This is a genomic window from Paenibacillus tritici (assembly GCF_013204885.1).
GTDB classification, from domain to species: Bacteria; Bacillota; Bacilli; order Paenibacillales; family Paenibacillaceae; genus Paenibacillus_AQ; species Paenibacillus_AQ tritici.
Window position 1 is genome coordinate 636,340 of the sequence record NZ_JABMKX010000001.1, and the last position, 57,671, is coordinate 694,010.

Genomic DNA, 57,671 nt, shown 5'->3' on the forward strand with positions numbered 1-57,671 from the left:
TCAAGAATCCGCAAACGGCCTTCAAGATCAGTGATAAGATGTGGTCAGCCATCCGTGAAGAGCGGGCGGTCAGCGGCATGACGATTACCGAGCTTCTTCTCTCCTGGGGAGACCCGGACAGCGTTCATGAAGGGTATGTGGTGTACGGCGACCAATACGTCTATTTCATTAATGATAAGGTCTACTCTATAGTTAATTTGTAATTAAGCGTGGAAAAGGGCTTCCGTCAGCGGCTTGCTTAAGGAATTCATGGAATTCCTTGGGCAGGCTCTTTTTCTGTTGATTTGTCAAGGTAGCTGGTGCAACTGTCACAGGTTTTGAGCTTCGGGGTTTTCATGTATAATGAATGCACTGGAAGAAGCCATCTTTTACACTATAGGAGGACAATATGCAGCTCATTCAACCCCACCTTATTCAGACTCAAATTGACCGGTTCGCCGGACAGGAACTATATATTCACCTTGAGCTTACGACAGGAGCTTATGCCAGTCATTTCGACAGCACCCGTCCGCCTGGATCGGCGTTCATCAGCAATGCGGTGATCCGCTATACGGTAGGCTCTATCTCCGGGACCGGCCCCTACCGGGTTGGCCTCAAGACAGAGAAGGGCTGGATCTATGCCGAGGGACTTACCCATGTGGATGAGAACGACACAGAGCGGCTGATTCTGGCCGGGCATGACAGTCAGGGCAAATTGATTGTCGCTTTACAGCTTAGCCGGAACCCTTTTTAAAAAGATAAGAATTTATAGGCTAAATGGACGGCAATGCCGTTTCCACTTGTGAAATCGGAGGAGTAAGCAGCCATGAATAACAGATCTATGAAGAATAAGAGAATCCTGGTGGTGCTTCCCCATCCCGATGATGAAGCGTACTTTGTAGCGGGAACACTGGCTAAGTACATCGCTGACGGGGCTGAAGTTACTTATGCCTGTCTGACGCTGGGGGAGATGGGGCGCAACATGGGGGTTCCACTCTTCGCGAACCGCACCACCTTGCCGATTATCCGCCGAGGGGAGCTTCTGGCTTCCTGTAAGGCCATTGGCATTCAAGACCTGAGGATGCTGGGCTTCCATGATAAAATGATTGAATTCGAAGACCGCACGCTGCTCGATAGCCGCATATTGTCGCTGGTCAAGGAGCTGACACCGTCGCTGGTCATTACATTCTACCCCGGGTACAGTGTGCATCCTGACCATGATGCCACCGGAGCTGCGGTGATCCGTACGCTTGCCGGCCTGCCCGCTGCGGAACGCCCGGTTGTACATAGCGTAGCCTTCTCTAATCATCATCAGCACAGCATCGGACAGGCGGATGTAGTTATAGATGTGACCCGGCATCTGGCGGTCAAAATCGCATCCATTCTGGCGCACAGCACCCAGTTCCAGGCAGATAAGGTGCTTGGCGGCCATCGTCCGGATGATGAGGTTATCCGCAAGAGGTTCGGTACTGAACGGTTCTGGACCTACCGGTTCAATGAGTGCACGGAACCCTATGAGGAAGCCGGATTGGAGTGTTGCAGATGACAGAACAACGGGTATACCTCCGCTTTCCCGAGGAGACAGATGCCGGAGAGTTGACAGGGATGTACACGCGCAACCGTGAGTTTTTTGAGGAGCATTCGCCGGAGGTGAATGAGGAATTCTACACGGAAGCGTACCAGCGTGAGAAGATAGTGCAGTATTCCAAGGATCGGGCCGCGGATGAGCGGTATGACTTCCTGGTTATTCACAAGGCAGACAACCGCATCATTGGTACCATTGGTTTGTCTTTTGTAGTGCGGGGACCGCTGCAGAGCTGCATGATAGGATACAGTCTCGACAAAGATTATAACGGCAAAGGCTACATGACGGAGGCTGTGAAGCAAGCCGTGAGCTATGCCTTCGGGGAACTGAAGTTCCACCGGATTACAGGTGAAGCCTCTCCGGGCAATCCCGGTTCGATCCGCGTTCTGGAGAATGCCGGGTTCCATAAGGAAGGGATTGCCCGGCTGAACGTGAAGATCCGGGGCGTGTGGAAGGATCACCAGATTCTCGCGATGATCAATCCGGCAGACCTGATCGAACAGGCGGAGCAATAACCGGAGTCAACACATGAAATTTCACAACTTGGAGGTAACCCTATGAGTCAGCGTTGTCGTATCACACGTTCCATGCAGGAAGAGACGGCGGAGCAAGCCATAACTTTGGAGGAATGCAAGCAATACTTTGCCGATAAATCCGGCTTCAGCTATTCCGGGGTCTTCACCGTGAAGGGGCCGGAGAGTACCATGACGATCGAGGGGGACTTCTTCATGTGGAGCCATGAGGGACTGGAGTATCCGTTCCGGCTGTACATGGGCGAGCTGTACGTAGCCCTCTCATCGGAAGCGATCATTCCTGTAATGATTGAGATTGCCACGGACCTGCGGGCCGATGTAGTTGAGGGGTAGGCTGAGTAAAGTTCGGATTAAGCTGTTTTTTACACATTCTGTATGCTCCCCGGATGTTATATTGATCCAGTACATATAAGAACTGAGGGAACCAGAATGAATACATATCAGAGCAGAGTACAAGAGCTTCACGCGATGCTGACCCGCTTTATGGAGAATGGACCGTTTACCGGATTGCAGGTGGGGATCGTTAGTGAGGACAAGATTCTTTTTACAGGAGAGTATGGCAGCGCTAATGTGGCTACAGGGGAGCCTGTGGTTAGCAGCACTCTTTTTCACCAGGCATCCGTCTCCAAGACCTTTGTAGTTACGGCTGTGATGCAGTTGGCAGAGCGTGGGCAGATAGAGCTGGACTCACCTATAGTGACCTATCTTCCGTATTTCAAAATGAATGATGAACGCTATCATCAGATTACGGTAAGACAATTGTTGAATCATACCTCCGGGATGCCGGATGAGGACGATTATGGCTGGGACCGGCCTGAATATGATGAAGGAAGTCTTGAACGGTATGTCAGAGGAATCCGCCGCCATGACTTAATGAGTGATCCGGGTACTCATTTTGCTTACAGTAATATCGGTTATGAGATACTAGGGGATCTGATTGCCAAGGTTAGCGGCCTCAGCTTCGAGGAGTATATGCGGCGGAATCTCCTGGAGCCTGCTGGAATGAGCACGAGTTCATTTTTTAAAATGGAGGTTGAACAGGTGCTGGCTGCGCCCCATGTGCTGAGAAACTCTAGAGGGTACGGACCCTATGTTAGTGAAGTGTTCCCGTACAATAGAGCGCATGCCCCCAGCTCCACGCTGTATACGAATGCGCAGGAAATGTGCCAATATATGCTGATGCACCTCAGGCAGGGACAAGCTCAGGACAGATATAATGCTCTACAGCCCGGCAGCTATGAACAGATGCGGAGCCCTACTATGGCTACAGGCTGGGGGCCGGAGCATGAAGATGTGGGTCTCGGCTGGTTCCTGGGCCATTATAATGGCTCCCGGATGCTTTCGCATTCCGGATGGGATACCGGATTCCTTAGTGAGCTGATTCTGCTGCCGGATGAGAATCTCGGCATCTCCGTAATGACCAACTGTGACCATGTGTGGCTGAGCAGTGTGACCCGTCCTATGCTGGATCTGCTGCTGGGCATGGAGGTCCGCCAGCTTAAGCAGTCGATGGTACATCATCTTGCCAAGACTGTTGTCACGAGCGGCGCAGGTGAGGCCATTAACGAATACCAGCGTATCCGGCGCTTAGAGCAGGATAAGTATTATGAAGCGGATTTTGAATTTATGCGGATTGCGGATACCTTAAGTTATGGCGGTCACCGGGAGGGAGCCATACGTATTCTTACCTGCGCTGCTAAAATATACCCGGACAGTGAAGCCGTTGCAGGCAAGCTGCAGCAGCTTCTGGACGAAGCTTAGATTTTCCAGCGGGGTCAGACCCGTCTTCCAAGCGCTCCCTAGCGGTCATCAAGACTGTGATGGGAGCCTTTGGTCTCTACCGAACGCCGCCGGGACATGAATACCAGACACAGGGCAATCACGGCGAGGATGATCCCAAGCAGCCGGAAGCCGCTGAAGCTGAACTGATTGCCCATGATGATTCCGATCAGCAGGGAGGAGAGGATCGTCCCGAAATATCTGGAGGTGCTGAATAAGCCGGAGGATACCCCGATGATCTCTTTCGGCGAGTTGTTGAACAAGGCGGCTTGCATGGCGACGTTGTTCAGTCCGTTGCTGATTCCGAAGGCAGCCAGTGCCAGGATGATACTGATTACAGGCGAGGCCGGATTCAGCATCACAATCCATACCGACCCGACGGTCATGAGGATTGCGGATACTGCCTGCGCGGGCCGGGGCCCTGAGGCATTGATCCATCTTCCGGCGATTGGAGAAACGGCTAGCGAGCATAGACCCAGGCTTAACATCAGAAGCCCTGTGTGGAATTCACTGACCTGACGAACGAGCTGCAAATAAGACGGAAGACCGAAGAAGACGGAATAAAATAATAGATTAACCAGCATGAATTCGACATTGACACGGATCAGCCCGGGATACCCGGCGAAGGTACGCAGAGGAATGAAGGGCATCGCTGTTCTTAATTCATGCCTTACGAAGACCGCAAGCAGGATCAGCCCGGACAGACCGATGACTACATTGAATAGGGAGACATGACCGGAGGACTTGGCCGACAGCAGCTGGGCAAGCACAGCCACCAGCCCCACAGTGAACAGCAGGATTCCAGGCACATCCATCCGGCTCATCCATTGCCGCAAGGACTGCTTGGGTAATAAGGCTGCGGACGGCTTGTCTTGCGGGATGGTTCTCCAGGCTAACAGGAAGCTCGCCGTTACAAACGGCAGATTAATATAGAAGATTGAAGACCAGCCCCACACATGGATCAAGACTCCGCCGATGAACGGTCCTACCGCTGCCGCTCCCGATGTAAACATTGACAGCACGGACAGAGCAGAGGCTTGCTTGTCTGTAATATTGACCCGGATGATAGCCATCCCTACAGCCACCACCATACTGGTTCCGATGGATTGGATAATCCGCAGAACGACGAGTCCCCCGAAGCCCGGAGACCAAGGAGCGAGCAGGGAGGCTGCGAAGACAATTACCAGTCCGGCCAGGAATATTCTCCTGCGGCCGAAGATATCGCTGGCTCTGCCCATGACAGGCTGGGCAACCGCACTGCCAATATAGAACGAAAAAATAATCCAGGAAACCACAGTGAACTCAAGCCCGAATACGTGCTGCAGCCTGGGAATCGCCACAGCTACCATCGAAGAGTTAAGCGGGTTAAGCATGATTCCCAGCCCAACGGATATCATTAACCACCAGTTCCGTGCATTCATTGTTATTCCCCCTCAAGTGCTGTACAGTTATCGTACAGGATATGAGTTATTTACTCCAACGCATTTCATGTTATGATTTCATAGACTTGAGGGAATGAATGGAGGCGGGATATGGAACTTCTTCAATTGCAGTATTTCATCGCGGTTGCCCGCCTGGAGCATATGACGGAGGCTGCACACAGTCTGCATGTTACCCAATCCTCCCTGAGCAAGACTATTCAACGGCTGGAGGAGGATCTCGGAGTTCCATTGTTCGACCGGAGCGGGAGGAAGCTGCGGTTAAACGAGTCGGGACGCCGATTTCTTCAGCGTGCAGAGAAGGCGCTGTTTGAATTGGAGCAGGGGAAGCAGGAGCTTAAGGATCTGTCCAGCCTGGAGTCCGGCACCCTTGAATTAGCGGTAACCACCGCAAGCACCTTGCCCGGGATTCTCCGGGCGTTTCGCCTTAAGCAGCCGGACATCCATTTTCACGTACAAATGCTGCCCATGCAGGAGATGATTACTCTTCTCCAGCGGGGAGAAGTCGATTTCTGCTTGTCCTCCCCACCGGTAAGAGGGGAAGATATTGAATGCCAGGTGGTCTGTAACGATCACGTTTACCTTGCCGTTCCAGCCGGGCACCCTCTGGCGGACCGTAAGAGCCTCGCCTTGATAGAGCTTAAGGATGAGTGGTTTGTGGGTGTCAAGCAAGGCTACGGGATTCGTGATCTGGTGGATTCCGTCTGCCAGACTTCAGGGTTCTTGCCACGCTATGCGTATGAGGGGGACGAACCGGCCCGGCTGATCGACCTGGTGGAAGCCGGGATCGGCTTAGCCTTCATACCGGGTACGGCGAAGAATGGGCAGGATCATATCCGTATGATTCCGCTGGAGGACCACGGGCTGGTCAGGGAAATCGCCTTGTTATGGCATAAGAACCGTTATATTTCACAGGCGGGCCTGATTTTCCGCGAGGTTGTGATCGAGTATTTCACTACGCTATAATGTCACCGGGAGGAATGAACCTATGAACCGTACACAGCTTACCGAACATCCGCGCATTCTGGTGGTGTTCCCGCATCCTGACGATGAGGCCTTTGCTGCCGCAGGCACACTGGCGAAGTATATAGAACTTGGTGCAGAAGTCACCTATGCATGTCTGACACTCGGGGAGATGGGGCGCAATATGGGAATCCCGCCGTTTGCGAGCCGTGCCACCTTACCGGAGTTCCGCAAGGAGGAGCTGCTTGCTTCCTGCAATGCCATCGGGATACAGGACTTAAGGATGCTGGGCTTCCACGATAAAATGATTGAGTTCGAGGATCAGGCGCTGCTGGACCATACGCTGCTATCGCTGCTCCAGGAACTGGCCCCTTCGCTCGTCATCACCTTCTATCCCGGTTACAGCGTGCACCCGGATCATGATGCCACCGGAGCCGCTGTGATCCGCTCCGTTCTCCGGCTTCCGGCGGAGGAGCGGCCCGTTGTGCATTGTGTCGCATTCTCCAGCAACCACGAACAGATGATTGGACTACCGGATGTGCATGTTGATGTGACGGCGGTCCTGGAGAAGAAGATGGCCTCCATCCGGGCACACCGTTCGCAATATCTGGCAGCGGAGCTTGTCGGCAGCCAGGAGCTGACGGCGCAGGACATTCAGCTCCGTTACGGACAGGAAGCCTTTTGGACCTATCCGCTTAAAGACATCACCTTGGAGACATAACCTAACATCATAAGAAAAGGCAGGAACAACCATGAATCAGAAAGAAAGAATGCTCGCAGGCTTACCCTACAAAGCATGGCTGGACGGATTAACCGAAGAACGGACAGCAGCCCGGCTGCTGGTTCATCAGTTCAACGGGCTCCGGCCCGATGAACATGAAGAGAGAGACGCGCTGATCCGCTCTCTCTTCGGCATGACGGGGGAGATTGTGCATATTGAAGCCCCCTTCCGCTGTGATTATGGATCGAATATCACCGTTGGGAACAACTTTTACGCTAATTTCAACTGTACCATTCTGGATGTCGGCAAGGTGACTATCGGAGATAATGTGATGTTTGCTCCGAACGTATCGCTCTATACAGCAGGGCATCCTATCCATCCCGATTCCCGGAATTCGGGCTATGAATACGGGATCGCTATAACGATCGGCAATAATGTCTGGATCGGCGGCAACGTGATCGTGAATCCGGGCGTAACCATCGGGAACAATGTAGTCATTGGAGCGGGGAGCGTAGTGACCAAGGATATTCCCGATAATGTGATCGCGGTAGGAAGCCCGTGCAGAATCGTCCGTGAGATCACGGAGGAAGACCGGAAATTCTACTATAAAGATAGAGAATTCGACGTTACGGATTACAAGTAGAACCGATGACTAAATTAGCACATAGGTAGCCCTCAGCGGTCCATGCACTCCGACGACAAGCTTCATTTCGATATCGGCGGAATTGGAGGGACCGGAGATGAACTGAATCGCTGAGCCTACCGGCTCCCCGGCCTGAATTCTCCGGTTCAGCTCAGCGGCGGCTTGCGTGGAGCGAAGCACCAGCCTCCTGCGTTCAATCACCGCAATATAATGGGCAGGCAGGAAATGGAGGGAACGGCCCTGATCCGGGCGGCTCTCCAACACAACCGTTCCCGATTCTGCCAGTGCACAGTCGGCGAAGACAATCGCTGTATTCGCCGATTCCGCACGCCTGATATTCTCCACTCTGCCTGCCGTTTCTTCCCACACCGCAGCATCCGGGAACGCCAGCCCGTATTCATTGAAACGGCGGTCTCCAGAGAGCATTACCGTCCCGCCGCCATTCGCTTCAATCAGATCACTCAGTGTTTGTTGCAGAATCTCCGGTGTGGATTCAATGACCTGGGTGTGGATGAAGAAGCATTGCTCCTTAAGAATCTCCACCAGATCGTCCGTGGTAAGCGGGCCGTAGCTGTCAGGAATGAACTCCTGGATTGCAGGACGCTGAACCTCAGTCCTACGTTCCCGGCCCAGCTTGGAGGCAATCGTATTCAGAAAAGCCTCCTTATTCGTGTTTCTGTTCGCGCTCTTATTCGTGGTTACTGTCATTGCTCTGAGCCTCCTTTCCGTTGCTCCAGCCATGCCCGGAAGCTGTCCTTCTGCCTGACGGGCTGCTTCAGGTCGCGGGAACGAATCCAGCCCTGAAGCAAGGCCGGTCCTCTTACAATCCGGCCCTGCTTGCTCATCATCCGGCTTGCGGAGTGGGCGAACCGCAGGGTTTTGCCGAACAGGGCAGGGGAGGAGAGCAGCTTGCTGGCGGCTTTCATCTGGATACGGTCTGCGGTGCCGGTTCTTTTCTGTTCCACTATCTTCTGGCGGTGCACGATGAGCTGCTCATGCAGCGGGATGCGCACCGGACAGACATCCGTACAGGCGCCGCACAGACTGGAGGCAAAGGGAAGCTCCTTGTAGTCATCATAACCGCCAAGCAGCGGGGTGATGACCGCCCCAATCGGACCCGGATAGATTGACCCGTAAGCATGGCCGCCGATATGGCGGTAGATCGGGCAGACGTTCAGACATGCACCGCAGCGGATACACTGCAGCGCTTCGTTGAATTCACTGCCGAGAATATCGGACCGCCCGTTATCGACGACTACCAGATGGAATTCCTCGGGGCCGTCTGTCTCACCGGCGGAGGAGGGGCCCATCACTGTGATATAGCTGGTGAGTTTCTGTCCGACGGCGCTGCGGCAGAGCAGATTATCCAGCACCTCCATCTCCTCCAGAGTCGGCACAATCCGCTCCATGCCCATTACCGCGATATGCGTCTTGGGTATGGCGGCCGTGAGATCGCCGTTACCCTCATTGGTGACCAGATTAATCGCTCCCAGATTGGCGATGGCGAAGTTGCAGCCCGTGATTCCGACCTCCGCTTCCAGGAACTTCTGCCGCAGTACCGTACGGGCGAACCCGGCCAGCTTCTCCGGGGTTTCATCGCCTGTATATCCAAGCTTCTCTGTGAATACCCGCTTGATTTGCCTCCGGTCCTTATGCAAGGCGGGAGCCACGATATGCGAGGGAGGGTCCCAGTCGTCCATCTGGAGGATATATTCTCCAAGATCCGTCTCCGTCAGCTCACAGCCTGCTTCAAGCAGAACGCGGTTCAGCTCAATTTCTTCCGTGACCATGGATTTCGATTTGACGATCTTGGTGGCTTGTTTGCGCATAATAACATCCCGGATATAAGAGCTGGCCTCTTCTTTGGTCGCTGCAAAATAGATATGCCCGCCCTGTCGCTCAATATTGCCGGCAAGCTGCTCCAGATAATAATCCAGATTCTCCAGGGTATGCTGGCGGATAAGCTGGCCTACGTTCCGCCACTGCTCCCAGTCACCGAGCGCAGTGGCTGCAGACAGACGTCTTGTCTTGAGACTGTCCTGCGCCGAACCCACGGCACTGCGCATGAAGGAATCCCCAAGGCCATCCGTCGTCCGTTCGCTGAAATTACGTGAATCCGTTTGCAGGCTCAAGTCCGGCTTCCCCCTTTGCTAACCACAGGCTGACGCTGATTCAATACCTCTGCAATATGCATGATCCGCACAGGCTCACCTTTGCGGGACAGGCGTCCCCCGATATTCAGCAGGCAGCCCATGTCTGCACTGATTAGAATATCCGCTCCAGTCTCCATGACACAGCCGCATTTCTCATCCACCATCTGCTCCGAGATTTCAGGCATCTTCACTGCAAAGGTTCCACCGAACCCGCAGCAGTTATCGCTGTTCTTGAGCGGCTCAAGCTTCAGTCCTTGCACATGCTCCAGCAGCTGGAACGGGGTTTCCTTCTCGCCCAGGAGTCTGGTCATATGACAGGAACGATGGTAGGTTGCGGTGCCTTCGAGAGTGGCCCCCACATCGGTCACACCAAGTACTTTGACGATGAATTGGGTCAGCTCATAGGATTTCTCTTTCAAAGCAATCGCTTTCAATTCCCAGTCGGGCTCACCCTTGAAGATCTTCGGATATTCATGAAACATAGCGATGCAGGAGCCGGAGGGACCCACCACGTAATCCGAAGCTTCGAAGGCAAGCATCATGTTCTGCATCGCCAGCTTGGAATCCTGGAGATAACCGCTGTTATAGGCGGGCTGTCCGCAGCAGACCTGTGAAGCCGGATAATCAATCTCGCAGCCGAGCCGCTCCAGGACCTCCACCATGGCAATCCCGACATTCGGGCTCATAAGGTCTACCAAACAAGTAGAAAAAATACTGACTCGCACTCCTACCCCTCCCATCAATAAAAACCTATATCCCCAGCTTAACTCAATAAGTCAATTAAAAACAACACAAAAACAAATAAAAAATGTGAAAGTTATTGACAATAAATATTGATAGCGTTTACACTATGGTTGGGTAATTGGGCAAATGGAATAATCTACCTTGAGGGGGAGAAACAGTGACCAAGCATTTGATGTATATCGACGGCCAATTTACAGAATCCGAAGGCAAAGAGTGGATGGATGTGACCAATCCGGCAACCGATGAAGTAATCTCACAGGTTCCCAAGGCTACAAGGAATGATGTCATACGTGCGATTCATGCAGCGGAAGAAGCCCAGTCTGCCTGGGAGGAGACACCGGCTGTGGAGCGGGGCAAGTACCTTCATGCCATCGCAGACGGGATTCGCGGGGAAGCGGACAGCATCGCCAGGCTGATCTCGGAGGAAGTCGGCAAGACCCTGGAATTATCTGCGGTTGAGGTTCACTTTACAGCGGATTATTTGGATTATATGGCGGAATGGGCACGGCGTTATGAGGGGGAGATCGTTCAGAGCGACCGTGATAATGAGCATATTTTTGTCTTCAAAAGAGCGATAGGGGTAACGACAGGCATTCTGCCCTGGAACTTCCCGTTCTTCCTGATTGCGAGAAAGATGGCCCCGGCGCTGATCACCGGCAACACGATTGTCGTCAAGCCCAGTGCTGAATCCCCGAACAATGCCGCAGCGTTCAGCCGTATTGTGGATAAGGCCGGGCTTCCTAGAGGGGTATTCAACCTTGTAACCGGCAGAGGGGCGGAAGTGGGACATGAGCTGGCCAGCAATGCGAAGGTTGGCATGGTCAGTCTTACAGGCAGCGTACCGGCAGGGCAACGGGTCATGGAAGCCGCAGCCGAGAATATCATCAAGGTCAGTCTGGAGCTGGGCGGCAAAGCGCCGGCCATTGTCATGAAGGATGCCGATCTAGAGCTGGCGGTCAAAGCGATTGTCGATTCCCGGGTAATTAATACAGGGCAGGTCTGCAACTGTGCGGAGCGTGTCTACGTGCATGAGGACATTCAGGCTGAATTCACCTCCCGGCTGGTGGAAGCGATGAAGGCCGTGAGATACGGGGACCCTCTGAAAGACAAGGATATTCATATGGGACCGCTGATCAACAAAGCCGCCCAGGAATCGGTACAGCAGAAGGTGGACCGCGCCGTCCAGGAAGGGGCAACGATCGCGCTCGGAGGTAAAAAGGTGGAAGGAGCAGGCAGCTTCTTCGAGCCGACAGTCATCACCGGTGCTACCAATGAGATGGAGATTGTACAGGATGAAATCTTCGGACCGGTTATCCCGGTCATTACGTTCTCTACCCTCGATGAAGCGATCGCGCTCGCCAATGACAGTGAATTCGGATTGACCTCTTCGTTATACACTCAGAATCTGAACGTCGCCATGAAAGTGATCAAACGGCTGAAATACGGAGAGACCTACATTAACCGTGAGAACTTCGAAGCGATGCAAGGCTTCCATGCAGGCTGGAGAAAGTCCGGGATCGGCGGCGCCGACGGCAAGCATGGCTTGAATGAATACCTGCAGACACATGTAGTCTACCTGCAATATGACAAGTCGGTTAACTGAATGACCTCATAATGTACTCAGACACAAGAAATGCTCCCGGACAGTTGGGAGCATTTCTTTTATAATTCTTTTGAAATCACGATTTTTCCCCGTCTGGGTTGTTTCTCGCTTGTGCGGTACGCTTCAAATAAACCTTGAGTGGTAAATGGATACCTATGTTCTACATGAATCTTGAGCTTCCCCTCCTGCATGTGAATCGAAATTTCATTAAGAGCAGCCCGGTTTGGATGGGCACGGAAAAATATCGAGTCAATATTGCGGACGCCCGGACAGGTTCCAATACCGAAAGAGGTTATGGAAATATATTTCCCGCCATCCTTTAAGATGTCATAGCTATAGTCCCCGAACTCGCCTGGAAGTCCAGTTTCTAATTCTTTTTTCCCCAGCATAGCTGTATCAAGAACCATATCTACAGGTGCCGATAACCTTGTCACGTAATCCGGTTGTGAATAATAGTCAATGACTTCATCTGCGCCTAAACTTAGAACAAAGCCATGATTATGCGCTCTTGCAGTTGTAATTACATAAGCACCATAATGTCTGGCTAATTGAATAGCTGCATGTCCAACACCACCGGCACCTCCATGAATGAGGATACGCTGACCCGGCTGAAGCTTACCGTGCTCAACAAGTGCCTGCCAGGCCGTCAAGGCTACGGTAGGCGCAGCAGCGGCTTCTTCGAAGGATATATGGTCCGCTATCCTCGTTAAGGCATCCTCATCTGCTGCCACTTGATCCATATAAGAGCCTCCACGGACCATCCCCATAACGCGGTCACCTGCTTTAAAGTGCTGTACTCCAGTACCCACAGCTTTTACAACACCGGCAACATCACCTCCAAGAAAATACGGGAATTGAATAGTGAATTGCCCGCCTACCGGGCTCTGTAGCAGCTCACCTGAACGTAAATAATGATCTCCAGGGTTAATTGAGGAGGCATGCACCTCCACCAGTACTTGTGTTTCCTTAATCGCAGGAACAGGTAGTTCATACTCTTCAAAAGACTCAGGGATTCCATAGCCGGTCATGCCTATTGCTCTCATGGCGCACCCTCCATTTTGTATGATTGAACATTCGTTGAAAAATCAACAGACACCTTAGAAATGTTCAATTCTGCCTCATGAAGGAGCAAGATATGGATAGACGTATACAGAAATCTAAACAGGCTATTATGGATGCTTTTTTAGCATTAATGGCGCAAACAGATATTGAGAATATCACTGTAAATAAAATCGCTGAGCTGGCCAATGTTAACCGTGGAACGGTTTATTTACATTTTCAAGATAAATATGATCTGCTTGATCATTGTTTGGAAGAACAAATTAACTGCTTAATCGACAAATGCGCGCCTGACAGTGAGGTTACCGGTAAGTTCACTTCGAAATCCACATGCTTTTAGAACTCGTCTGCTTGTCGTTGTCCGGGAGAGTCTTAGCATACAATTCGATGCAGTCGCTGCCGGACCAAATTTCAACAAGCAATTCTATGCCCTATCCAGCTTCAGTGATGGCCGAACAGATATGGGCCTTATTAGACCGGACGATGATTAGTTTGCCCCTGTCTAACCAAAATTCCGGATCTGTTATATAATCCTAAAACCTAATGCAAGTGCTGTTTTTCTATAATAGCCCAGCGATTTTATTGTACATTTGACTATCCACTACGTTTTGTAGTAGATTATAACTACTACGTAGTGTAGTAATAAACGTTATGGACGCATAACGAAATGAAGAGGTGTTCACGGTGAGCAAGATTCACAAACTATCGGATACAGAATTAGAGTTAATGGAAGCGATATGGGCGAGTGCACCGCCAGTAACGTCAACGGAACTGCTGAACCAATTTCTGCTCAAGGGAAGGGACTGGAAGGCGCAGACGATCTCCACCTTTCTGTCACGGTTAGTGGATAAAGGGTTCCTGACTGCCACCAGGCATGGCCGGTTAAACAAATATATCCCGGAGATTTCACCCGAAGCGTATAAGCTGGTCGAGACTCAGCATGTCCTGGACGGGCTGTATCAGGGTTCGGTCAAGAATCTGATCTCCGCTATGTATGACGGTGACAAGCTATCGGACCAGGATATTGATGAGCTGAAGCACTGGTTCTCGGAAAAGTAGGTGATGACGATGAATTCCTTACTTGAGATTCTATGCTCGCTGAGCGTTGCCGGAAGTGTAGTTACAGTCAGCTTTCACGCACTGGGCAGGTTATCCACCGATCATTTCCCGGCCAAATGGCGATACGTACTCCTTAAGCTGGCCCTGGCCCTATATTTGCTCCCTATAGCACTTGTTCTACCGTGGTTATCACGGCTCGCTGCACCACACCCGGCAAACAGCACACAGAATATCCAGACCGGCAGGGTTAGCGGGCAGATAGCGGAGACGCTCCAGCCTGCTGTGACCCTTTCAGCAAGTACAGCCTATCTCCTCCTGGGCATATGGGCAGCGGGAGCGATCACCTTTGCCGCTTGGCAATGGTACGCTTACCGCAGATTCACCGCACAACTTGAACGTAACCGTACGATGGTACCGGAGAATAGTGAGACCGCGATCCTGCTGAAGAACATCAAGGAGCAGCTTGGCCTTACACGTAGCGTCAAGCTCGCATACAGCTCTATCGCACGAAGTCCTTTTCTGGCAGGTCTATGGAGACCGACGATCTATCTGCCTGCACAGAATCATGCAAATCTGGATATGGACATGGTGCTCCGTCATGAATTGGTTCATCTGAAGCGGAAGGACCTGTGGATCAAGGCAGGATTGCTATTAGTCCGTACACTGCACTGGTACAACCCGCTGGTTCACACGGTTCGCACAGGGCTCCACACCTGGAGTGAGCTGACCTGTGATCAGGAGGTTGTCCAGGATATGTCCCATGCTGAACGCAAACGTTACGGCGGGACCATACTGAATGTAATGGCGGGCTCCAAAGGACTGCCCGAACAATTCTGTGCTTCATTATCCGGTGACGGCAAACAATTAAAAAGGAGATTGACACATATGCTTAATGTTAAGAAGCTGAACAAACAAACCCTTTTCCTATCGGTAACCGCTGCCCTGCTAATTGCAGGCATCAGCACCTCTACTGCTGCATTGGCCTCTAAGGTCACGCCGCAAGTGGTTCCAGACTCAGAGTATGTGGCTTCCGAAGCTGCAGCTCCTTCCCGGTCCGAAGGAGGCTTAACCGTGCCGGCCGCAGTATCCGTTACGGTGCCTGCTGAGAGCAGCTCTGCAGCTGCTCAGCAGGGGACAACGGCACAGCCTGTTCCGGAACCTGTACCCGTTCCGGCAGGGAGTGTTACGGTGCCTGCCCCGGCAGAGAGTGTTCCCGCACCCGCACCTGCTCAGCAGGTAACGACCGCACAGCCTATTCCTGATAAGCTTGCTGCTGTAACGGTCTCTGCTCAGGAGGACACAAGCACCGTGCCGCATCCCGAGCTTGTATCCGCTCCCGCACCAGCTAAATAACAAATTGTGGTGTACGATCTGAAGACGAATTCTATGATATTAATAGGTACTTGAACAGGAGCAGCTTCTTGGAAGCTGCTCCTGTTTGGTGTTTGTGTAGTCGAACGAATAACAGTTATAGTGATATACTCATAAAATGAAGCCGTTATTTTTGAATTTTCTTAAAAAGGGAGCCGAGTCGGGATGAAAAAGACTTTGCATTCGTCTAACCTCATCATTAGAAACGCTGTCTTCGACGATATCGGCCTACTTCGCGATGTCTATCGCCGTGCGTCGCTGACCGTTGAGGAAGATCGCGATCTCTTTGCTGCTCATCCTGAGTGGTTAGTATGGGACGACAAAATGTTGCCGTTCACACGTGTCGCTGTTGTTAACGGGCGGATCGCTGGCTTTGCGTCAGCATGTCCTGTCAACGGCTGCCTCGAGCTAGAGGATCTGTTCACTGATCCTGAATGGATGCGCCAAGGTGTCGCGATGGCCCTGATCAAAGACATTGCGCGCCGCGGTGCACGTATAGAGGTGACCGCTAGCCCCCGAGCTGTAAGGTTGTACGAAGCCGCCGGCTTCATCGCTAACGGCTTCGCGAACACAGAGGGCGGACCGGCCCCCCGGATGTATCTCGATGTCACGCGTGCAGGACTGGACAGAAATTAATTCTTCTATTAAACTCTTGATGATCTAAACTCTTGATGATCTGAAGAATTCGCGGATGTCTTTCGCCAGAGATTCAGGATCTTCCATCGCTGTGAAATGCCCGCCGCGCGGCATTGTATTCCAGCTTGTGATATTCAGATTGCGTTCCGCCCATTCTCTAGGCGGCAAGGCAACATCTCCGGGGAATACAGCAACACCCGTAGGCACCTCAATATACCCCAGGGGCGGCAACGTGTGCGTATTCTCATAATAGATATTCGAGGAAGACCCGGCCGTATTGGTAACCCAATAGATCATAATATTCGTAAGCAGTTCATCCTCGCTGAAGCTATGCCGCAGGTCACCCTTACAATCACTCCATGCACGGAATTTCTCAATGATCCAAGCCGCCAATCCGACGGGGGAGTCGGTAAGTCCGTAGGCAAGCGTCTGTGGTCTCGTCGATTGAATCGACATATATCCGCCCTCATCAGCTATCCATTGTGAAGTATTCCGGATGTACAGAAGTTCTTCTTCCGTCAGCCCTGTCTTATCCTGCACAGCCAGGAGACTGCGGATTATCCCGATATCCGTAAGGTGAATTCCGGTGAGCAGTTCTGGGTGATGGAAGGCCAGATACCTTGTAACTCCAGAGCCAATATCCCCGCCTGCCGCAGCGAACTTGCTGTAGCCCAAATGTTCGGTCATAAGCTTCGCCCACAGCTCAGCAACATAGGCATTATTCACACCAGCGCGTGTCAGGCCGTTAGAGAACCCAAATCCGGGCACGGAAGGGACAATAACATCGAAGGAGTCTTCAGGATTGCCGCCGTAACGGGCAGGGTCCGTAAGCATAGGAATGATCTTCTCGTATCGCAGATAGCTGTCAGGCCATCCATGGGTCAGAATCAGGGGCAGCGGCTTGGGGCCTTTTCCGCGCTCGTGTACGAAATGCACATCGACTCCGTCCATATTACAGCGAAATTGAGACAAGCGGTTCAACACGGCTTCCCGGGCGCGCCAATCGAACTGGTCCCGCCAGTAGGTAATGAGCTTCTGCAAATACCCCCGGTCCGATCCCCGTTCCCAGTCAGAGTCCTCTAATAGGTCGGGCCAGCGGACATGATCCAGCCTGTATTTCAGATCTTCAAGGACTGAGTCAGGCACATGGATTTGAAAACGTTCAATAGACATCAGGCTCTCTCTCCTTAAGCGTAATAGCTACATGCTATAAGTATAATATATTTTTTCAGAAAAAATGAAGTTACAGAAGAGAACCCAATCACTGGAGGGAAAACACACATGAACGATGCGAATCAGGAGTATATCGTAATTAACGGTGCAAGGGAGAACAATCTTAAGAACGTATCCTTGCGCATACCGAAACGGAAAATCACCCTCTTCACCGGAGTATCCGGTTCCGGCAAATCATCCATCGTCTTCGATACCATTGCTGCTGAATCTACACGGCTGCTCAATGAGAACTTCAGTATGTTCGTGCGCACCTTCCTGCCGCGTTACCCGCAGCCGGATACCGATGGAATCGAGAATCTGAGTATGGCTGTTATTGTAGACCAGAAGCGGCTGGGCGGCGGTTCCCATTCCACGATGGGCACGATTACTGACATTTCACCTATTCTCCGCCTGCTGTACTCCAGAGTGGGACAGCCCCATATTGGCGGGGTGAATATGTTCTCATTCAATGATCCGCAGGGGATGTGTCCCGAATGTAACGGAATCGGCCGCAAGCTGGGTGTCGATATGAGTAAGGCGGTCGATAGGTCTAAATCATTGAATGAAGGAGCCATCGGGCTGCCGGATTATTCCGTCGGCGGCTGGGACTGGAATATGATCGTGCAGACAGGTGATTTCGATCCGGACAAGAAGCTGAGCGATTATTCCGATACGGTGCTGGAGCAGCTGCTCTACGGCAAGGCGAGGAAAGTGAAGATGGATTTTGCCGGTAAGGCGACCAATATCACTGTGGAAGGCGTCATAGAGAAGTTCACAGGCAAGTACATCAGGCAGGATGTGAAGACCAAGTCCGAACGCACTCAAAAAATGGTTGCCCCGTTCATCACCGAAGGAACCTGCACAAGCTGCCACGGAGCAAGGCTCAGCCAGGCTGCACTCAATTGCCGAATCAATGGCAGCAACATTGCCGATTTATCCGCTATGGAGGTCGGACAGCTTATCCGCACCGTCCGGGAGATTGAAGATCCGGTTGCTGCTCCAATCGTCAAGTCTCTGACAGAGCGGCTGCAGCATCTGGTGGATATCGGACTCAGCTATCTGACACTGGATCGTGAGACCGATACACTGTCCGGCGGAGAATCCCAGCGGGTCAAGATGGTGAAGCACCTGAGCGGCAGTCTCGTGGATGTTACCTATATCTTCGATGAGCCCAGTGTCGGACTGCATCCGCGCGATGTCCACCGTTTGAACGAGCTGCTGGAGAAACTCCGTGACAAAGGTAATACAGTCATTGTCGTTGAACATGATCCCGATGTGATCAAGCGGGCAGATCATGTTGTCGATGTCGGACCTCATGCCGGCAGCCGTGGGGGGACGATTGTGTATGAAGGAAGCTATCCGGGCTTGCTTGAAGCAGGTACGCTGACAGGCACGCATATGAAGCGGCCTCTTCAGCTGAAGCGGGATTGCAGACAGGCGTCCGGCAAGCTGCCCATCACTGGGGCTTCTCTACACAACCTGAAGAATGTAAGTGTAGATATTCCAACGGGAGTCCTGACAGTCGTTACCGGCGTAGCAGGTTCGGGCAAAAGCACGCTGATTAATGATGTCTTCCTTGCCCGGCATTCGGATGCCATCGTCATTGATCAATCGGCGATTGGGGTTTCCACACGCTCCAATCCGGCGACCTACACTGGCATTATGGATGATGTGCGCAAGGCTTTTGCAGCGGCCAATCAAGTGAATCAAGGGTTGTTCAGCTTCAACTCCAAGGGTGCCTGCGAGCATTGCCAGGGACTGGGCGTCGTCTACACAGACATTGGCTTCCTTGACAGTGTGAAGCTGCCCTGCGAAGTATGCGGAGGCAGACGGTTCAAGGAAGAGGTGCTGGGCTACAAGCTGAACGGCAAATCCATTGCTGAAGTGCTGGAGATGACCGTGGAGCAGGCACTGGAGTTCTTCCAGCTCAAGGAGGTTATGCGTAAGCTTCAAGCCATGAGTGATGTGGGATTGAACTATATCACCCTCGGCCAGCCGCTTAGCACATTGTCGGGCGGAGAATGCCAACGGATTAAGCTGGCCAGTGAGCTGCACAAGAAGGGCAGCATCTATGTGATGGACGAGCCGACGACCGGATTGCATATGTCCGATATCGGCCACCTCCTGGAGATCATGAACCGGCTTGTGGATGCGGGCAATACAGTGATTGTCATTGAGCATAATCTCGAGGTAATCAGTCAGGCCGACTGGATTATTGATATGGGACCGGATGGAGGCAGCCAAGGCGGAGAGGTTATTTTCGAGGGTACGCCGTCTCAGATTATTCATTCGGAGCGTTCGATTACGGGGAGTTATTTGAAGTAAATTGGGGGCAAAGGAATGGACAGGCTAGCCAAAATCAGGTCCGAAGAGAAGAAATATCATGATCATTGTTACGATACGTGCAACCTATTTGAGCCAGGCTCCTGGCTATACAAACCCGTTGCAACAGTCATCAATCTTGTAGACCAGTATAAAGAACAAGAATATTTAAGTGTACTCGACCTAGGAGCTGGTATTGGCCGGAATAGCATTCCCATCGCCAAATCTTTGAAGCATAGAAATGGACAAGTAGTTTGTGTAGATCTGTTGGAATCGGCTATAGATAAGCTAAAGAGCTACAGTCAGGAATTTGGAGTTGAGCCCTACATTATACCCAGGTTATCCGATATTGAACAATTTATCATTGAACAGCAGGAGTATGACCTTATCATTGCAGTATCTGCTTTGGAGCATGTTCGTTCCCAGCAGGTATTGAGCAGCAAATTGAGTGAGATGAATGCTGGAACCAGACAACATGGAGCAAACTGTATTATTATCGCGTCGAACATCCGTGAGGTCAACCTTGAACGTGAACAAGAGCTTGAACCTATGTTTGAAGTGAATTTGACTACTGAAGGAATGTTGGAATTATTGGATGAGAAGTATGCTGGGTGGGAGGTTCAGCAGCGGTTCGTGAAACATTTGGCGTATGAAATCAGTAGAAATGGCGAACGGGTTAAGCTGACTTCTGACTGTATAACGTATGTCGCTAAGAAAAGCCAATCTTATTGAAGATTGGCTTTTTTATATGGAGCAGAGGCAAGGAGGAGCGGGAACAGTTGGATTTTATCCACTTGCTAATGAATGAAGGGTTACTTCTAAAACAGCAGGTGGATAAACAGCACTTAAATTCTCCCATTTCACCCTTTGTAGCGAAAACGTATCATAGTAGATGCTGTTAATCCACTTGCTTCCCCATATTCCTCCGAATTGAGTAAATTAAGATACGTTTCTCCACCTGCTTGTTGCAGGAGGAATTATTCTTCTCCCACTGTGACCGCACGCACCCCTCCTTTTGGTCAATCGGCTACATTAAGAGTATAGCAAATGAAAGATTTCACTAACTTCTGAAATTTGATTTGAATCCTCCTTTTTAAGCGGCAGCCATAATAGAATGAAGATGCTGATAAGGATAATCAATCAACTATTGGAGGTCAATACAATGAGTACACAATCTAAACAAATTGCCGAGGATATCTACTGGGTAGGCAAAATTGATAATCGTCAAGTCCCGTTCCACCGCCTGATTCTGGCCAAAGGAACCACCTATAACTCGTATCTACTCAAAACAGGCAAGCCGACTGTAATTGATACGGTGGATATGGAGTTCGGCCGCGAATATGCCGAGTGCCTCGCCGGAATGATTGACCTGATGGATATTCATTACATCGTCATTAACCATACGGAGCCTGATCACTCCGGCGGACTTGCGGCTCTGGCTGCGCAGGCGCTGAATGCTACTATCGTATGTACCGAAATTGCTGTACCGGAACTACAGGAAATGTACAAGCTGCACAGCCGGAACTTCCTGGTTGTCAAAGACGGGGATACGCTGGATATCGGCGGCAAAACACTGCTGTTCAAAGAAACGCCGTACCTCCATACCGCTGAAACGATGATTACCTATTGTATCGAGAATCAGATCCTGTTCCCTTGCGATATCTTCAGCACACATGTGGCGGTTGACAATCTGTTCAGTGATGAAGCTGGGTTCGATATCACCGAAGATTACAAAGGCTATTATGCAGCCATTATCCATCCGCACAGAAGATATGTAAGAACACTGCTGGAAGCGGTGAAAGATCTGGAGATCCGCATGATTGCGCCTTCCCACGGGTTCCTGATCCGCGAGGACATTCCTAAGTTAATTGGGCTGTACGCCACCATGAGCCGTGAGACCACCCAGGGCAAGAAGGCTGTTATTGTCTATACCACCATCAAGAACAGTACGAAGAAGATGGCCACCATCATTCAGAATTGTCTCCAGGAGAACAATATCGGGACGGAAGTCTGGAACGCAGATAAAAGCAGCACCACGGACATCCTGCGCAGCATTGAATCCGCAGACGCAGTCTTCATCGGCAGCTCTACGAAATATGCAGATATGATCGGCAACCTGGAGGAAGTACTGAAAGGGATGCAGGATATGAATCTGGAAGGCAAGCTTGCAACCGCCTTTGGCTCTTACGGCTGGAGCGGAGAAGCCATTGAAGTCATTCAGGACTACCTGAACGGAACGAATATGACCGTACAAAGCACCTCAGAAGTCATTAAAACCACCGGCATGACCCATGTGGAATTCCCGGTAAGAGTCAGATTCTCGCCTAAAGAACCGGAGAAGGTGCAGAAGATTAAAAATGCGACTGAATTTGTCTCGGATCTGCTGCTCAGTTCAATTTAGGAGGGGGAAGTTAACATGATGAAGCATTACGTAATTGTTGGCGGTGGCGTATCCGCCGTCCATGCGGCCAAAGCGATCCGCGATCAGGATGCAGACTCGGAAATCTCGATCCTCGGGGAAGAGAGCGGCCTGCCGTATAACCGGATTAAGCTGACCAAGGGCCTGTTCACCGATCTGCACAGCGAGAAGGTACTGATCAAGAAGGAGAAATGGTACCGTGATAACCGCATAACGGTTAAGACCTCAACCCGTATCCAATCCATTCACCCGGAGCGGCAAACGGTAGAGACAGAGGATGGCCAGTGTGTGGAATATCATAAGCTGCTGCTCTGCATGGGAGCGAAGAACCGCGCATTATCCATCGAAGGTGCCGGACTTGCCAACGTCCACACGATCCGGGGCCTCTCCGATGCAGACCGGCTGAAAGACAGCCTGAAGGACGGCAGCCGCGTAACCGTGATCGGCGGTGGAGTGCAGGGCATTGAGACGGCCTGGGCGCTTCACGAAGCGGGATATACAGTGACTGTGGTCGAAGCAGCGCCTTCCCTGATGGGCCGACAACTGGACAGTTACTCTTCCAACAGACTGAAGGAGACGCTTGAGCAATCCGGAGTGAAGGTGCTGCTGCAAGCAGGTGTGTCTTCTATAGAGGGAACTGATTCTGTTACTGGTGTCACACTGAAGGACGGCTCCAGCTTCCCCTGCGATCATGTCGTCTACTCCATCGGTATTGTCCCGAATACGGACCTTGTTAACGGCTCGAATATTGAGGTCGGACAGGGAATTATTGTCAATGAACATCTGCAGACCAGTGATCCGAACATTTATGCAGCCGGTGACGTTGCCGAGTATGGCGGGCTGGTGGAAGGACTGTGGGGCGGAGCGATTGAACAGGGTAAAATTGCCGGAAGCAATATGGCAGACACTCTGACGGTATACCGCAGAGCCGTTCCGGTTACTTTGTTTAACGCATTCGGGAGTTCTCTATTTGCCATTGGCGGCACAGATGAGCGGTTCTGCGACCGGACCGTATGCGGAGAAGAGAACGGTGCCTATACACGTATCTTTGTGACAAACAGCATCATTACCGGTGCCATCTCCTGGCAGGGAGCAGCTGCGTCCCTGACCTACAAGACTGCTATTGAACAGGGAACCTCTCTGTCCGGGATTCAGCTTGACGGCCGGAGTATTACAGATATTATGGCCGAAGTCCAGTTCAGATTGAACTAAATATAACCTATTAGGAGCTGATAACGATGAAAAAATACATCTGTACCCCTTGCGGCTACATCTACAACCCGGCAGTAGGCGATCCTGATGAGGATGTCGCAGCCGGCACAGCGTTCGAGGATCTGCCGGAGGATTGGGTCTGCCCGGTTTGCGGGGAAGACACCAGCCACTTCGTACAAATATAAGAATATATATGTTTCACGCTATACATTATCCTTCTATTTCTCGCTGAAACGGTACCGTCCTTTATAAGGACGGCAAAGCCGTTTCCACTTGCCGTAGAAGAGAAGAACACGATTGCTCATTAGAGGTTTGAGGCTCCACATTTCACACTACAGGGGGAACGGTATGAAAGAGCATTCCTGCCAGCACGCCGCAGAACCTTGTACACGCAAGGTACCGATTTTTGCCGCGCTGACCGATGAGGATCTTACCCGGATCAGCGCGATGATCAAGCACCGCAAGTTCACCAAAGGTCAGCCGTTAATTCTGGAAGGTGCACCCTCGGATACGCTGTACATTATTCAACAGGGGCATGTGAAGTTATCCAAGATCACGCCCGAAGGGAAGGAACAGATTTTACACATCCTGACGAACGGAGATTTTTTCGGGGAACTCAGTATTTTTAACAGTGATGAGCTTAGCAACTTCAGTGCGTACGCGCTGAAAGAAACCAATATCTGTATGCTGACCCGCAGTGATATGGAGCAGTTAATGACCGAGAATCCCGATATTTCACTGCGGCTGCTGAAAAGTCTAACCAAAAGACTCGCCCATACAGAGAATCTGGCGCAGAGTCTGGCGACCAAAGACCCCGAGATCCGTATCGCTTATATGATCATGGAGCTGAGTGAGAAATATGGAAAACCGCGCGGCGGACGTATTCATATTGACCTTCCGCTATCCCGTGAAGAGCTGGCGAGTTATGTCGGGGTTACCCGGGAGACCATCAGCAGGAAGTTCTCCAGGTTCGAAGACAGTGGTCTGATCAAGCTGATCGGCAACAAACAGATGGTCCTTATCGACCCGGCAGGTGTTGAGAAGTATATGGGCTTATAGACGACGATATATGAACGGCATGTCTATCATTTCATGATGGGGATGCCGCTTTCACTTGGATTGGATGTTCATTCCCGCACCAGGCACCTTACAAATACCTGACGCATATTGTATGGTTATAAGCCTACCAGGCGACAACGGGAAAGGAAGTGGGTGTATGGCTGCGAGAATTTTAAGATATTTTGCAGACGGCAATACGGCTCTTGGCTTCTACAGTTTGTTCGAATCGAATCTTCAAGGGCTCCGGCGGATCTTCATCTTGAAAGGCGGTCCCGGTACCGGAAAATCCTCCCTGATGAATGCAATCGGCACGGAATGGGCGGAGCGGGGTTACGATATTGAGCTGATCCATTGTTCATCCGATAAGGATTCCATTGACGGGGTTATTATTCCGGCGCTTGGCGTGGGCATTGTTGACGGGACTGCGCCCCATGTGATCGAGCCTAAGGCTCCCGGAGCGGCCCGGGAATACGTGAACCTGGGAGAAGTGTGGGACTCGGCAGCGCTGATCAGCCAAAGGGAGATCATTGAGGAGCTTAACCGGAAGGCTGCTGATGCCTATGCGGCAGCGTACAGCAGGTTTGCGGAGGCCCTGAACATTCATGACGAATGGGAAAAGATTTACTTCGAGCATATGGACTTCGGCCGGGCGGATCAATTAACGGCCCTGATGCTGGAACAGCTGTTTGGCGAAGCGAATCTACAGAGAAGTGCTGACGTCAAGCACCGGTTTCTGGGCGCAGCAACGCCGGCAGGATCGGTCGACTTTGTACCTAATTTGACCGAAGGGCTGTGGAGACGCTTCTTCCTCAAAGGCCGGGCCGGAACAGGCAAATCAACCATACTCCGCACAATCGCCTCCGAGGCGGAGAAGAGGGGCTTTGATACGGAAATCTATCATTGCGGATTCGATCCCCACAGTCTGGATATGGTCATTGTGCGTGAGCTTGATTTTGCGATCTTTGACAGCACCAGCCCGCATGAATATTACCCGGAGCGGGAGGGAGACGTAATCGTCGATACGTATGAAGCTGTTGTAGCACCGGGAACGGATGAGCGACTCGCCGGGCCGCTAGAGGAAGTAAGCACACAATATAAGGCCACAATGAAAACGGCGATAGCCGCATTGGCAGAGGCCAAGGTGCACCGGGACGAATTAAAGAAAATTTATATCGCAGCAATTGATTTTAGCGTGGTGGATGCGGCCAGGAATCGGATTTCTGCTGAACTGGCAAGTATGCAGGCGTAGCGGTTACTATCATCTGTACCAGCCTTGGGGCTTACTCTGCGGAGGTATTTTCCATCCGTAGAGTAAGCCTTTTTCGGCCTGAAAAGCGAGCGTCTCCTCCTGCTCCGAATACCAAGCGAGAGGAGAGAGTGTGCTAGCCTGGATGGCGGCTGCAGGTATTTAGTTCAGGTACGAGAACAATGGATTGTTTACGCGACATAGGTCTGATACGATAGATAGACTTGAGAATAATTGACCGGGCAGGGTCTGGGTTTGCAGGAAGGGGGATATCATGCAGATATGGTATTGCTTGGATATAATGCGGTTACACGCTATATAAAAGCTCTCAGAGAATAATGAAAAGCGAGAAGGAGCGGAGGGGAAATTTGGAACTGTAGGAGCGGTAGCGACCGCCTTTGTCACCGGATTTCTACTGCCAACAGCGGTTTAAATCAAGAAATCTGGGGACAACAGCGGCCGGAAGTCCAAATGTTCACCGCAGTGACGATTACGCTTTCCAGTTCTTTTCTCTTGAGCTTTTTATAATCACACACAAATGGGGACAGCAGCATGATGAGGATATTCAGACATAAGGCTTATTTTATCGGATTACATGTATTGACTATTATTTGCCTGTTCTCCACGCTGTATGCCTATTCTCCGGTAATCCGGGTGAAGGTGAAGCAGATTATTACTCCGGCGGACAAAGTATATACGATTGCCCATCGTGGCGCGTCCGGGTATGCCCCCGAGAACACTATACCTGCCTTCGAGCTGGCGCGTGAGATGAAGTCCGACTCGATTGAGCTGGACATCCAGTTGACCCGGGATCTGGTTCCTGTCGTGATTCATGATGAGAGGGTCAACCGGACCACGAACGGTACAGGTTATGTGAAGAATATGACCTTGGAGCAGATTAAACAGCTTGACGCAGGGTCATGGTTCAATAAGGCGTACCCGATGTTTGCGAGAGATCTCTACGCAGGTATTATCGTTCCCACGCTTGAAGAGGTCTTCGACACCTTCGGCAGCAACATGAACTATGTGATCGAAATCAAGGAGCCGCTTCCGAAGAATATCGAAGTGATATTGAATGATTCTATTACAAAATACAAACTGGAATCTGTAGTATCCATCCATTCCTTCAGCGCATCCAGTCTACAGAGGTTTCATTCCATCAACCCGGACATTCCGCTCTACCAGCTTGTATGGAATGATTATACGGCCACGAGGGTTACCCAAGCCTATCTGACCAAGGTGAAGACTTACGCTGTCGGGATCAGTCCGAATTTCCAGGGGATCAGCGCAGCTTATGTGGCACAGGTGAAGCGAGCGGGACTGAAGCTGATGCCTTACACGGTGAATTACCAGCTCAACATGGATAAAGCCTATTCCTGGGGAGTGGATGGGGTGTATACCAACTTCCCTGACCGTTTTCTTGAAGTCATTGCCACGAACAGGGCCAACGCCAAGTGGTGACGCCAGCGGGACGCTGTGACTATACGCCTGTAACTATACAAGGGTTCAGTTCTTGTCCAGTATCCCGGATCAGAACTGAACCCTCTATTGGTGTACTCTACAAGTTATTTCCGCCGCTTATAAGCTGCTGAACACGATATTGCGCAGCTTGCGGATAATGGGCAGGGTTCCGGCGTCCTTCTTCTGAATCATGAACAGGATGGTCAGACCGTCTTGCGGACTATTGGCAAAATAAGCCCCCAGCCAGCCGTCCCAGCCGTATTCACCAGCGCCGCCGAGTCCTCCGGCCTGGCCGGGATCAGTCATGATCCGCATCTGGTTGCCATAGCTGTAGCCCTGGAGGGAATGCCACGGATCGAACCCTTTCTGCTGCCAGGCGGTTAGATGCGCCGAGGTCATATATTGGACGGTTCTGGGCCGGAGCAGCTGAATGCCGTTATGACTGCCCTGATTCATCAGCATCGTCGTAAATTTGGCGGCATCCTCAATGGTGGAGACCAGACCGGCTCCGCCTGATTCGTAGGCGGGTTCTTTATCCATGTGATGACAGATGCCCAGATGATTCTCTGTATACCGCTTCAAGCCGCCTGCGCCGTCATCCTGGTAGACTCGGGCCAAGCGGTTTCTTTTGTCCTCCGGCAGCCAGAAGCCGGTATCATTCATTTGCAGCGGACCGAAGATTTCCTGTTGCAGGAATTCCCCGTACCGCATACCGCTAACCGCTTCCACCACCGCACCAAGGACATCTGCGGAAGTGCCGTATTGCCAGGAGGTTCCCGGCTCGAATGAGAGCGGGCCTTCGCCCAGACGGTTCGCGAATTCCAGAGTACTCATCGGATGACCGCCGTGCAGACGGCCGTCCAGCTCCCGGAACAACGCCTCTGTATGCTGCCCCGCCTTGTCTGTTCCTCCGTAGACCAGCCCCGAGGTCATGTTCAGCAGATCCAACAGGGCAATCTCCCGTCCCGCTGGAACGAGTTCTCCATCTTTCTCCACCCTCTGATGCTTGAATCCCGGAATATACCGGCAGACCGGATCGAACAGATCAATCTCTCCGCGCTCCAGCAGCAGCATTACGGCCGTGGCTGTAACCGGTTTCGTCATAGAATACAACCGGACAATCGAATCTCTGGACATTGGACGTCCCTCTTCGATGTCAGCATAGCCATCCTCTTGATACAAGATTTCTTTCCCGTTCTTGATCACCATGAAATTTGCACCGGCAATTTCCTTATTGCTGATACTGGCGCTCAGTGTTTCTTCTAATAGCTTCATTGTGTTTGAATCCAGCATGTTCTTAGCGTCTCCTTTTGCATTTAACTATTGAGAATATTAAACTCTTTTAGACAGGTTGTATAGAGTCCGCAGGAAACAATGTCAGGTTGTAAACACCGCAACCGCTCTTGCAGCCCTTGCCGCATTTCTGCGGGCATGTCTCTGACCTTGACGTCCCCGCCCAGGAACAGCAGCCAATTCATCATGCCGCTCACTTCATCCGGCTTCGCCGGATCGACAAAGGTCTCCAGCAGGGCCGAGGTCTGATAAGGATTGGTATAGGAAATGGCCGTTTTGAAGGGATGGTATTTCTTGAACTGGGCGATGGCTTGCGGGCCAAGCTCAAGGACCAGATTGATTGCTTTTGCCTGCTTGCTCAGCTTGTCCATAATCTTTTTGGGGCTTAATCTCTTTTTGACCGGATAGGGGATAACAGCTGTAAGCTGATCGACAGGATACACCTGCTTCGTTTCTTCATTCAGGTCAAAGCCTTCAATGAGCCAGACACTTTTCTCACGGTACAGGTGCAGCAAATAGATAGGACAGGTCCGCAGTTCACGGTCTTGTTCAACCGTAATGCACAAGTAGCGGTCCTGAAGCAGAAGCTGAATCAATTGTTCCAGCATGGGATGAGGGAGGTCAGAGAGATCGAGCAGGTCGGGATTATACGGATTCGTGCCCTCAAACAGCAGGATTTGATTCAATAGAAACAGGTCCTCCTGCTGGTTCTCTGAGATCAGGCCGAGTAATTTCTCCCCTAAAGACTGCCGGCTCTTGAGATAAGGGAGCTGTGCATTCCGTGTAGCCATGAAGGCGATAAAAAGCGCTTTAAGCTCACTGTCAGTGAACCGCACAACGGGAAGGACGGAGTTGCGCATGACGAAATACCCGCCATCCCTGCCTACCTCAGCGACCAGCGGCATGCCCAGAGCCTCGATTTCCCGGATATCCCGGATCGCTGTGGAACGTGAGATATGGAATTCCCGCATGATTTCAGACAAGGTAAAGTGGGCACGATTGTTAATGTACCGCATGATGATATTAATCCGTTCCACTTTTTTCATAGGCGCTCCTAAACAGGTTCATTTTTTGACATGGTTTAAGGTTATCATATTCATAGGAAGTACAGAAGACAAAACTTATACCAAGGAAGGTGCTAACTATGGCAGCGTATACCATTGCAGAGAAAGACAGCTTTACCGTGATAGGTCTGGGAACTGAGCTTAAGAGCAGTTACACAGACTATGCCGGGATTCATAAGGAGAAATCGGATTTTTGGCAGGCGGTTACTGAAGATGGCAGACTTAGCTATCTAAAAGGAATCGCGGCGAATGAGTATGTGTTTGTAGTGAATGAAGCGGTTAACGGCAAGATGATGCATTATGCCGGTGTTATGGCAGGAGCTGGAACACCGGCCCCGGAAGAAGCCAGAGTGATCCAATTCCCCAAGGGGGAATACCTGGTGGTTGCCGGAGAAGCGCAGACGTCTGAGGAATTAAGCGATACCCTGACAGGTCTGGCCTTTGGACAGGCCTTGCCGGAAGCGGAAGCGTTCGCCTACGTCGGCGGGCCCAATGCGGCTGTGGAGATGGGGCAGCGGGATGGCTTGGTTTATGGTGAGATGTGGATTCCTGTAGTCAAAAAATAATGTGAACCGTACGGAGGGACGAAATGTCGTATGTGGTAAATTTCAAAGAGGTATCGGTAGTAGGGCTGGAAACATCACCTGTGGCTGAGGCCCTTGCCGGGCTGCGTGCGAATGAAGCACGTTACTTCATGAATAAATACAAGCATGAATTCACGGTGATCCCGGCTGCCGAAAGCCAGGAGACCCTGGATTATGTGAACGGGATTCTAAGCAAAGAGCGCAGCCTGGAATTCGCGGCCAGACCGCTGGAGACGTCGCGCTTTCAAGTGGAGAATATCCGATTCGCCTACGTCTTTTATGAGGATGGCCTGGCGGTTAACGTCATGTACACGGTGGATGACCCCAAGAAGCGGGCGGTCGGGTTCAAGCTCTCCGAGGGGATGGAGGTTCCCAAGGAGCTGGAGACAAAATTCAAGTTCGCCAGACAGAAGTCCAAGCTGGCCGGAACCATCCGGGGATCGTTTTTTGTAATCAAGGGAGAGTATTAAGTTCGCCGGAGGCTCGCGGGTTGCTGAGCGTGTATCACCTCCTGTGTACAGCAAAATGGGGCTGCCGGATGGCAAGCCCTATTTCGCTATGTGCATCATCAACCATGATTAAGGTTATCCGCTGCTTCCTAGATTTCCTCCGCTGTATAGGTCTTCTGGGTGCGGAGAACGGGGAAAAGCCAGTACATCCAGATCACAGAGATGATCAGGGTGCCCAGTCCGCCGATCACCGTAGCAGGCACGGCACCGACCAGCCCGGCCATCGTCCCCGACTCGAATTCACCAAGCTGGTTCGAGGTGCCGATGAACAGTGAATTGACCGCGTTCACACGGCCCTGCATCTCCGGCGGCGTGTTGACCTGGACGAGTGTCGAACGGATGACGACACTTACTACATCGGAGGCTCCGATCAGGAACAGCGCGAAGAGGGACAGCCAGAAGCTGTGGGAGAGGCCGAAGAGAATCGTCGCCAGCGCGAACACGATGAGCGAAGCGAACAGCGTCTTCCCGATAGCCCGTTCTACCGAATACCGGGTCAGGATCAGCGAGACGATGATGGCCCCAACTGCCGGTGCGGTACGGAGCAGACCGAGGCCAAGTGAGCCGGTCTTCAGAATATCTTCGGCAAATATCGGCAGCAGGGCAGTGGCGCCGCCCAGCAGCACAGCGAACAGGTCCAGCGAGATGGTGCCGAGAATAATCCGGCGGGCGAATACAAACCGCAAGCCGCTGAGGAAGGTGTCCATGCTGACCGCGTCCAGCTTCTTCACGAAATGGACCGTCTTCACGAAGAAGATCAGGACCGTGGATACCAGCAGAGCGACGAGGGATGCCGTGTAGGCGGCGGCAGTTCCCCAGATAACGAGGACACCTCCGAGCGACGGGCCGATGATCATCGCCGTCTGCATTGCGGATGCGGACCAGGCTGCCGCCTTCGGCAACTGCTCACGGTCCACAATGTCCGGCACAAGCGCCGCTGAGGCCGGGCTCTCGAAGGTGCGGCACGCGCCAAGAACGGCTGCTGCCGCCAGCAGATGAACCGAGCCGAGCCAGCCCTCTATACTGCCGATAACGAGCAGCAGAACGACGAGGCTCTCTATCAGCTGACAGAGAAAGACGATGGTGCGGCGGTCATAACGGTCCGCCGTCTGTCCGGCAGGCAGCGTCAACAGCAGCATAGGCAGGAATTGGGCCAGGCCGACCAGACCAAGCTGGAAGGCACTGTCCGTCAGGGCATACATCTGCCAGCCGATGGCAACGGACAGCATCTGAAAGGCGCTGGTCGAGAAAATCCGCGCGATCCATAAGCGCAGGAACGAGCGGTTATGCAGCACGGATGATCCGGGTTCTGTCATGGGAATTCATCCTTTCAGAGTTCAGGTTCTGTCTCCAGCTTCCTGGAGAGCATCTCCGGGTGTTCCCGGCGGATCAAAGCGTAGTTCTTACCGTAGCGGTCTTCCAGTTCTCCCGCGAAATCTTGCTCAATCCGCATCATAACAACATCGTGGTAATAGGAAGTCTGAAGAGCGTCCAGTACCGCCGGATGGTTGCTCTCCAGCGCCGAGGCTTGGGAATGCCGGTTGAAGCTTCCCAGAAGAGAGATCTCCTTATCCAGCAGGATCGAGAAATTCCGGGATTTAGGCGGGGTTCCAGGTGGTACGCTATGTATAATGACGCGCTTCAGCTCTGTGGGCACCTCCCCGATCACCATCAGATGAACAGCGATGCCCCGGTGCTCGGCAGCAAGCAGGGCTTCCTCTACCCTGTGCAGATCCTCGGCCCACAGATCCACCAGAATCTCCTCTTGGGCATTGGCAGCAAGGCGGCGGATCGCCAGGTCCACTTGCGGGTCTCCCTTCCAGTTACTGAAGAAGGGCGGTGTCACCGGCAGAGTCGCCAGCTCATTCTCCAGCAGGCGGGCCGTTCGCTCGAAGTCAGCCTGAAGCAGCTTGACTACCTGTCCCACCGGAATGGCTGCGTACGTAACAGGCTCGCCTTCGCAGGTCCGGCAGACCCCTTTGTCTACCAGGCTGCGCAGCGCGCCGTATACGTTGGAACGCGAGACGGACACTTGCTTCGCTACCTCGTAGCCAGAGGAGGGAGGCTGGCCGTGGAGTGCCAGATAGCAGCGGGCTTCCAGATCGGATAAGCCTAGCTTGCGTAATGCTTCAATCATGGATGGGGCTCCTTTACTGTAATTTATCCTTCGAATACCGTAGGAGTATTTTAAAATACTACTGCGATCACAAACAGCTGTCAAGCAGAAATGTCTTGATTCCAAAACAGCGAATTCAGGTAATTACTCTGAAGAAGGTGTTTTAACTATTTTAAGAAGCACTAAAGAAATAAACAAAAAGCAAAAGAAGCGGAGGGGAAATTTGGAACTGGAGGAGCGGTAGCGACCGCCTTTGTCAGCGGATTTCACCCGCGAAGAGCGGATTAAATCAAGAAATCTGCTGACAACAGCGGCCGGAAGTCCAAATGTTCACCGCAGTGACGATGAAGCTTCAAGTTTAAAACTTAAGTGCGTCTTATAGAGCAAATGAATTTCGACTATAACCCAATGACAGGATGAGGCCTTATGCGACAAGCGATTCTAACTACGATGCTAATCTCCAGTCTGCTACTGGCAGGCTGCGGGAATAATGAGTCTACTAATGGAGACGCAGCAACCCCTGTGGAGACCGGACAGGCCATAGCGGCCTCACCGGACACAACGCCGCAGGCTACACCGGAGACTACGCCGACAACGGAACCGACACAGGCTCCGACTGCGCAGATCCCTGCGTCAACAGCCGCACCGGAAGCTACCCCCAAGGCCACTCCGGAGGCGGAGGAGTCACAGCGGCAGGCGTATTTTGACAAGCTGGATAAGATTGAAGAGGGCCTAAGTGATCTGAAGGCACTGTCGGACAGCGGCATAACGGCAGATATGAAGGAGGCCGCCTCCAAGGAGCATGAGCGGTGGGACAAGGCGCTGAACGAAATTTATCAGGTGCTCAAGCAGCAGCTCTCCGAAACCGATATGGCCGCATTGAAAAAAGAACAGCTCAGCTGGATTAAGGAACGGGATGAGACCGCCGCCAAGGCTGCGGCTCAATATAAAGGCGGCACTATGGAGGGATTGGAGTACGCGGCTACGCTGGCAGGCGTAACTAAGGACCGTTGTTACAAGCTGGTCGAGTTGTATATGAAATGAACAATAATCCGGATGGTGATCATAAGATGTTAGTCAGCCACAAGGCCAAAACACTGGGGGCGTTCCTGAAATCACGCAGAGAACGGCTATCTCCCAAGGATGTGGGCCTAAGCATTCACAATGGGCAGCGCAAGACACCTGGACTACGCCGGGAGGAAGTCTCGCTGCTCGCAGGCGTAAGTGTTACCTACTATACGTGGCTGGAGCAGGGCCGGGAATTAACAGCATCCAGGGAAGTGATGCAAAGTATCGCCGAAGCGCTGCAATTATCAGCGGACGAGAAAAATCATCTGTTTGAGTTATGGAATCCGCATACCTCGAATCCTCCTCTGCCTCTTGCCGCCCCGGATTTCGTGAATCCGCAGATGCAGCTGATCATTGATCAGATCGAATATCCTTCCTATATCACCAATGAGAGGTCAGAGATTCTCGCCTGGAACGAGGCCGCGGGAGAGATGATCGCTGATTTTGCATCCATTGCTGCCGAAGACCGTTATTTCATCCGTTTGTTATTTAACAACATGGATATACGCCGCCGCATCGTCAATATAGAAGAGTTCTCAAGCTATGCGGTTTCTGTCTTCAGAACGTATTATGATAAACACAAGGGAGACCCCTGGTATGAGGAGACGGTGAAGGAGCTGACCGGGAGCAGCAGGGAATTTAATCAAATCTGGAAGTCATACGATATACAGCTCAAAAAAGTACAGCGTATTACGCTACAGTCTTTGGATATCCCTAAGTACGTTACTTATGATATCAACTCCTTGCTTGATCTGTCCGGCAGTCCGGACATTCACATCTGCGTCTACACACCGGTTCTGGAGGGGAATGCTGACAGGTAATATTTTTACTAGTAAAAGCGTTGTGTGGTTGCCCTGGTATAGATGGATTAGAATAGACCCATATCAACTGATTCTAAATACTTGAAAAGAGGAAACCATATGCTGCAACAAAGAAAGCTGGGGAGCGAAGGACTTGAAGTGTCGGCCCTCGGCCTCGGAACGATGATGATGCCGGACAACGAGGAATCGGTACGTACCCTTCAAGGGGCGCTGGATGCGGGCGTGACGATGTTTGACACAGCGGACATTTATGGGGAGGAATACCTCCTCGGACGGTTCGGGGGGAACGAAAAGCTTGTCGGGCGTGCGCTCAAGGGGCGCCGGGATCAGGCCGTGATCGCCAGCAAATTTGGTATTACGCATGGTCAAGGACCCACAGGAACTCCTGCCTATATCAAAAAATCCGTTGATGCCAGTCTCTACAGCCTGGGCTTGGATTATATTGATCTCTATTACCAGCACCGGCCCGATCCGAATACCCCCATTGAGGACACGGTCGGCACGCTCTCTGATCTGGTGAAGCAAGGGAAAATCCGCTATATCGGGCTGTCGGAGGCACCCGCCGATATCATCCGCCGGGCACATGCGGTGCATCCGGTTAGTGCCGTCGAAACCGAATACTCCCTGTGGAGCAGGGAAGTGGAGGACGAGATTCTCCCCGTTCTGCAGGAATTGCGTATCGGTCTGGTCCCTTATAGCCCGCTTGGCCGCGGGTTTCTAACCGGACAGATCAGGAAGTTCGAGGATCTGCCGGAAGATGATTACCGGCGTTATTACCCGAGGTTCCAAGGCGAGAACTTTACGAAGAATATTGAAGTCGTCTCCCTGATCGAGCAAATGGCCGTCCGTAAAGGCTGCACACCCGCGCAGCTGAGTCTGGCCTGGCTCCTGGCACAAGGTGAGCAGATCGTTCCGATTCCGGGAACCAAGCGTTTGGAGCGCGTGCAAGAGAATATAGGTGCGCTGCAAGTGATGCTAACCGCAGAAGATTTGGCAGAGATTGAACAGATCTCTCCTAAGGGTGTAGCAGCCGGCAGCCGGTTCGGTGCATTTTAAATAGTAAGCAGTATCAACCTTAGCGCTCGGGTGGACGCTGCTTGAACGGACCGTTGTTACAATCGCTGTGGGAGACCAAGGCGAAGCGAGAACTGGTGCAAAGCCCACGGTAATCCTCTGAACGCTAAGTCGCCTTGGTTCACCAGCATCCAAATTCTATAAGTCACAAAAGCTTCTCCCACGAATTGCAGCGAACTCTTGAATACTCTAATAAAGACACTCGCGGCATTGATATACCCGTGCTCGTCTTGCTCCTGCTCCAGCTCCCTGACGGCCCGCAGGATGACCTCATCCAGCGCAGTTTCCTCCCGGCCGATAACAGTGGATTCTTCCCACAAGCGCAGCACATGATGGTCTTCCGATAGCCTCAGCCACTCCGCTTCATACATGCTTCTTAAGCCATTATCAAGAGGAAGTCCTTGATAATGGTTTTTTACAATGGACAGAAACTGCTCTTGACCGATTGCGCCTCGATAATAGGGAAGATTCCCTTCTGTACGATTCAACCCCGCTGTATGATAAAGCTCCGTTACATTGGCGATATGAACCCGTTCTTTCCGCTCCCGCAGCAGATGCAATACGAACCGCAGACCGGTTTGATCATGTGCATTATCTGCACACCAAATGACTATCGTTGTATGCCCGGGAATACTCCTTACTGCTTGTACCATATTAGCAAGCGTATGCTCTTGGTTGTTATGTTGATAAAAGCTATAGTCCTTATCATGCTCCATCATCCATAGATGCCTATTCTGTTGTCCTGTTGCCGTATCTATGCTGGATATTGGGCCGACTGAAAACAATTCATTAAAGGCCAGGACTTCGCATAACTCACGTACACCAATGGTACTAAGCGCTACTTTTAAGGAACCGGCGTCAGAGAGACTAAAAACAATATGAACATATTGAAAATTATTTTCTTGGGGCATATCACTCACTCCTTGGGCTATACAGTAATCTTGCAATAATACAGTAACATTCCTGCGGGCCGCATGCTATTGTTGGGCCAGCAACATAGTGAATCTGATAGAAGGAGGGGCGGTGCCGAATCGTAGTGAATACGTTTACATCACGGTCCAGAAGCAGTGATCTAAGGGAGGCGTAAGCTTTGAAAAAGAACAGAAAATGGACGCTGGGTCTCGTTATGACCCTGCTGTTAACCCTGCTGCCGGCGGGAACGGGAAGTGCTGCTGCGGTACTGGAGGAGGTGCCTTTTCCGATGGACTCCAGTAATCAGGCCGGATGGTGGTCCCCTATCGCCACTTATGGGCTTGGCTTCGAGTATGCTTATATGGCCTATAACGCCCCGGGAGCTATACCCGGCAAGCATACCATTGCTATTGCAAGAAGAGACAATGACGGAATCTGGAGCAAGCTTCCGCTTATGGACGGTACAATTCCTGCGGAATATCCGGATGATCTCGGCCATAACCAGCCCTCAATGGCTAGAGACGGGAGCGGACGGTTCCATGTATTTGCTTCCATGCACAGCAATGCCTGGAGGTATTACCGCTCGGATTCCGTCGGCGGAATTCCCCAGAATCACTCGGATGAGCTACCTGCAGATATAACGGTGACCTATCCGGTAGTGACAACTGCTCCGAACGGAGATTTGTATCTGCTGGTGCGCACGGACAAAGATCCGGCAGGCAAAAGAGAGGCTGTTCTATTCCGCTGGAATAATGCCGATTCTGTCTGGACACAGGTCAAGGTGATTGCGGCTCACCTGAACCGGTCTGTCTACCCGGACGATCTGGTCTTTGACGCTAACGGAGATCTGCATATCCTGTTCGAGTGGGCGTATTTCGCCGCCAGTCCGCTGCGCCACCAGTTGTCCTATCTGAAATACAGCCCGGCCACCGGTGTGTTCAGCAAGGCGGACGGTACTCCAGTATCAGCGCCGGTCTCCCTGACTACGGCGGATATTGTACAGCCTATGGCTCCAAGCGAGGCCTATGTGCAGAGTGGAAGTGATCCCGGAGGTCCAGGCGTCCAGAGCGCCAAGATGACGCTTGATGCTGCGGGCCGTCCTGTGATTGCTTACCGTTATCGCGAGGAGGGCAGCACCAGCTTCGCGGTGAAGCAGGCCACTTATGGTGCAGGAGGCTGGACCCGGGAGACAGTCTATAACGCCGCTCCCACCAATGCCGCCATTGATGTGACCTGGGCTGGTACGGCTGCAAGAATCTACTACGTCAAAAGCAGCGGAACCGACCGGGCGTTCATGGCGGTAAACACCGGCGGGGGCTGGGCTGAAACCTCACTTGCACCGGGTATCCCGATCGAGCGCCTTGCGGTAGACCGCAGTCCGAAGGGCATAGATATCATGTATCTGGTGGATGTCACCAACCTGAAGCTTTACTATGGACGAAATAATTAATGTTTTCGCTCGAAAAAAGAACCTGGGCCTATGGCCCAGGTTCTTTCATATTGCATATGTACATACACAGTGATATAATCAATTCCGATTACGATTTTGGTTAATGAGCATAGAAATGTTATCTTATATTACCAATATAACATGCGGCCAAGCTCATTGTCAAATTTTTTTCTCATTTTAATAGGTCAGGGGAGATAGGAATGCGTTCACTGGTTCTCGGTTTGGAGGAAATGGACCATACACCACTGTCACAGGTTGGCGGCAAAGGGCTAAATCTGAGCAAGTTGTCCAGGATGGAAGGCATCCATGTACCTGAAGGATTCTGTGTTACTACTGAGGGTTATCTGGAAGCTATCCGGCAGAATGAAACGTATCATGCTCTGCTGGAACGGTTAACCCTGCTGCAAGCAGATGACCGGACGCAAATAGGGGAGATCAGCAGAGCGATCCGCCAGACTCTTACTGAAACGGTGATTCCTCCCGGAGTGGTGGCAGCGGTGACCCTTCATCTCTCCCGGCTTGGGGACGATCAGGCGTATGCCGTGCGCTCCAGTGCCACTGCCGAGGATCTGCCGCAGGCCTCTTTTGCCGGTCAACAAGATACGTATCTGAATATTATCGGGCTGGATGCCATCCTTGAGCATATCCGCAAATGCTGGGCGTCGCTGTTCACGGACCGTGCGGTAATCTACCGGATGCAGAATGGTTTTGACCACAGACAGGTCTACTTATCCGTAATTATTCAACGAATGATCTTCCCGCAGGCTTCGGGGATTCTGTTCACCGCAGATCCGGTTACGAATAACCGCAAGCTGCTGTCTATCGACGCCAGCTATGGTCTTGGGGAGGCACTAGTCTCAGGCTTGGTCACTGCGGATGGTTATAAGGTGCAGAACGGGGAAATCGTCGAGAAGCGGATAGCGGCCAAAAAACTGGCGATCTACGGTATCCCGGGAGGCGGCACAGAAACCCGCCTGCTCGGTCCCGATCAGCAAGAGGCTCAGACTCTTTCGGAACCACAGATTTTACAGCTCGCACGTATCGGGAGACAAATAGAAGCTAATTTCGGGTCCCCCCAGGACATCGAATGGTGTTTGGCTGATGACACCTTTTATATCGTCCAGAGCCGGCCGATCACAACGTTATTCCCCATCCCTGAGTCTAGTGATCAGGAGAACCGTGCGTATCTATCCGTAGGTCACGCGCAAATGATGACAGATGCCATGAAGCCGCTGGGCTTGTCATTTTACCTGATGATTACTCCTGCTACCATGCGCAAAGCCGGCGGACGGCTGTTTGTCGATATCACCTCCCACTTGGCTTCACCGGCCAGAAATACGATCATTGATACGCTTGGCAAATCCGATCCGCTGGTCAAAGACGCGCTTCTGACGATCATCGGACGGGATGATTTCATCCCTGCTCCCCCGGCTGCTGAACAGCCGCCTGCTCCTAACCAAAACAATACAGCCAAGCCGTCCCCCGCAGAACAAGTCCCTGCCGGAGGCGATCCGGCCATCGTTACGGAGTTGATTAAGAGCTGCGAAGCATCGGTAGAAGCGCTGAAACAGAGTATCCGAACGAAATCAGGCTCAGCGTTATTCGAGTTTATCCGGGAGGATATCCAGGAGCTGAAGAGGGTTCTATTCAATCCGCAGAGTACAGCGGTGTTCATGGCAGCAATGGATGCTTCGTCCTGGATCAATGATCATCTGAACGAGTGGTTGGGTGAGATTAACGCCGCAGATACGCTGTCGCAGTCTGTACAGAACAATATCACTTCTGAAATGGGCCTGGCGCTGCTGGATGTCGCCGATGTGATTCGTCCCTGTCCGCAGGTTGTAGATTATCTACAGCAGGCACAAGGGGATGATTTCCTGGCCGTACTGTGTACGTTAGAAGGCGGACAAGAAGCCTACGATGCTCTGACAGACTACCTGGACAGATACGGAATGCGCTGTACAGGGGAAATTGATATCACCAGACCCCGCTGGAGCGAGAAGCCTTCCATGCTGCTCCCTCTGATTCTTGGGAATATCAGAAACTTCGGGCCTAATGCCGGCAAGCAGAGATTTGAGCAGGGACGGCAGGAAGCCTGGAATAAGGAACAAGAGCTGCTGGCCCGCTTGAAGCAGTTACCGGATGGTGACCATAAAGCCCGGGAGACCAAGCAGAATATTGACCTGGTCCGCAATTTCATCGGTTACCGGGAATATCCCAAATACGGCTATATTAACCGTTACATGGTATACAAGCAGGCGATGCTGAAGGAAGCGGAGCGGCTGGTCCAAGCAGGGGTTATCCGTGAGCGGGAGGATATATTCTATCTCTATTTTGAAGAGCTGGAGGAAGCTGTCCGCACAAGTTCACTCGATGATGAGCTCATCCGCACACGTAAAGACGAATTCCATGTATATCAAAAGCTCACTCCCCCGCGTGTAATAACCTCTGACGGTGAGATCCTCTCCGGCCGGTACAAAAGGGAGCATCTGCCGTCTGGAGCGCTGGCCGGTCTGCCTGTTTCCTCCGGTGTGGTAGAAGGACGGGCCCGGGTGATCCTCAAGATGGAGGAGGCTGACCTGGAAGAAGGGGATATATTAGTTACCTCATTTACTGACCCGAGCTGGACCCCCTTGTTCGTCTCTATTAAAGGCCTGGTCACCGAGGTCGGGGGACTGATGACACATGGCTCCGTAATCGCACGGGAATATGGCATACCGGCAGTGGTTGGGGTGGCGGATGCGACCAAGCTGATTCAGGACGGGCAGCGCATCCGTGTGCATGGAACCGAAGGGTATATTGAAATATACTAGAATGAGAGAAGGAGGGGAGCCGAACATGATTATATCACTTGAACATGTATCGTGGCGGCGTGACAAGACCATGATCTTGCGCGATATGAATTGGAAGGTACAACAAGGGGAGCATTGGTGTATTGTCGGTTTGAACGGGTCCGGCAAGACGACCATGCTGAATGTGGTGAACGGCTATATCTGGCCCACGGAGGGGGAGGTGGAGGTATTAGGCCACCGCTTCGGCGATGTCGATCTGCGGGAGCTGCGCAAACGGATCGGCTGGGTCAGCACCTCCCTGCAGCAAAAGCTGTACGGCCATCAGACCGCACTCAACATCATCCTCAGCGGTAAATTTGCGACGATCGGGCTATATGACAAGACGGATGAAGAAGATCTGAAGCAGGCGGAGGAGCTGATGGAATTTCTGGATTGTTCCGTCCTGGCTGCCCGTACTTATGATACCTTATCGCAGGGACAACGTCAGAAAATCCTCATCGCACGCGCGCTAATCGCCAATCCGGAGCTGCTGATTCTGGATGAGCCCTGCACGGGACTGGATATTTTCGCACGCGAACAGCTGCTGCAGATGATTGAGAAAATCACGAAGCAGGAGGGCGGGCCTACCTTGCTGTATGTGACGCACCACATCGAAGAGATCACCCCCTGCTTCACCCATACGCTGCTGGTAAAGAACGGAGAAATATATAAAGGAGATGAGACTGTGAACTGCCTGCAGTCAGAGGTGTTGAGCGATTTCTTCGATACCCCGGTTGAAGTGCAGGAGCATCATCACCGCAGATGGCTTACTTTGGGTTGAAGCGGTTGTTATGGTTAATATAGTGTCGGAATATGACAAATAGTTGGTTGTACCCTAGAGATATGCCGTGTCCATTCCTTCTAATGTTCAATAGTCTATAGGGTAGGACAGAATATTAGGAGGAATGACTTATGGCAAATGAAGGATGCAATCAAAATGCTCCCGGGTCTTGTGCGCATGCAGAGGGCAATTCCACTACCGCGAGCGGTTTTGCCTCCCATGCTGAGGGTTATGAGACGACAGCCGCCGCTTCAGCGGCTCATGCCGAAGGGTACCAGACCATTGCACTATTGGACACGGCCCATGCCGAAGGGAATGGTACGCTTGCATCAGCACCAGCCGCACATGCGGAAGGCTACAACACTTATGCAATCAATGACGCTGCCCACGCTGAGGGAGGTTTAACTACTGCTTCTGGAACGCAATCTCACGCTGAGGGTGCTCAAACGAATGCTTCGGGTGTAGCTTCACATGCGGAAGGCAATCAGACGCTTGCATCGGGTGTAGCCTCACATGCGGAAGGGGAGTTTAGTGCCGCAAGTGGTGATTTTTCCCACGCAGAGGGCGGCGGAACCTTAGCTACTGCATCTGCTTCTCATGCAGAAGGTTTCCTAACTCAGGCCAATGGACTCTTCTCACATTCTGAAGGTTTATCCACCATTGCTAATGCGTTATCCTCTCATGCTGAAGGTGATACTACGGTCGTTCTTGAAGATCACATTAGTTCTCACATCATGGGTACGAATGGTCAGACACTTTATCCCGGTTCTTGGCATTTAGCCAATGGTGATGCTTCTACCCCCGGCCTGGCTGCTGTTCTTCAGGGGTCTACCGGAAATTTATACCTTCAAGGTAATGTGTTTCCTAATGGTGCAGATTACGCAGAAATGTTTGAGACGGTGGATGGATTGCCGATAGAACCGGGTTATTTCGTGACCACAGAGGGTGAACGGGTCAGAAAGGCCACACCGGCAGATAAATACATCTTGGGTGTTATCAGTGCAAGACCTTCTATACTGGGAGATGCAAGTCATTTACATTGGAACGGCAAATACGAAGTTGATGAATGGGGCCGGATCATCTACGCAGATCGGGAAGTGGAGGCTGTTACAGACATGAAGGGCAATGTTCTAAAGCCTGCACATACTGTGAACGCGGCCGTTCTCAATCCTCAATATAAGCCTTCTCAAACGTATGTTCCACGGATTGATCGTCCAGAGTGGGTGGCTGTAGGAACCATGGGCAAGCTCCTTGTCCGCGATGATGGAACCTGTCAAGTGAACGGCTATTGTCTTCCAGGTGCGAATGGAGTGGCAACCGCTTCTACGGAAGGGTACCGGGTCCTGGCAAGAACAGCACCGGATCAGATCAGAATTTATGTGAAATAGAAGGGGACGTCTGTTCATAATGACCAGAAAAACCATGAAGTCCACCGGAAGGGTATTATAGATTCGCTGAGTGGATGGAATCTCTTCTTCGAGGTCCTTTGGCAAGCAAAGTGAGACCATAGACTATTAAATGTACGAAAGAAACCTCTCCTTTGAAATGGTGGTATGGTAACTCCATCTATCCAAAGGAGGGTTTCTTTTTGTGGTTTTAGAAAGATTTGAAGAAACTTTTTCCGCTCAAACAGCGGAGAGGACGGAACGACCTGCGTAAAAGCGGAGCGTCCACCTATTGATACTTAGGCAGCCAGTCACCATGGGCAGCAATCAGATCATCGCACATGCTGATAATATCGTCCATCGACAGCTCGGCAGCGGTGTGAGGGTCAAGCATGGCCGCATGATAAATATGCTCCTTCTTGAGAGTCATTGCTGCCTCAATGGTTAATAGCTGCGTATTGATGTTGGTCCGGTTCAGCGCCGCACATTGCGGAGGCAGGTCGCCTACGAAGGTTGGAGTCACACCGCTGCTGTCCACCAGACAAGGGACCTCGACACAGGCTTCTGTGGGCAGATTGGTGATCAACCCGGTATTCATTACATTCCCGCCAATCTTGAAGGGCACATTGGTCTCCATGGCTTCCAGAATATAAGAGGCATACTCATGCGAACGCTCATGCTTCAGCTCCTGATTGTTCACCAGCTCCCCGCGCATCTGCTGCCAGCGTTCAATCTGTTCCACGCAGCGGCGCGGATATTCATCCAGTGGAATCTGGAACCGTTCGATCAGCTCAGGATAGTTTCTTTTGATGAAATACGGATGGTATTCGGCATTATGCTCGGAGGATTCCGTAATATAGTAACCGAATTTCAGCATCATCTCATAGCGGACCATGTCGTGGTGAGGCTCAAGCTGCTTCTCGGCGGCACGGCGTTTGATCTCCGGGTACAGATCCTTGCCGTCTTTGGTGACCTCAAGCAGCCAGGCCATGTGGTTGATGCCGGCGATCTTGGCCTGTACTCCTGTCTGGTCGATCCCCAGGTGATCGAATAATCCAGGGATACATTGCTGCACGCTGTGGCAGAGTCCGATGGTATTCACGCCGCCGTAGGTGTTCATGACATTCGTCAGAACTGCCATCGGGTTCGTATAGTTCAGGAACAGCGCATCCGGGCAGACCTCGCGGATATCGGCTGCGAAATCCAGCATAACCGGAATGGTGCGCAGATTGCGGAAGATCCCGCCGATGCCTACCGTGTCCGCAATGGTCTGACGTAGGCCGTATTTCTTGGGAATCTCAAAATCTGTAATCGTGCAAGGATCGTACCCGCCGACCTGGATGGCATTAATCACATACTTTGCACCGCGCAGCGCCTCTTTGCGGTCGGTATAGGTGATGACAGTACATGTGCTGCCGCTGCTTCTCTTCAGATTCTGGAGCATGTTCGCAGAGTCGTTCAAGCGCTCAAGATCAATATCATATAAGGCAAGCTCGAATCCCTGCAGAGCAGGGGTAGCCATGATATCGCCGAGGACGTTTTTGGCAAATACTGTACTTCCGGCACCGATAAATGTAACTTTAGACATAAGATATTGGCCTCCTGTAGGTTGCGGAAAATGCTTCTGCCATACGGGGATATGATCAATAGTCTGGCAGAAATATAAGGTTGCAGAAGCTTTTTTCGCTGTTTTCTTCTATAATCACTATAGAATAGAACTCAAAGTGCGCCTATGGAGAAAGACAAGATGGATATGGAGGAATGTTGCATATGAATCCGGAGCATTATGATTTCACTTTGGGCATTAACCTCACGCCGGAGGAGCAGGATCTGTCCGTGCTGTTCAGCGGAGAGGGAAGGCCGCATCCCGGCCATACCGTCGGGCCGTCCGTACATGATTTCTACTTAATACATACGGTTCTGGAGGGCGGGGGGCTGTTTCAGAGCGATACGTTCTCGGCAGAGTGCCGGGCAGGGGATACCTTCGTTATAATTCCTGGCTCACTATTCAGCTATAAAGCGGACTTGGAGACTCCGTGGCATTACGCCTGGGTGGCCTTGCAGGGCATTGGCGTTCTGGATCTGCTCAGAGCCGTGGGCATTACCAGGGAGCAGCCCTTCATGCACTCCGATAATGTCGCAGAGCTTCATAGCTTGTACGAACGGATACGTCATGCGTTCAAGCAGTCCGCTTATCCAAGGCTGGAGAGCCTGGAGGCTTCGGGCTGGGTGCGGCTGCTGCTTCATGAGTTCGGGCGGGATAATCTGAGTGCACTGCCCCCGCATCCGTCAGAAATGCCGGAGATGATCGACCGGCAGATCGACCAGGCGATCCGCTGGATCACGCTGCAATACCATCAGCAGATTAGCATTGATCACATCGCTTCCTCGCTCGGGTATCACCGGGTTCACTTATCCAAGGCCTTCAAGCAGCGGACCGGATTGTCGCCCAAGCAGTTTTTGCTCAAAATACGGATGGACAAGGCCAGAGAGCTGCTGGGAAGTCCGCTCACTATTGAGCAGGTAGCTTCGTCCGTCGGCTTCAACGATGCCCTGTATTTCTCCAAGCAATTCCGCAAGCACTCCGGGATGCCGCCGAGTGAGTACCGGGCGGGTCTGCGGGGCGGTTATTAACAGGAACCATTAGCAGGAACCAAAGGACAAGAACCCGTGTGAGATTCAGAGTATGCCGCCCCTACGTAAACAGCAATTGGAAAAACGTATCTTAATACGTTGATTTCAGAGGGATCGCCGGAAACAAGTGGAAAAAGGGCATCTAAGAGGATTAGTTTTAATGACTTTGGGTGAATCGGGATGATTTAAGTGTTGTTTTTCCAACTATTGTTCTTGAACGGGCCATTTGCTGATCAGCAAGTGGAGAGAATCCAACTAATTTCAGTGGCAGGGCAGCACGGTCTGGATACGGGGGATGATCCGAGTAGAGTTCTAGTAGAGTATGAGAGGGATGACCATTATGAAACCGCAAGTGCAAAGAATCCGTGACCTGACTCTGGTGCGGAGAGAGGGAAGCCGCGTGCTGGTCATCGGTTGCGATTCCAGTGCAAGCATAGGAAACAAGCCGATGGATGTCATTCAGACTCCCCCGGATATCGCGGGTTATTACGCTGCCAGGGTTGCCGTGATGGAGGTTCTGTCCGCAGGAGCGGACATTCTAACAGTAATAGATACGCTGGCCGTCGAGAGAAACCCTACAGGCTCTGAGATTATCCGGGGCATACATAGGCTGCTTCATGAAGCAGGCCTGACTGACGCACACGTGAACGGCAGCACTGAGGATAACTTCGTATCCTGCCAGACCGGTATAGGCATAACGGTTATCGGTGAAGCTGACGAGGAGCAGTTGAAGCTTGGGTGTTCGGCTATCGGCGACTGCATCGTCATGCTTGGTGAACCGCTGGTGGGCAGCGCCGTCCTGGAACAGGAAGCGAAGCAATGCAGCATCCGGCAGCTTCAGCAGCTGGCAGGCGCAGCTGAAGTCCATGACATTCATCCGGTCGGGTCCAAGGGAGCCGGATATGAAGCCGTGCTTTTGGCTGAACTGAACGGCGGCAGCTTCCAGGCCCTCCCCGGCATCACCGAGAAGCTGGAGGCTTCCGGAGGTCCGGCGACAGCGGTGATTTTTACTATAGAGAAGAGTAATCTAGAATTGCTCCAGACCAGTATCGGCGGCAAGATGGAGATTATCGGTCATTTGTACCAGTGATATGAACGGTACCTGTAGAAAACTTTTGACAAGTACAACAGGTACCGTTATAATAAATTCAACAGGTACCATCAATTCATTATGCAGGTACCGTAAGATAATCAAATCCAGGAGGAAGATGCACAATGAATATGAATGCAGAATTGTATGATAAGCTCGCTAAGCTGCAATGGCTGCTGCAAAGACAGCATTTGAAGAACCATACCGAAGCCGGCCCCATGGCCGATAAGTCTCGGGGGCAAGGAAGGATACTTGCTTTTCTGCGGATGAAGGACGGGATCAGTACCAAGGATTTGTCTTACATGCTGGACATCCGGATATCGTCGCTGAATGAATTACTTGCCAAGCTGGAGAAGGCTGAATATATTACCCGCAGACCTTCAGAGACAGACAAACGCATTATGCTGATCTACCTGACACCCAAAGGCCAAGAGGAAGAGGAAGCAGAAGTCGACAGCTCCGGCATATTCTCCTGCCTGTCCCAAGAGGAGCAGACCGCCTTCAGAGATTACTTGGTACGTATAAGCGCAGCGCTGGAAGAAGAGCTTGGAAGTGACACCGACCGTGACTTCATGGCGGTATGGATGGAAGCTGCCAAGGAGCGGATCGGCTCCGAGGAATTCGAGAAACTAATGGCCATGCGCGGAGAGATGAGCGGGATGTGGAGAAATATGGGCGATGAACGTTTTCGCAGAGGATTCCGTGACTAATAAGCATATGTCAAGTGGAAACGGCTTTGCCGTCCTTTAAAAGGACGGTACCGTTTCAGCGAGATAAACAGCCATGCACTGCCTCTCCACAAGCGAACTAGAGGCAGATGGGCAGTGCAGGTTAGTTTGTGCTGCGGTACGAGGGCTTCATATAGTTAGAATTCTAACTAATATCAGATAAAACTTGAAGAAAGCGGTGACCCCTGTGAATACAGAGAATCTCCATTATTTTGAAAAAGCGCCTATCGCCAAGGCTGTAGCCCACTTCGCTGTACCGATGATGTTAGGGACGTCGATGGGTGTCATCTATTCCATCTTAAATGCCTTATTCCTGGGCACTCTTAACAATACTGCAATGCTAACCGCCCTTGCTCTGACTTTACCGTTATTCGCGGTCCTTATGGCGTTAGGCAACTTGGTCGGCGTGGGCAGCAGCGCATTCATCTCCCGGTTGCTGGGAGAGAAGAACACGGATGAGGTTAGGCATGTGTCTTCCTTTGCCTTCTATAGCAGTATAGTTCTTGGACTTATCACCATGGCTGCCTGCCTTCCGCTGATTGGTACCATTGTTCATGCACTGGGGGCAACGCCTGAATCCTTCGGATATACCAAGGAGTATGTCACAATTATGCTTATAGGTTCGCCTATCCTTATTTTGTTCTTCACATTGGAGAGTATCGTCCGTGCGGAGGGTGCGGCCATGACATCCATGATCGGGATGCTGCTCAGTATGGCTGTGAATATTGTTCTCGATGCCTTAGTCATCTTCGTCTTCCACTGGGATGTGATCGGCGTTGCGTCTGCCACAGTCATCTCGAACCTGGTTGCTTGTGTGTACTACGCCTGCCATATCTTAACTAAGAGTCAATTCTTGACGATCTCCATCCGACAATTCAAGGCTACCCGGAACATTCTGGGCAATGTCTTCAAAATCGGAGTCCCCGTCTTCGTGATGAGTGTCTTCATGGGGGCGATGTCGCTGATCTTTAACCGTTATCTGGCGGGGTATGGGGAGCAGGCTATTGCAGGATTCGGAATCTCATCGCGATTACTGCAATTCCCCGAGTTAATTCTAATGGGTCTAAGTGAGGGAGTCGTACCGCTCATTGCCTTCTCTTATACAGCGAATAAATTGCGGATGAAGCATACCATTCAATTCACGATTAAAGTAATTGGAGCTTTAGCCGCCGTGTTCGGTGTGATTGTCTATCTGAGCTCGGACCACTTAATCGGTCTGTTTACGAATGATCCGCAGTTCATTGAGATGGGCAGCTACATTCTGCATGTCACCTTCTTATCCCTGTTCATCACAGGAATGACCTCGTTGTTCATAGGGATTTTCCAGGCCACCGCGCAAGGAACGGCAGCGTTCATTATGTCTGTGATTCAAGGCCTCACTCTGATTCCTGTACTCTATATCGCGAATCGGATGAGCGGCTTCCACGGCGTGATCTGGTCACTGGTCATTTCGGATATTGCCGCCTTCCTTGTAGGGGCTGTCATGCTCTATGTCCTCCGCAACAAATTGCAGCCTGAGGTTGGGGCAGTGGGGATCTAGTTGTTGGGTTCTAAAGGTAGTGAATGAACAGCGTACCTAAAAACAGAACGTGTCTGTCCATCTATTTAACAAATTTTAACAGAAAACCGAACACAAATGGACCGGGTGGGTAGCGCAGGCCGAATGTAATCGAAAAACCGAACACAAATGGACTGGGAGCGCCACGTAGGCTGAATGTAATCGGAAAACCGAACACATTGGGACCGGGAGCGCTGCGTAAGCCAAATGTAATCGAAAAACCGAACACAATTGGTCCGGGAGCGCCGGGTAGGCCGAATGTAATCGAAAAACCGATCACAATTAGACCGGGTGGGTAGCGCAGGCCAAATGTAAACGAAAAACCGAACACAATTGGACCGGACGTGCCGCGTAGGCTGAATGTAATCGGAAAACCGAACACAATTGGATTGGTCGTGCCGCGTAGGCTGTGCGTTATCGTCGTGCCAGACGTATTTTCACAGAAAAACCGAATACAATGTGCTGGTGCGAGGGGGCGTGGGCCGGATGCTCCAGTGAGGGGCAGATGGGTATGGTGGAGATAGCTCTACGAGTTGTCTGAACCGCAGGTGTTCATACATTATCCAACCGAAGGGTGATTTTGTTCTTCTCCCCATCCTTGACACCATGAAATAATAAAGCTATTATGGATATGTATAGTCCTTGATTGAGTGCGAGGATAGAGTGACGCGCTTAAATATTTAAGAAGTACTTAAAAAATTAACGAAAAGCAAAAAGAAGCGGAGGGGGAATTTGGAACTGGAGAAGCGTTAGCGGCCAGAAGTCCAAATCTTCACCGCAGTGACGACTCCGCTTCAAGCTCAAGTCTTTAGTGTGTCTTCCGTCTTATACCAAATCTTTTTTTTGCCCAATCAAGGACAACTAATATCTTTAAAGTCTACAATATTACAACCCACAAGGAGGATTCACTATTCATGAATACAGCTGATATAGTTATTATCGGAGGAGGCCCTGCCGGCTTGAACGCCGGATTAATGCTGGGCCGCGCAAGGAAGCAGACGATTGTCATAGATGAGGGACGCCCCCGTAATGCGGTCACGCGGGAGGCACATGGATTTCTGACCCGGGATGGAATCAGTCCAGGTGAATTCCGGCGGATTGCCCAAGAGCAGCTGCGCGTGTATCCGTCTGTCACTCAGTTAGAGGATACCGTAGTGTCAGTTACAGGTGAAGACGGAGCCTTCCTGCTGGAGACCGCTTCAGGAATGAGCATTACCAGCAAGAAGCTGCTATTTGCCGCAGGCATGAAGGACCGCAAGCTGGATGTACAAGGGTTGAGCGAGGTCTACGGAAAGAGCGCATTTGTCTGCCCGTATTGCGATGGCTGGGAATTAAGAGACCAGCCGCTGGTTGTCATTAGCAAAGGGGCGGTGCTGATGCATTTTGCTCCGCTGCTATCGGGCTGGACGAAACATATCACGGTCTGCACGAATGGTCCTGATGAACTCAGTGAAGCCGAACGCGCAGAATTACGGGCTCATCAGCTTCCGCTATTCGACGCCCCGATTCGTGAGATTTCATCCCATGAAGGAATGGTGGACCATGTGGTGCTTACTGATGGAACAGCAATCCCGTGCAAGGGAATCTTTTTCAGACCCGAGCTGGTTCTGGGAACGGAGCTGCCGCTTAGTCTAGGCTGCGAGCTATCGGATACGGGGGTTATTGCCGTCGATCAGTTTGCAGAGTCCAATGTACCCGGCGTTTACGCAGCAGGCGATACGGCCTCCATGATGCATCAGTCCATAGCTGCCGCCGCATCGGGAGCCTTGGCTGGTGCTGCTATCAACGGTAGATTGAATCAGGAAGCTTGGCAGAATAACAGCAGATGATCTGACCCGTCTCCATCTGATCCGGATCATTGCTATAATTGAAGAGGAATCTGGATAGATGAGGAGCGATAGAGCTTGAACAGAACTGCCGTACTGGAGCGTCTGCAATCACAGCTGCGCGAAGGGAATCACATTATTGGCGTCTCGACGGGAACGGGAATCACAGCCAAGGTTGCCGCCCAGAGCGGAGCGGACTTCATATTAATGCTGAATTCCGGCAAATTCCGGCAGATGGGAAGAAGCTCTTTGGCAGGCTTTTTACCCTTCTGCAACAGCAATGATATGGTGATGGACTTTGCGTCAAGAGAAATTGTGCCGCTGGTGAGGGAGACTCCCGTTCTGTTTGGGCTGAATGCGAACGATCCTACCAGAGAGATGAGTGATTATATAACAGAGATCAAGGGCAGAGGTTTTGCCGGGGTCAATAATTATCCGACGGTGGGCCTGATCGACGGATTGTTCAGAGAGGCTCTGGAGGAAGAGGGGATCAGCTATGAACGGGAGGTTGAGGCCATAGGTCTGGCCCATCAGCAGGGATTGTTCACGGTGGCCTTCGTATTCGATGAAGCCCAGGCAGTCCAGATGATCGGGGCGGGGGCAGATGTGATCTGTGCCCATCTCGGCCTGACCGAGGGCGGATTACTCGGGGCGCGCAAGGTGGTATCCCTGGAGGCAGCCAAAGCAAGGGCACTGCGTATTGTCGCTGCCTGCAGGCAGCTTAAGCCGGAGGTCATCCGGATGATATACGGCGGTCCGGTGAAGACACCGGTCGATGTCCAGTACATGTACAGCGACAACACAGACATTATGGGTTACATAGGCGGGTCTGCCTTTGAACGGATTCCATCCGAGCAATCGCTTACGGCAATCACCCGGGATTTCAAGCGCCTGGGCAAGCTGAATGAGGATGATTTCATGGTCAAGATGCTCAGCGGCATCACCAAACATTATGATTACGTGGAGTTCGTCAAAGAATATGTGGCTCAGAACTACAGCGATGAAATTGTTTTTGCGGATCTGGCCAGGGTGGCCCATATTTCGCGCAGTTATTTGAGCAGCTTGTTCAAAAAAGAGGTGGGCTGCAGCTTCCAGACCTATCTTGTAAACTTCCGCATCCATAAGGCCGTCACGCTGCTCCAGGCACCGCAGCTCCAATTATCCGAGGTGGCCGCGATGGTAGGGTATCCGGATTATGCCCAATTCAGCAAAATGTTCAAAAAACTGAAGGGCTGCTCCCCCAAGCGGTACCGATCTAACCTAAACACAAAAATATAGCACCTAAAAGCGTTTTCATTCTTAAATGAACCCCGTATGATGAATCTATAGCGCTCGGCTACCCGAATGGAGCACTGTTCCAGATGATTCATATGAGGAGGCAGCAGAATGAAGACCATCGCAATAGCAGGAACGTTTGATACGAAAGGTGAGGAGTACCTGTACATCAAGAGGATTGCAGAGGAGCTTGGACTGGGGACCCTGATGATCCATACAGGGGTATTCGAGCCGTCCTTTGCCCCGGATGTATCAGGCCGGGAGGTCGCCTCCGCCGCTGGCATGGATATTGAGGAGCTGGCTGCAAGGAAGGACCGGGCTTTGGCGACCGAGGTTCTGTCCAAAGGACTGGAGAAGCTGGTGCCCCGATTGTACAAGGAGGGGAAGTTCGACGGAATCATCTCCTTTGGGGGCACCGGCGGAACCTCACTGGTCGCACCGGCCATGAGAGCCTTGCCGATTGGCGTTCCGAAGGTGCTGGTATCGACCGTTGCGTCCGGAAATACAGCGCCATACGTAGGGACGAGTGACATTATCATGATTCCGTCTGTGGTGGATGTTGCCGGCTTGAATTCGATTTCTACGAGAATATTTACAAATGCGATATTTGCGGTAGCGGGAATGCTTACGTTCGAGCATTCACATCTCCCGGAGAAGAAGTCGCTTATTGCAGCCACGATGTTCGGGGTGACCACGCCTTGTGTAACTGCGGCAAGAAAACACCTGGAGGAGCGGGGCTACGAGGTGCTTGTCTTCCACGCCACAGGCATCGGCGGACAGTCGATGGAGGCGCTCATCGAGGCCGGGTTCATTGAAGGCGTACTCGACCTGACGACAACCGAGTGGGCCGATGAGATTATCGGCGGGGTCTTGAATGCTGGGCCGCACCGTCTGGAGGCGGCCAGCCGCAAGCGTATTCCGCAGGTAGTCTCGGTGGGGGCTTTGGATATGTGCAATTTCGGACCGGCAGATACCGTACCGGATAGATTCAAGGACCATACCTTTTATCAGCATAACCCGACTGTCACCCTGATGAGAACGACCGTGGCAGAGAATGAGCAGATCGGCCGGAAGCTTGCAGAGAAGCTGAACCTGGCAGAGGAGAGCACCGTGCTGATGCTGCCGCTAAGGGGCATTTCGGCCATTGATGTGGAGGGCCAGCCCTTCTACGGACCGGAAGAGGACCGGATGCTGTTCGATACCCTGCGTAAGCAGGTTGACCGTTCGCGCGTCGAAGTGATAGAGATGGATTGCGCCATCAACGATCCGGCCTTTGCAGAGGCCGCCGCGCATAAGCTGATTGAACTCTTGCAGGCATCCTATTCCTGACACACACCTAAGGAGGATATACGAATGAATAAGCTAACCAGATCAGAAATTATGGCCAAATTCAAGGATGAGGTGAAGGCGGGCAAGATTCTCCTCGGTGTCGGGGCAGGCACAGGGATTACGGCCAAGAGCAGTGAAGCGGGCGGGGCGGATATGCTGATTGTATACAATTCCGGCCGGTATAGAATGGCAGGGCGCGGCTCCCTCGCAGGCTTACTGTCCTATGGAGATGCGAATCAAATCGTTGTGGAGATGGGCTCGGAGGTACTGCCTGTCGTCAAGCATACGCCAGTTCTGGCCGGGGTATGCGGCACCGATCCGTTCCGGGTGATGGAGGTATATCTGAAGCAGTTGAAGGAGCAAGGCTTCAGCGGGGTTCAGAACTTCCCTACCGTAGGTTTGATTGACGGGGTGTTTAGACAGAATCTGGAGGAGACCGGTATGGGCTACGACCTGGAGGTCGAGATGATCCGTATCGCCCATGAGCTGGATTTACTGACCACCCCGTATGTTTTTGACCCTGCACAGGCTCAAGCTATGGCGGAGGCGGGAGCTGACATTTTGGTTGCCCATATGGGCTTGACGACCAAGGGTACGATAGGCGCGAAGACCGCGCTGACCCTGGACGACTGTGTAGAACGAATTGAGGCGATTATTGAAGCCGGCCGGGCAGTAAACCCGGATATTATGATTATTTGCCACGGGGGACCGATTGCCGAGCCGGAGGATGCCGCTTATGTCATCAAGCGAACGAAAGGCATCGACGGATTCTTCGGGGCGTCGAGCATTGAGCGTTTTGCGGCAGAGAAGGGCATTACCCAGCAGACCGAGTCCTTCAAGTCGATCCGGCAATAACTAGGACAAACCAGTCATTTTGATTAAGGCCCTTGATAGTTAAGGGTCTTTTTTATTTGAATTTTATTGAACACCAAACTTAAACCAATTTTAAACTCCGCAGCAGACTCGTTTTAACCTCGCCGTGATAAGCTGATGCTCATATACATGGAGAGGGGTTAACCTAATGAATCACTTATTACGCAAAGTTATCTTATCTACAGCATTATGCAGTTTCAGTGTAATGACCGCCGGGCAAGCAGCTTATATGACCGGAGCACCTTCAGCAGAAGCAACGCCCACGATGTCCGCCCACACCATTACATCCATAACGACGGCTAAGAATGACCTATACTCCGACTTAGCGTTTCTTAAGCCGATATTAGCGGACAAACGGCTGGTGAGCCTGGGCGAAGCTTCGCATGGAGCCGCAGAATACAACTCCGTGAAGGTTAGGCTTGTGAAATTCCTGCATGAAAAGCTGGGGTACAACGTCCTCGCCTTCGAGTCCAATTTAGCGGATACGGCTGCTGCGTATACTCAGATCCAGAAGATGACGCCGGAAGAATTGATGACAAGCACGGTCTACGGTGTGTGGCAGGTAGAAGAGAACTTGCCTTTATTTGAATATATTGCCGAGCAGAGCAGAACAGAGCATCCGCTCCTATTGACCGGATTTGACTCCCAGGGTACGACTGAGCCGTTTATAACATTCGTTGAACAATGGTTTGCCAAGGTGGATTCCGGCAAAGCCAAAGCCATTGCGCAAACGGAACGCTGGTATTTGAACCTCAACGGGATCAAAGATATCGAAGTCTTCAATAGTCAGAAAGATAAAATCAAGGAGAAATATAGTATTTTCCAGCGGTTTGTTAAAGACAATAAAGATCAATTAAGCAAAACCTATCCCGGGCAGCCCAAGCTTGTGTCTCTGATCGAACGTGTATTGAACAACAGGATTGATATGCTGGATACGTACCATCCTCATATCGTACAACTGCTTGCAGGGGTTGACCCGGAGAAGCAGTTGAAGCAAGGGAGTTATGAAAGAGACCGCGTTATGGCAGGGAATGTAGCTTGGCTGGCAGACACGGTCTATCCTAATGAGAAGATGATTCTCTGGGGACACAACTATCACATACGTAAGCATAACTCCACCATGATCACAGAGCATAACGGCTTCGATTACGATCATAATCCGTACCCCACGATGGGGGAGATGCTTCCGCATTCGCTGAAGCAGTCCGGATATGTCATTGGATTATATGCCTATGAAGGAAGCTCCTACAAGAATAACGGGAAGATTGAGCAAGTCATGCCCCATGAAAAAGATAGTCTGGAGGATATTCTGGGTACAGGAATGGGTACGGCCCGGTTCATTAACATGAGGGATACAGCATTAACTTCATCCACTGAATGGATGTATACCCCCCGTACTGCCAAAGCCTGGGGCGTTTTGGATGAGAAAATGATTCCCCGTGATCAGTATGACGGAATACTGCTTATTCATCAGATCAATCCCTCCCACCCTATAGCAAATTAAGCACTCCAATTTCTCTTTTTCCCTCTTTATTGATCCGGGTCTGGTCCGTATAATGAGGAAGGGAAAGGAGAACATGCCTGAATGAAGAGGAGTGTACTTTGTGGATAAATAGGAGGGTTATTAGATTGATGAGTCATACCGATAGCGCAAATCCGCCGAGCCTGTTCCGTAACCGGTTCCTGCAGACGATTCTTTTATCCAGCGTGCTGCTGCAGGTTGGCATCTGGGTGCGGAATTTTGCGATCCTCCTGTATGTGGCGGACAGGACCAACAATGATCCCTATGCGATTTCCCTGATCAGTGTAGCTGAATTTGCACCCATTTTTGTTTTTTCATTCATCGGAGGGACCTTTGCCGACCGGTGGCGGCCGAAGCGAACGATGATCTGGTGCGATTTATTATCCGCGGTATCGGTATTCGGCGTGCTGCTAAGCATTCACTTCGGCTCCTGGGAATCCGTGTACCTGGTAGCATTCATCTCAGCTATTCTGTCACAGTTCTCTCAGCCTTCCAGCATGCGGTTATTCAAGTATCATGTGCGGGAGGAACAACTGCAGCAAGGCATGGCACTCTTTCAATCGCTGATGGCCATCTTCATGGTGCTCGGGCCTATGCTGGGCACCTTCGTCTACAGCAACTTTGGCCTTGAAATCTCCATCGCTGTCATGGGCGTGGTGTTCCTGCTGTCAGCACTCGTCTTAATTCGTCTGCCCGAGGATGATATGAAGCAACAGACCGCAGCGGTCAAAGGACAATTCCGTAAAGACTTCGTTGAAGGCTTTCGTTATGTCTGGCAGAGTCAGGTGCTGCGGATGCTCGGACTTGCGTTTATTTTAGCGGGACTCGCCGTTGGTGTAGCCCAGGCACTGAATCTGTTCATCGTGACCGAGCGGCTGGGCAAGACCGAGGAATTCCTGCAATATATGCTTATGGTGAATGGAGCAGCCATGCTGATCGGGGGAGGTATCGTAGCCGTCTTCGCCAAAAGAGTACCACCGCAGCTTCTGCTGTCGATCGGTATGCTGGCAGGCGCTATTTGTACAACCATTGTAGGGTTCTCCACAAGCATTCCGCTCACGCTGAGCGTCCAGTTTCTGAATGGGCTGGTGTTCCCCTGCATTCATATCGGGATCAGTACCATGATTCTGAAATGGTCACATTCTTCCATTGTCGGCCGGGTCAACGGAGTGCTGAATCCGATGTTTGTCGGAATGATGGTCGTCTCCATGTCCTTCGCCGGTGCGCTTAAGACCTCCTTTTCGCTGAGCACGATCTTTAGCGGAGCAGGGATATTATTCCTGCTGGGTGCACTGGTAATGATCCCGATCATGAATCAAAAAGCGCCGGATCATACTGCCGCTGCACAAGAAACGTAACTTTACGGTCTCTATAGAGATCATATTTCACCCCGTACGATACTCCCTGTAAAGGGGAGCTTGTGCGGGGTTATTTGTTTGTGCAGCCGGATTTTAATTAATTACCAAAATCATTTAAGCGATTACATTTTCTTATCCGGCCCGGTAAGTATAATGAAGGACATGAGCGATCCTTTATACAGCCGGAGGGATGAGAGAAATGAAAGCGGTTTTAAACAGTCAACCAAATCAAGTCGGGATCAAACGAGGGAAACTTTTTCTCCTCAGAATCAAACGGGATGCCCTACTGTATGCCCTTTTGCTGTTGCCTATTGCTTATATTGCCATTTTTAAATATGCCCCTATCTACGGGTTGATTATGGCCTTCCAGGATTACAACATTTTTGAAGGCA

General features: G+C 51.6%; 55 protein-coding genes (2 of these 55 only partly in view). 42 read left to right on the forward strand and 13 right to left on the reverse strand.

The features are described 5' to 3' along the window. From HQN87_RS02910 to HQN87_RS02935, 6 genes are all read left to right on the forward strand, one after another. Positions 1-203, forward strand: the final stretch of a protein-coding gene (locus HQN87_RS02910; protein ID WP_173127393.1) for a hypothetical protein. It extends 868 nt beyond the left edge of the window; only the last 203 of its 1,071 coding nucleotides appear in the window; its start codon lies off the left edge, out of view; the stop codon is at positions 201-203. 185 nt (positions 204-388) lie between these two features. Then, positions 389-733, forward strand: a complete 345-nt coding sequence (locus tag HQN87_RS02915) for a YojF family protein (protein ID WP_173127396.1) — start codon at positions 389-391, stop codon at positions 731-733. 72 nt (positions 734-805) lie between these two features. Continuing rightward, positions 806-1,525 carry a bacillithiol biosynthesis deacetylase BshB2 gene (gene bshB2 / locus HQN87_RS02920; RefSeq protein ID WP_254075323.1) on the forward strand — a complete coding sequence of 240 codons (720 nt, stop codon included), beginning with the start codon at positions 806-808 and terminating at the stop codon, positions 1,523-1,525. Then, positions 1,522-2,079, forward strand: coding sequence for a GNAT family N-acetyltransferase (locus tag HQN87_RS02925; protein ID WP_173127400.1), 558 nt, complete (start codon positions 1,522-1,524; stop codon positions 2,077-2,079). Before bshB2 (HQN87_RS02920) ends, HQN87_RS02925 begins: the two co-directional genes overlap by 4 nt. Before the next feature lie 42 nt (positions 2,080-2,121). Further along, positions 2,122-2,430 (forward strand): hypothetical protein, encoded by a 309-nt coding sequence (locus HQN87_RS02930; protein WP_173127403.1) that lies wholly within the window; start codon positions 2,122-2,124, stop codon positions 2,428-2,430. 96 nt (positions 2,431-2,526) lie between these two features. Then, complete coding sequence (locus tag HQN87_RS02935; protein WP_173127406.1) at positions 2,527-3,858, forward strand: serine hydrolase domain-containing protein; 1,332 nt, start codon at positions 2,527-2,529, stop codon at positions 3,856-3,858. A gap of 38 nt (positions 3,859-3,896) precedes the next feature. Here HQN87_RS02935 and HQN87_RS02940 read toward each other — a convergent pair whose 3' ends face one another. Continuing rightward, complete coding sequence (locus HQN87_RS02940) at positions 3,897-5,297, reverse strand: MFS transporter (RefSeq protein WP_173127408.1); 1,401 nt, start codon at positions 5,295-5,297, stop codon at positions 3,897-3,899. 111 nt (positions 5,298-5,408) lie between these two features. Between HQN87_RS02940 and HQN87_RS02945 the strand changes: the two genes are divergently transcribed. From HQN87_RS02945 to HQN87_RS02955, 3 genes are read left to right on the forward strand one after another with little or no spacing between them, the layout of a single operon-like run. After that, complete coding sequence (locus HQN87_RS02945; RefSeq protein WP_173127411.1) at positions 5,409-6,281, forward strand: LysR family transcriptional regulator; 873 nt, start codon at positions 5,409-5,411, stop codon at positions 6,279-6,281. Between the two features lie 22 nt (positions 6,282-6,303). Beyond that, positions 6,304-6,999, forward strand: a complete 696-nt coding sequence (gene bshB2, locus HQN87_RS02950) for a bacillithiol biosynthesis deacetylase BshB2 (RefSeq protein ID WP_173127415.1) — start codon at positions 6,304-6,306, stop codon at positions 6,997-6,999. A 31-nt stretch (positions 7,000-7,030) separates the two neighbouring features. Further along, on the forward strand, positions 7,031-7,642 hold the full coding sequence (locus HQN87_RS02955) for a sugar O-acetyltransferase (protein ID WP_173127418.1): 612 nt from the start codon (positions 7,031-7,033) through the stop codon (positions 7,640-7,642). A 9-nt stretch (positions 7,643-7,651) separates the two neighbouring features. On the opposite strand, the gene HQN87_RS02960 is transcribed toward HQN87_RS02955, so the two are convergent. The 3 genes from HQN87_RS02960 to HQN87_RS02970 are packed head-to-tail and all read right to left on the reverse strand — an operon-like array spanning position 7,652 to position 10,520. Further along, positions 7,652-8,350 carry a LutC/YkgG family protein gene (locus HQN87_RS02960; RefSeq protein WP_173127421.1) on the reverse strand — a complete coding sequence of 233 codons (699 nt, stop codon included), beginning with the start codon at positions 8,348-8,350 and terminating at the stop codon, positions 7,652-7,654. Next, complete coding sequence (locus HQN87_RS02965; protein WP_173127424.1) at positions 8,347-9,774, reverse strand: LutB/LldF family L-lactate oxidation iron-sulfur protein; 1,428 nt, start codon at positions 9,772-9,774, stop codon at positions 8,347-8,349. The genes HQN87_RS02960 and HQN87_RS02965 overlap by 4 nt, the downstream gene beginning before the upstream one ends. Continuing rightward, positions 9,771-10,520 carry a (Fe-S)-binding protein gene (locus HQN87_RS02970; RefSeq protein WP_173127427.1) on the reverse strand — a complete coding sequence of 250 codons (750 nt, stop codon included), beginning with the start codon at positions 10,518-10,520 and terminating at the stop codon, positions 9,771-9,773. The genes HQN87_RS02965 and HQN87_RS02970 overlap by 4 nt, the downstream gene beginning before the upstream one ends. Positions 10,521-10,696: 176 nt before the next feature. Here HQN87_RS02970 and aldA point away from each other — a divergent pair, with 176 nt between their 5' ends. Next, positions 10,697-12,142, forward strand: coding sequence for an aldehyde dehydrogenase (aldA, locus tag HQN87_RS02975; RefSeq protein WP_367272652.1), 1,446 nt, complete (start codon positions 10,697-10,699; stop codon positions 12,140-12,142). 59 nt (positions 12,143-12,201) lie between these two features. Here the strand turns inward: aldA and HQN87_RS02980 are convergent, their stop codons facing one another. Continuing rightward, the gene (locus tag HQN87_RS02980) at positions 12,202-13,185 is read right to left on the reverse strand and encodes an NADP-dependent oxidoreductase (RefSeq protein WP_173127430.1); all 984 of its coding nucleotides are present in this window, start codon (positions 13,183-13,185) and stop codon (positions 12,202-12,204) included. 92 nt (positions 13,186-13,277) lie between these two features. Between HQN87_RS02980 and HQN87_RS02985 the strand changes: the two genes are divergently transcribed. The 4 genes from HQN87_RS02985 to HQN87_RS03000 all read left to right on the forward strand — a co-directional run bounded on the left by HQN87_RS02985 (position 13,278) and on the right by HQN87_RS03000 (position 16,267). Next, positions 13,278-13,541 carry a TetR/AcrR family transcriptional regulator gene (locus HQN87_RS02985; RefSeq protein ID WP_173127433.1) on the forward strand — a complete coding sequence of 88 codons (264 nt, stop codon included), beginning with the start codon at positions 13,278-13,280 and terminating at the stop codon, positions 13,539-13,541. 344 nt (positions 13,542-13,885) lie between these two features. Beyond that, a complete protein-coding gene (locus tag HQN87_RS02990) occupies positions 13,886-14,260 on the forward strand; it encodes a BlaI/MecI/CopY family transcriptional regulator (protein WP_173127436.1) in 375 nt (124 codons plus the stop codon). 9 nt (positions 14,261-14,269) lie between these two features. Continuing rightward, positions 14,270-15,613, forward strand: a complete 1,344-nt coding sequence (locus HQN87_RS02995; protein ID WP_173127439.1) for a M56 family metallopeptidase — start codon at positions 14,270-14,272, stop codon at positions 15,611-15,613. Between the two features lie 183 nt (positions 15,614-15,796). Beyond that, positions 15,797-16,267, forward strand: coding sequence for a GNAT family N-acetyltransferase (locus HQN87_RS03000; protein ID WP_173127443.1), 471 nt, complete (start codon positions 15,797-15,799; stop codon positions 16,265-16,267). Between the two features lie 24 nt (positions 16,268-16,291). Here HQN87_RS03000 and HQN87_RS03005 read toward each other — a convergent pair whose 3' ends face one another. Further along, positions 16,292-17,440 carry an epoxide hydrolase family protein gene (locus HQN87_RS03005; RefSeq protein WP_173127446.1) on the reverse strand — a complete coding sequence of 383 codons (1,149 nt, stop codon included), beginning with the start codon at positions 17,438-17,440 and terminating at the stop codon, positions 16,292-16,294. A 108-nt stretch (positions 17,441-17,548) separates the two neighbouring features. Here HQN87_RS03005 and HQN87_RS03010 point away from each other — a divergent pair, with 108 nt between their 5' ends. The 8 genes from HQN87_RS03010 to HQN87_RS03045 all read left to right on the forward strand — a co-directional run bounded on the left by HQN87_RS03010 (position 17,549) and on the right by HQN87_RS03045 (position 27,198). Then, a complete protein-coding gene (locus tag HQN87_RS03010; protein ID WP_173127449.1) occupies positions 17,549-19,804 on the forward strand; it encodes an ATP-binding cassette domain-containing protein in 2,256 nt (751 codons plus the stop codon). A gap of 15 nt (positions 19,805-19,819) precedes the next feature. Next, a complete protein-coding gene (locus tag HQN87_RS03015) occupies positions 19,820-20,533 on the forward strand; it encodes a class I SAM-dependent methyltransferase (protein WP_173127452.1) in 714 nt (237 codons plus the stop codon). A gap of 430 nt (positions 20,534-20,963) precedes the next feature. Further along, positions 20,964-22,202 carry an FprA family A-type flavoprotein gene (locus tag HQN87_RS03020; protein ID WP_173127455.1) on the forward strand — a complete coding sequence of 413 codons (1,239 nt, stop codon included), beginning with the start codon at positions 20,964-20,966 and terminating at the stop codon, positions 22,200-22,202. Between the two features lie 15 nt (positions 22,203-22,217). Next, on the forward strand, positions 22,218-23,432 hold the full coding sequence (locus HQN87_RS03025) for an NAD(P)/FAD-dependent oxidoreductase (RefSeq protein WP_173127458.1): 1,215 nt from the start codon (positions 22,218-22,220) through the stop codon (positions 23,430-23,432). Between the two features lie 26 nt (positions 23,433-23,458). Next, positions 23,459-23,617: a rubredoxin gene (gene rd, locus HQN87_RS03030; RefSeq protein ID WP_173127461.1), complete on the forward strand. Its 159-nt coding sequence runs from the start codon at positions 23,459-23,461 to the stop codon at positions 23,615-23,617. Positions 23,618-23,780: 163 nt separating this feature from the next. Further along, positions 23,781-24,491, forward strand: a complete 711-nt coding sequence (locus HQN87_RS03035; protein WP_173127464.1) for a Crp/Fnr family transcriptional regulator — start codon at positions 23,781-23,783, stop codon at positions 24,489-24,491. 157 nt (positions 24,492-24,648) lie between these two features. Beyond that, positions 24,649-25,740 (forward strand): PRK06851 family protein, encoded by a 1,092-nt coding sequence (locus tag HQN87_RS03040; RefSeq protein WP_173127466.1) that lies wholly within the window; start codon positions 24,649-24,651, stop codon positions 25,738-25,740. A 549-nt stretch (positions 25,741-26,289) separates the two neighbouring features. After that, the gene (locus HQN87_RS03045) at positions 26,290-27,198 is read left to right on the forward strand and encodes a glycerophosphodiester phosphodiesterase (RefSeq protein WP_173127469.1); all 909 of its coding nucleotides are present in this window, start codon (positions 26,290-26,292) and stop codon (positions 27,196-27,198) included. A 117-nt stretch (positions 27,199-27,315) separates the two neighbouring features. Here HQN87_RS03045 and HQN87_RS03050 read toward each other — a convergent pair whose 3' ends face one another. After that, positions 27,316-28,491 (reverse strand): serine hydrolase domain-containing protein, encoded by a 1,176-nt coding sequence (locus HQN87_RS03050; protein ID WP_173127472.1) that lies wholly within the window; start codon positions 28,489-28,491, stop codon positions 27,316-27,318. A gap of 23 nt (positions 28,492-28,514) precedes the next feature. Continuing rightward, entirely contained in the window at positions 28,515-29,537 is a 1,023-nt protein-coding gene (locus tag HQN87_RS03055; protein ID WP_173127475.1) for a helix-turn-helix transcriptional regulator, read from the reverse strand. Positions 29,538-29,635: 98 nt separating this feature from the next. On the opposite strand from HQN87_RS03055, the gene HQN87_RS03060 reads away from it, so the two are divergent. After that, positions 29,636-30,121, forward strand: a complete 486-nt coding sequence (locus HQN87_RS03060) for a GyrI-like domain-containing protein (protein WP_173127478.1) — start codon at positions 29,636-29,638, stop codon at positions 30,119-30,121. Between the two features lie 23 nt (positions 30,122-30,144). Continuing rightward, positions 30,145-30,609, forward strand: coding sequence for a DUF8821 family protein (locus tag HQN87_RS03065; RefSeq protein WP_173127480.1), 465 nt, complete (start codon positions 30,145-30,147; stop codon positions 30,607-30,609). 128 nt (positions 30,610-30,737) lie between these two features. On the opposite strand, the gene HQN87_RS03070 is transcribed toward HQN87_RS03065, so the two are convergent. Then, on the reverse strand, positions 30,738-31,964 hold the full coding sequence (locus HQN87_RS03070; protein ID WP_173127483.1) for an MFS transporter: 1,227 nt from the start codon (positions 31,962-31,964) through the stop codon (positions 30,738-30,740). A gap of 14 nt (positions 31,965-31,978) precedes the next feature. Continuing rightward, positions 31,979-32,785 carry a TrmB family transcriptional regulator gene (locus HQN87_RS03075; protein WP_173127486.1) on the reverse strand — a complete coding sequence of 269 codons (807 nt, stop codon included), beginning with the start codon at positions 32,783-32,785 and terminating at the stop codon, positions 31,979-31,981. 405 nt (positions 32,786-33,190) lie between these two features. On the opposite strand from HQN87_RS03075, the gene HQN87_RS03080 reads away from it, so the two are divergent. The 3 genes from HQN87_RS03080 to HQN87_RS03090 all read left to right on the forward strand — a co-directional run bounded on the left by HQN87_RS03080 (position 33,191) and on the right by HQN87_RS03090 (position 35,709). Beyond that, positions 33,191-33,808 carry a lysozyme inhibitor LprI family protein gene (locus HQN87_RS03080; RefSeq protein ID WP_173127489.1) on the forward strand — a complete coding sequence of 206 codons (618 nt, stop codon included), beginning with the start codon at positions 33,191-33,193 and terminating at the stop codon, positions 33,806-33,808. Continuing rightward, the gene (locus tag HQN87_RS03085; protein WP_173127492.1) at positions 33,805-34,653 is read left to right on the forward strand and encodes a helix-turn-helix transcriptional regulator; all 849 of its coding nucleotides are present in this window, start codon (positions 33,805-33,807) and stop codon (positions 34,651-34,653) included. The genes HQN87_RS03080 and HQN87_RS03085 overlap by 4 nt, the downstream gene beginning before the upstream one ends. 102 nt (positions 34,654-34,755) lie before the next feature. Next, complete coding sequence (locus tag HQN87_RS03090; RefSeq protein ID WP_173127730.1) at positions 34,756-35,709, forward strand: aldo/keto reductase; 954 nt, start codon at positions 34,756-34,758, stop codon at positions 35,707-35,709. A 56-nt stretch (positions 35,710-35,765) separates the two neighbouring features. On the opposite strand, the gene HQN87_RS03095 is transcribed toward HQN87_RS03090, so the two are convergent. Then, positions 35,766-36,638, reverse strand: coding sequence for a DUF1835 domain-containing protein (locus HQN87_RS03095; protein WP_173127495.1), 873 nt, complete (start codon positions 36,636-36,638; stop codon positions 35,766-35,768). Positions 36,639-36,817: 179 nt separating this feature from the next. Here HQN87_RS03095 and HQN87_RS03100 point away from each other — a divergent pair, with 179 nt between their 5' ends. From HQN87_RS03100 to HQN87_RS03115, 4 genes are all read left to right on the forward strand, one after another. Then, complete coding sequence (locus HQN87_RS03100) at positions 36,818-38,089, forward strand: BNR-4 repeat-containing protein (protein ID WP_216857104.1); 1,272 nt, start codon at positions 36,818-36,820, stop codon at positions 38,087-38,089. 200 nt (positions 38,090-38,289) lie between these two features. Further along, positions 38,290-40,902, forward strand: a complete 2,613-nt coding sequence (gene ppsA, locus HQN87_RS03105; protein WP_173127498.1) for a phosphoenolpyruvate synthase — start codon at positions 38,290-38,292, stop codon at positions 40,900-40,902. Between the two features lie 25 nt (positions 40,903-40,927). Further along, entirely contained in the window at positions 40,928-41,701 is a 774-nt protein-coding gene (locus HQN87_RS03110; RefSeq protein WP_173127501.1) for an ABC transporter ATP-binding protein, read from the forward strand. A 131-nt stretch (positions 41,702-41,832) separates the two neighbouring features. Next, complete coding sequence (locus HQN87_RS03115; protein ID WP_173127504.1) at positions 41,833-43,089, forward strand: peptidase G2 autoproteolytic cleavage domain-containing protein; 1,257 nt, start codon at positions 41,833-41,835, stop codon at positions 43,087-43,089. A gap of 286 nt (positions 43,090-43,375) precedes the next feature. Here the strand turns inward: HQN87_RS03115 and HQN87_RS03120 are convergent, their stop codons facing one another. Next, positions 43,376-44,674 carry an alpha-glucosidase/alpha-galactosidase gene (locus HQN87_RS03120; protein WP_173127507.1) on the reverse strand — a complete coding sequence of 433 codons (1,299 nt, stop codon included), beginning with the start codon at positions 44,672-44,674 and terminating at the stop codon, positions 43,376-43,378. Between the two features lie 182 nt (positions 44,675-44,856). On the opposite strand from HQN87_RS03120, the gene HQN87_RS03125 reads away from it, so the two are divergent. From HQN87_RS03125 to HQN87_RS03140, 4 genes are all read left to right on the forward strand, one after another. Continuing rightward, on the forward strand, positions 44,857-45,720 hold the full coding sequence (locus tag HQN87_RS03125) for an AraC family transcriptional regulator (RefSeq protein WP_173127510.1): 864 nt from the start codon (positions 44,857-44,859) through the stop codon (positions 45,718-45,720). A 340-nt stretch (positions 45,721-46,060) separates the two neighbouring features. After that, a complete protein-coding gene (locus HQN87_RS03130) occupies positions 46,061-46,810 on the forward strand; it encodes an AIR synthase related protein (RefSeq protein WP_173127513.1) in 750 nt (249 codons plus the stop codon). Between the two features lie 125 nt (positions 46,811-46,935). Then, the gene (locus tag HQN87_RS03135; protein WP_173127516.1) at positions 46,936-47,520 is read left to right on the forward strand and encodes a MarR family winged helix-turn-helix transcriptional regulator; all 585 of its coding nucleotides are present in this window, start codon (positions 46,936-46,938) and stop codon (positions 47,518-47,520) included. A gap of 205 nt (positions 47,521-47,725) precedes the next feature. Beyond that, positions 47,726-49,078 (forward strand): MATE family efflux transporter, encoded by a 1,353-nt coding sequence (locus tag HQN87_RS03140; protein WP_173127737.1) that lies wholly within the window; start codon positions 47,726-47,728, stop codon positions 49,076-49,078. Positions 49,079-49,139: 61 nt separating this feature from the next. Here HQN87_RS03140 and HQN87_RS32020 read toward each other — a convergent pair whose 3' ends face one another. Then, positions 49,140-49,478 (reverse strand): hypothetical protein, encoded by a 339-nt coding sequence (locus HQN87_RS32020; RefSeq protein ID WP_216857106.1) that lies wholly within the window; start codon positions 49,476-49,478, stop codon positions 49,140-49,142. Between the two features lie 532 nt (positions 49,479-50,010). Between HQN87_RS32020 and HQN87_RS03145 the strand changes: the two genes are divergently transcribed. From HQN87_RS03145 to HQN87_RS03175, 7 genes are all read left to right on the forward strand, one after another. Next, positions 50,011-50,925 (forward strand): NAD(P)/FAD-dependent oxidoreductase, encoded by a 915-nt coding sequence (locus tag HQN87_RS03145; RefSeq protein WP_173127519.1) that lies wholly within the window; start codon positions 50,011-50,013, stop codon positions 50,923-50,925. Positions 50,926-51,000: 75 nt separating this feature from the next. Beyond that, on the forward strand, positions 51,001-52,200 hold the full coding sequence (locus HQN87_RS03150) for a phosphoenolpyruvate hydrolase family protein (RefSeq protein WP_173127522.1): 1,200 nt from the start codon (positions 51,001-51,003) through the stop codon (positions 52,198-52,200). Positions 52,201-52,308: 108 nt separating this feature from the next. Beyond that, entirely contained in the window at positions 52,309-53,526 is a 1,218-nt protein-coding gene (locus HQN87_RS03155) for a Tm-1-like ATP-binding domain-containing protein (protein ID WP_173127526.1), read from the forward strand. A 24-nt stretch (positions 53,527-53,550) separates the two neighbouring features. After that, entirely contained in the window at positions 53,551-54,381 is an 831-nt protein-coding gene (locus HQN87_RS03160; RefSeq protein WP_173127529.1) for a phosphoenolpyruvate hydrolase family protein, read from the forward strand. Between the two features lie 166 nt (positions 54,382-54,547). Further along, positions 54,548-55,903, forward strand: a complete 1,356-nt coding sequence (locus tag HQN87_RS03165; protein WP_173127532.1) for an erythromycin esterase family protein — start codon at positions 54,548-54,550, stop codon at positions 55,901-55,903. A gap of 128 nt (positions 55,904-56,031) precedes the next feature. Next, positions 56,032-57,279 (forward strand): MFS transporter, encoded by a 1,248-nt coding sequence (locus HQN87_RS03170; RefSeq protein WP_173127536.1) that lies wholly within the window; start codon positions 56,032-56,034, stop codon positions 57,277-57,279. A 199-nt stretch (positions 57,280-57,478) separates the two neighbouring features. After that, on the forward strand, positions 57,479-57,671 hold the start of the coding sequence (locus tag HQN87_RS03175) for an ABC transporter permease (protein ID WP_173127539.1). It continues 758 nt past the right edge of the window; 193 of the gene's 951 nt are visible here — the first part of the coding sequence; its start codon is at positions 57,479-57,481; its stop codon lies beyond the right edge, outside the window.

Bases quoted from the DNA above. Each gene is read 5' to 3' on its own strand.
- HQN87_RS03000 (WP_173127443.1), top strand. From the start codon at position 15,797: ATGAAAAAGACTTTGCATTCGTCTAACCTCATCATTAGAAACGCTGTC.
- HQN87_RS03015 (WP_173127452.1), top strand. From the start codon at position 19,820: ATGGACAGGCTAGCCAAAATCAGGTCCGAAGAGAAGAAATATCATGAT.
- HQN87_RS02915 (WP_173127396.1), top strand. From the start codon at position 389: ATGCAGCTCATTCAACCCCACCTTATTCAGACTCAAATTGACCGGTTC.
- HQN87_RS03025 (WP_173127458.1), top strand. From the start codon at position 22,218: ATGATGAAGCATTACGTAATTGTTGGCGGTGGCGTATCCGCCGTCCAT.
- HQN87_RS03125 (WP_173127510.1), top strand. From the start codon at position 44,857: ATGAATCCGGAGCATTATGATTTCACTTTGGGCATTAACCTCACGCCG.
- HQN87_RS03065 (WP_173127480.1), top strand. From the start codon at position 30,145: ATGTCGTATGTGGTAAATTTCAAAGAGGTATCGGTAGTAGGGCTGGAA.
- HQN87_RS03130 (WP_173127513.1), top strand. From the start codon at position 46,061: ATGAAACCGCAAGTGCAAAGAATCCGTGACCTGACTCTGGTGCGGAGA.
- HQN87_RS02940 (WP_173127408.1), bottom strand. From the start codon at position 5,297: ATGAATGCACGGAACTGGTGGTTAATGATATCCGTTGGGCTGGGAATC.
- HQN87_RS02955 (WP_173127418.1), top strand. From the start codon at position 7,031: ATGAATCAGAAAGAAAGAATGCTCGCAGGCTTACCCTACAAAGCATGG.
- HQN87_RS03080 (WP_173127489.1), top strand. From the start codon at position 33,191: ATGCGACAAGCGATTCTAACTACGATGCTAATCTCCAGTCTGCTACTG.
- HQN87_RS03120 (WP_173127507.1), bottom strand. From the start codon at position 44,674: ATGTCTAAAGTTACATTTATCGGTGCCGGAAGTACAGTATTTGCCAAA.
- HQN87_RS03035 (WP_173127464.1), top strand. From the start codon at position 23,781: ATGAAAGAGCATTCCTGCCAGCACGCCGCAGAACCTTGTACACGCAAG.
- HQN87_RS03040 (WP_173127466.1), top strand. From the start codon at position 24,649: ATGGCTGCGAGAATTTTAAGATATTTTGCAGACGGCAATACGGCTCTT.
- HQN87_RS03060 (WP_173127478.1), top strand. From the start codon at position 29,636: ATGGCAGCGTATACCATTGCAGAGAAAGACAGCTTTACCGTGATAGGT.
- HQN87_RS02980 (WP_173127430.1), bottom strand. From the start codon at position 13,185: ATGAGAGCAATAGGCATGACCGGCTATGGAATCCCTGAGTCTTTTGAA.
- HQN87_RS02935 (WP_173127406.1), top strand. From the start codon at position 2,527: ATGAATACATATCAGAGCAGAGTACAAGAGCTTCACGCGATGCTGACC.
- HQN87_RS03085 (WP_173127492.1), top strand. From the start codon at position 33,805: ATGAACAATAATCCGGATGGTGATCATAAGATGTTAGTCAGCCACAAG.
- HQN87_RS03050 (WP_173127472.1), bottom strand. From the start codon at position 28,491: ATGCTGGATTCAAACACAATGAAGCTATTAGAAGAAACACTGAGCGCC.
- HQN87_RS03095 (WP_173127495.1), bottom strand. From the start codon at position 36,638: ATGCCCCAAGAAAATAATTTTCAATATGTTCATATTGTTTTTAGTCTC.
- HQN87_RS02985 (WP_173127433.1), top strand. From the start codon at position 13,278: ATGGATAGACGTATACAGAAATCTAAACAGGCTATTATGGATGCTTTT.
- HQN87_RS03055 (WP_173127475.1), bottom strand. From the start codon at position 29,537: ATGAAAAAAGTGGAACGGATTAATATCATCATGCGGTACATTAACAAT.
- HQN87_RS03010 (WP_173127449.1), top strand. From the start codon at position 17,549: ATGAACGATGCGAATCAGGAGTATATCGTAATTAACGGTGCAAGGGAG.
- HQN87_RS03005 (WP_173127446.1), bottom strand. From the start codon at position 17,440: ATGTCTATTGAACGTTTTCAAATCCATGTGCCTGACTCAGTCCTTGAA.
- HQN87_RS03070 (WP_173127483.1), bottom strand. From the start codon at position 31,964: ATGACAGAACCCGGATCATCCGTGCTGCATAACCGCTCGTTCCTGCGC.
- HQN87_RS02930 (WP_173127403.1), top strand. From the start codon at position 2,122: ATGAGTCAGCGTTGTCGTATCACACGTTCCATGCAGGAAGAGACGGCG.
- HQN87_RS03165 (WP_173127532.1), top strand. From the start codon at position 54,548: ATGAATCACTTATTACGCAAAGTTATCTTATCTACAGCATTATGCAGT.
- HQN87_RS03170 (WP_173127536.1), top strand. From the start codon at position 56,032: ATGAGTCATACCGATAGCGCAAATCCGCCGAGCCTGTTCCGTAACCGG.
- ppsA (WP_173127498.1), top strand. From the start codon at position 38,290: ATGCGTTCACTGGTTCTCGGTTTGGAGGAAATGGACCATACACCACTG.
- HQN87_RS02925 (WP_173127400.1), top strand. From the start codon at position 1,522: ATGACAGAACAACGGGTATACCTCCGCTTTCCCGAGGAGACAGATGCC.
- HQN87_RS02960 (WP_173127421.1), bottom strand. From the start codon at position 8,350: ATGACAGTAACCACGAATAAGAGCGCGAACAGAAACACGAATAAGGAG.
- HQN87_RS03135 (WP_173127516.1), top strand. From the start codon at position 46,936: ATGAATATGAATGCAGAATTGTATGATAAGCTCGCTAAGCTGCAATGG.
- HQN87_RS03110 (WP_173127501.1), top strand. From the start codon at position 40,928: ATGATTATATCACTTGAACATGTATCGTGGCGGCGTGACAAGACCATG.
- HQN87_RS02995 (WP_173127439.1), top strand. From the start codon at position 14,270: ATGAATTCCTTACTTGAGATTCTATGCTCGCTGAGCGTTGCCGGAAGT.
- bshB2 (WP_173127415.1), top strand. From the start codon at position 6,304: ATGAACCGTACACAGCTTACCGAACATCCGCGCATTCTGGTGGTGTTC.
- HQN87_RS03075 (WP_173127486.1), bottom strand. From the start codon at position 32,785: ATGATTGAAGCATTACGCAAGCTAGGCTTATCCGATCTGGAAGCCCGC.
- HQN87_RS03020 (WP_173127455.1), top strand. From the start codon at position 20,964: ATGAGTACACAATCTAAACAAATTGCCGAGGATATCTACTGGGTAGGC.
- HQN87_RS03160 (WP_173127529.1), top strand. From the start codon at position 53,551: ATGAATAAGCTAACCAGATCAGAAATTATGGCCAAATTCAAGGATGAG.
- HQN87_RS03155 (WP_173127526.1), top strand. From the start codon at position 52,309: ATGAAGACCATCGCAATAGCAGGAACGTTTGATACGAAAGGTGAGGAG.
- bshB2 (WP_254075323.1), top strand. From the start codon at position 806: ATGAATAACAGATCTATGAAGAATAAGAGAATCCTGGTGGTGCTTCCC.
- HQN87_RS02945 (WP_173127411.1), top strand. From the start codon at position 5,409: ATGGAACTTCTTCAATTGCAGTATTTCATCGCGGTTGCCCGCCTGGAG.
- HQN87_RS03145 (WP_173127519.1), top strand. From the start codon at position 50,011: ATGAATACAGCTGATATAGTTATTATCGGAGGAGGCCCTGCCGGCTTG.
- rd (WP_173127461.1), top strand. From the start codon at position 23,459: ATGAAAAAATACATCTGTACCCCTTGCGGCTACATCTACAACCCGGCA.
- HQN87_RS03045 (WP_173127469.1), top strand. From the start codon at position 26,290: ATGATGAGGATATTCAGACATAAGGCTTATTTTATCGGATTACATGTA.
- HQN87_RS03115 (WP_173127504.1), top strand. From the start codon at position 41,833: ATGGCAAATGAAGGATGCAATCAAAATGCTCCCGGGTCTTGTGCGCAT.